Raw genomic sequence first — 56,854 nt, forward strand, 5'->3', positions numbered from 1 at the left:
GCGCGGACCTGCGGGCCCATACGGGCGGGCCGCTCGCCGACGACATGGCGTTGATCGTGCTGCAGCGCGAGGGGGCGCGCGTCCCGGCCCGGATCCCCGAGAACCGGTGGGTTTCGTGACGAAGGCGCGGCCCGCCTGAGGAACGGGGGGCGACGGCGCCGCGCGCCCCCGGGCCCGCCGGGCTGTTCCCTGCCGGGCCCGGCGAGGCACGGGTGCGGGCCCTGGGCCGGTGCGGGGTGTGCGGCTCAGTCGCGTTCGCGCTCGTAGGCGGCGAGGAGGAAGAGCCAGATCTCGCTGACCGTCGGGAAACAGGCGATCGCGTGCCTCAGACGCTTGAGCGGGACCTCGCCCGCGACCGCGACGGTGGCCGAGTGCAGCAGCTCACTGACCCCCGGGCCGACGAAGGTGACCCCGAGCAGGACGTCACGGTCGAGGTCGACCACCATCCGGGCGTGGCCCTGGTAGCCGTCGGCATACAGGTTGGCACCCTTGGCCGCGTTGAAGTCGAGGTCCACGGTCTGGATGCGGTGACCGGCCGCGGCCGCCTGCTCGGCGCTCAGGCCCACCGCGGCCGCCTCGGGATCGGTGAAGAAGACCTGGGGCACGGCGTGCTGGTCGGCGGTGGTGGCGTGGTCGCCCCAGGGGCCGTCGTCCAGCGGGCGGCCTGCGGCTCGGACCCCGATCGCGTCCCCGGCGGTCCTGCCCTGGTACTTGCCCTGGTGGGTGAGCAGCGCCCGGTGATTGACGTCACCCAGTGCGTACAGCCATGCGCCGTCGACTCCGCGGACCAGGCAGGTGGTGTCCACGTCGAGCCAGGAGCCGGGGGTGAGGCCGACCGTGTCGAGGCCGATGTCGTCGGTGGCGGGGGCACGGCCGGTGGCGAACATGATCTCGTCCGCCTCCACCTCACTGCCGTCGTCCAAGGTGAGGGTGACGGGACCGTCGGGGTCCGGACGGCGCAGCGCGGTGGGCTGGGCGCCGATGCGCACCTCCACACCCGCCTCGCCGAGACCGCGCGCCACCAGCTCCCCCGCGAAGGGCTCCATACGGGGCAGGAGACGGCGTCGGGCCACGAGAGTGACCTGGGAGCCCAGACCCTGCCAGAGAGTGGCCATCTCCACACCGACCCCGCCGCCACCGACGATCACGAGCCGCCCGGGCACCGTACTGGAGTCGGTCCCCTGCCGGTTCGTCCACGGCCGGGCCTCGTCCATACCCGGGATGTCGGGCAGGACCGGCCGGCTGCCGGTGGCGACGGCGACCGCGTGCCGGGCCGTGAGGGCGTGGCGTGCGCCGTCGTCCCTGGTGACCGTGACACGGCGGGGACCGTCGAGCCGGCCCTGGCCGCGGAAGAGGTCGGCACCCATGGACTTGACCGCCTCCGCCTGACCCGTGTCGTCCCAGTCGGTGACGTAGCGATTGCGGCGGGCGAAGACCCCCTGCGCGTCGATCCGGCCGTCGACGGCCTGCCGGGCACCGTCCACGCGGCGGGCGTCGGCGACCGCGATGACGGGCCTGAGCAGCGCCTTGCTCGGCACGCAGGCCCAGTAGGAGCACTCGCCGCCGACGAGCTCACGCTCCACGACCGCTACGGTCAGGCCTGCGGCAATAGCGCTGGCGGTGACGTTCTGGCCTACGGGACCAGCGCCCAGCACCACCACGTCGTAAGTGGTCTCCTCCGATGTTCCGTGTGCTTCGCTCATGTCTCCCTCGCAACCTGATCCGGGACCGGTCGTCGGCTCATCGCCGGAGCGCGGGACGGCGTCGGGAAGCGGGTCCATGCGGCGCCCCCCGGTCATGTAACCGCGCGCTCTTCCCCGGCCGCCACGACTGCCCCGTTCGCCTCACGAAGAGTCGCCATAAGTGCCACCTTCGGCCGTACGCACGCCGTACGCACCTTGTACCGGCGCCGGGTCGCGGGGGCATCGGTCCCGCGGGGGCGCCGGAAGGCTCGGCTCGGCTGCCGCCCGCGTCCGCATCGGGCTACTGAGGTCCCTGCGGGATCAGGCCCCCGTCGCCTCGCGGGCGATCTGCTCGAACTGCGCGCCCATCGCCTCGGCGAGCGCCTTGGCGGCGGTGAGCGGGCGGACCATGACCTGGAAGTCGTCGATCTTGCCGTCCTCGTCGAAGTGCAGGAAGTCGCAGCCGTTGACCTCCAGGCCGTCGACCTTCGCCCGGAACACCAGCGCCTGGTCGCGTCCGTCCGCGCTCACGATCTCGCGCACGTAGTGGAAGTCCTCGAAGACCCGTATGACCCCGCGGAGGATCGCCGCCGTCATCGGCCTGCCCGGGTACGGCTTGTACGCGACCGGACTCGTGAACACGACGGATTCGGACAGCATCCCCTCGATCGCGTTGTGGTCACCGGACTCGACGGCCTTGCGGAACTCACTCATCTGGGCCCCTCCTGCTCCTCGACTTGTTCTTCGGCGGCAACTCCGGCCGGTCGAACTGCTGTTGTCATCGACCGGCACCGGGCGAGCGGGGCTGCGCACGTTCATGCCACCGACCACCCGGCCCACCGTGATCCACGACGCGCTCCTGGTCAAGGTCCAAGCTCCTGGCGAGACCCCCTGCCGCCCAGGCACCGTCGCCCGGCCGGAAGGGACGTCTCCGCGAGAGACCGAACCGGGCCCGGCACCGGGGTCCGCAGCAGGAAGCCGTTCCGCTATGTTGTTACCGCGTCGTAGATCACGCCTCAACCAGGCGCGTCGGCACGTCCGTTCCCGTCTTCGGCTCCCCAACCCGAGTGGAGTTCACGTGGCCGCACCTCATGTCATGATCATGGCTTGTTTGTCCTCATGCGGCCGCCACTCCCGTACCGCGCCTCTCGCCGAGGCGACTCGCGGATTCGGTCCGGCAACGGACTGAGCGTCACCGGCCGGTGGACGCACCGGCCTTCCCCCTTCGCATCCTCTCGAAATGCCCTGCGGCGTGAGCGGTGAGAAGCCGTCCGACTCTCCGTCCGTCCGCGATCCGCTCTCCGAAAGTCCGCTCCGTGACCATCTCCCTGCCCGAGAGCAAACCGGCCGGTCGGCATGCCGCCGTTCCCGCCGGCGGCCTTTTCCGGCGTGTCTACGCACCGCGCACCTGCGACGCGCTCGCCTTCTCCATGTCGACCTACGCCATGCCGCTGCTGGTGCTGGCGACCACGGGATCCTCATCCCTGACAGGCCTGGCCTTCGCGTTGGAGTGGATACCCCGGGTGGCCGCGTTCAGCCTGGCCGGAGCCCTCGTGGACCGCTGCGGCGCGGCGATCGTGTGCTTTCTCGCCTCGCTGGCACGGGCCTTGCTGGTGGCTGCCGCGGCGGTGGCACTGGTCGCGCTTCCGCGGGGCACGACCGAGACCATCACCGTCATGGCGCTGGCAGCCGTGACCGGAACGCTCACCCAGTTCAGCTTCGTCGCGAACGAGGCCGTCGGCGCCATCGTCAGCCGACGGGCCGAAGGCCAGCCCCACAAGGTGCAGTCGGTGCTCATCGGCATCGATCAGACGGCCACTCTCGTCGGACCGGCACTCGGCGGTTTCCTGCTCCTGTCCGGGCCGACCCGGATGCTCGCGTGCCTGAGTGTGCTGTCCTTCCTGTCGGCCGGACTGGCGCTGCAGACCCCGCCCACACCACTGCGCGGCGCGAGCGGGGACGAGGGGCGCCCGGGCGGAGGCATGCGGGAAGGCTGGGAGACACTGCGCTCACTGCCGGCCCTGCGACTGCTCGTGGCCGGGCTGGCCTGCTCCAACCTGGCGCTCGGACTACTGCAGTCGGCGAGCCCCATCATCGTGGTGCACGGTTTCGGCCGCTCCCCCGCCGCCGTCGGCACCCTCTGGTCGGCTGCCGCCGCCTCCACGCTCCTCGCGGTCGCCTGCTGCCGTTTCGCTCTCGACCGGCTCGGCCTGTGGGGAGTCGGCGTCATCAGCTCCACCGTCGCGGCCACCGCCTGTCTCGCTCTCCCCCAGGCTCCCTCCTATCTCGGCTACACGGCCCTCGTGGCGCTCTTCATGGCCGGTGACGGGGGGCTCACCGTCGTTCTGCGCACCCTGCGTTCGCTGATGATTCCGCCCGCGGCGTTCGGCACCACGCTGTCCTTGACGATCCTGCTCCTGCTGTTGCCCTTCCCCCTGGCAGGGATCGTCATCGCCCTCAGCCCGCCGTCGTACCTGGCCGACGTCCTGGGTGGGTGCGCCGTGCTTCAGGCCCTGGCCCTGTTCGTCACCTTCGTGCGTCTGCGCACCGACCCGGTGCTGCGCGCGAGGAGGGATCCGGCTCCGGCCTCCGCCTGAGCCGATGGCGCGGTTCCGTCCTCGCGGGCCGCGAAGGACGGCGCGGATGAGGCCCGTAGCCATAGCCGCGCGCCGGAGGCGGCACGATCCGGGCGGAGTACCGCAAGGGCCGCCCGCACAGCGCCGGCGTCATCGTGACCCGGCGCCGCCGGCGTCACGCCGCGGCGCCCCGGTCAGTCCCACCGGATTGCCGGACGGAATCACTCCGGAGGCCAGCACCTTCCGGGCCAACGGGGTGAGCAACTCGGCGAGTCGCACGGTGGCATCGCGTCCCACGGCCCGCCATGGACCTTCGGCCGCGGCATCGGTCTCCGCCTCGATCGCATCGCGCTCGGCCGCTCCCCGAGGGGTCAGCCGACCGACGTCGTCGATCCATCCGCGCGCCCACAGGTCCGCTTCGGCGCCTTGCCAGGTCGCCGCGTCCCACTTCCGGCCTTCGCGCAGCATCGCACCGTCCGACTCCCCCGAGGCGGCCTTGAGCACCATCGCCTGGACCGGGCCGACGCGCCGGCTCACCAGCACGGCCACATGTCCGTCACCCCGGTGTTCGCGCAGTGTGGTCGCCGCCTGCCAGAGCCGCACATGCGGCAGCTCCGGGCGGTTGAGAGCCTGGTTGGCCCCGCCGAGCACCCGTCCCGCGGTGTCGGCCGCCGCGGCCGCGTCCCAGGCCAGGTCCGCCGCTTCCGCCATCCGCGCGCTGCGCACGACGTCCTCCCCGAACAGCCGACGCATGCTCAGATCCACCGCACGCTCTCTGGCGGCGAGCATGTCCGACGGAGTCGCGTAGCGCCAGGCGTCCGGCAGCGCCCGCGTCACCCGGTCGGGGTGGAACACATAGAAACCGCTGACGACCACAGACGCGTGGACCACTCCCAGCGGGGCGGCGCGCATCGCGACGTACCCCATCCAGAAGCCGCGCATTCCCGCCCGGTCGGCCTCCTGCCGCGCCTCCGGTGTGAAGTAGACGAGGTCGTGCACGGGTTCGGCGAGCTCCCACATCGACCGGGCGGAGACATCGCTCGCCGCGCGCCCATGTCCGTCTCCCCGCAGCAGACCCTTCATGACAGCTGTCATAGCACGCTCGCACGTCAGCTGTCCCGGCTTGGCGCGAGCCGACCGGTCGGGGGCGTTCGGTCCGCCCACGTGTGGAGCACCACGATGGGGGCGGCGTGTGACCTCCCCAGGGACACGCCGCCCCGCACCTGCCCTCGCGGCGGTGCGTGTACCCGCCGCGGGCCGGTTCATTCCCTGCGCCGGCCGGGAAGTTCCCGGACTGGCCAGGCTGCGCGGTCCGCGTCCCACCGCGGGCATGCGTAGGCCATGAGGGCGGTCGTTTCCGTGGCCCGGCTCGTCAGCACGGCTTGGGGGTGAACAGGGCTAAGGTGCCGATGAGCCGCGTATGTCGGGGCAGGAGGAGAGCGGCCGGGAACCAGGACGGCGGGCGTTGCGCGTCATGAGTCCTGAGAGTCCGGCCGGACGGCCGACGACGGGAAGACCGAGGTGTAAAGGGTGGACGTCTCACTCGAGTCGGGGAGCCTCCGCGCCGCGCAGTCGTACGGCGCGCCGCGCCTGGAGGTACACCCGTTGCCGGAGCGTCCCGGCGTACGGGTGATCGGCGAAGTCGGCCTCGACACCCGCACGGCCTGGCGGGATTCGCTCGGCCGGCTGGCGCGGCGCGATGAGGCCCTCCTCCATGTGGAGCTGTCCGAGGTGACGTTCATCGACGTAGCGGGAGTTACGGACCTTGCGGTGCTCGCCCAGTCCCTGGCCGAGGGGCAGCGGCTCATGCTGTACGGGCCGCCGCCGCAAGTGGCGCGCGTGCTGTCGGTCTTCTGGCCGGAGCTGGGCGGTATCGAGGTGACACCATGACCGAACTTGTCGCCGCGCGTGGGACATTCGTGCATCCGGCGCTGTTCTACCGCGGCGAGAAGCAGTTCCTGGCCGCTACGGTTCCGTTCGTTCTGGAAGGTCTGGAGGCAGCCGAGCCGGTGGCCGTGGCGGCCCCGCCGGATCGTCTGGAACTCCTGGAGGATCGTTTGGGCGGGCGTGCCGCCGAGGTGCGCTTCGTGGACATGACCCGGGCGGGCCGCAACCCCGGGTGGATCATCCCGGGGGTGCTGCGCAAGTTCGCCGACGCCCATGGCGAGGGCCGGGTACGCATCGTCGGTGAGCCGATCTGGCCGGGCCGCAGCAGCCTCGAGTACCCCGCGTGTGTGCAGCACGAGGCCCTGATCAACGCGGCCTTCGCCGGGCGTGACATCACGATCCTGTGCCCGTACGACGCCGAGGGGCTCGACCGGCGGGTCCTCGACGACGCACGGGCCACCCACCCGCTGGTGATCGACGAGAACAGTGAGACGGCGTCTGCCGCCTACAGCCCCGAGACCGTTGTCGACCACTACAATCAGGCGCTGCCCGTGCCGCCGGGAGCTGGTGTGTTCGTCTTCGGCAGCAGCGGTCAGCTCTCCGTGGTGCGCGAATTCGCCGTGCGGTACGCCCGGGAAATGGGGCTCGCCGACGCGCGCCTGAACGACCTGGCGCTGGCGGTGGCCGAGTTGACCACCAACAGCGTCCTCCACGGTGCCGGTGGCGGAACGCTGCGGATCTGGACGGAGGGCGACCAGATCGTCTGCGAGGTGCACGACGCCGGACGGCTGATCGACCCCCTGGCCGGGCGACGCCCCCAGCCGCCGACCGAGCCCGGTGGGCGAGGACTGCTGCTGGTGAACCACCTCGCGGACCTCGTCCGGATCCACTCCGGTGAACCGGGCACCACCATTCGCTTCTATCTCGGCCGTTGACCGCCCGTCGCTGCCAGAGGGCTGCCCCGGGCGCGTATCGGGGTCCGTGAGCCCTGCGAACGACGTCCCATCGCGGCCGCCGTGCGCACTCGGGGCCGCCGAGCGGGCGGTCGCGGCGTCGTACTCACGACATGCCGAACCATGGGGGTCGTCCTACGCTGGCCTTACCTGCCGGCGGCAACCGGTCGCGCCGTCGGCCGGGCGTCCTGACCGGTTCGAGACCTCCAGGCGCGATCATGGCCGACAAGCCACTGGTTCGTCCGACCGGGGCGGCCGCAGGCGTGGGCGCGGCCGGACGTGGCGCGGATCGCCGGAGCGACCGCGCGATGTTTCGGCGCCCCGCATCGAGCCATCGCCCTCACCAGGAGCGGGCATAAGTCCCGCTTTTTGGCCACGCATGGCGCCTGACCAGCGCTCCGGTGCTGCGGCGCACCCGGAAGGGCTCGATCGCGGGACAACACCCCGGCGCCTATGGCGGCTCTCGGAATCACCTATGGCGAAGACGGAATCCCGCACGTCAGCGCGCGCTTTCGACCCGTGTCAGCTCGCGAACGAGGTGACGGGACAGCGGACGCGGCACGGTCGTGCTCGCTGACCCTGGAGATTCGATACGAAGGATGGACCTCATGGGTTCTCTTGCTCTGACCGGACGCGTGGCGCTGGTGACCGGTGCGACCAGCGGGATCGGTGCCGCCACCGCGACCCTGCTCGCCGAGCGCGGCGCACACGTACTGGTCGCGGGCCGGGACCGCGCCCGCGGCGAGTCCGTGGTCGGCACCATCCGGGACCGGGGCGGGCGGGCGGACTTCGTCGCCGCCGATCTGCGCACCGCTCAGGGGGCGCGGGACTTGGCCCGGGAGGCCGTCGCACTGGGCGGCGGCCGGGTGGACGTCCTGATCAACAACGCGGGCATCTTCCCGTTCGGCCCGACGGACCAGACGCCGGAGGGCGATGTGGACGCCGTCTACGATCTGAACGTGAAGGCTCCCTTCCACCTGGTGGCGGCCCTGGCCCCGGCGATGGCCGAACGCGGGGAGGGGGCGGTCGTGAACGTGAGCACCATGGTCGCCGAGTACGGGGTGGCCGGCATGGCGCTCTACTCGTCCAGCAAGGCGGCGGTGAACCTGCTCACCAAGGCGTGGGCCGCCGAGTACGGTCCGCGCGGGGTGCGGATCAATGCCGTGGAGCCCGGCCCGACGCGTACCGAGGGCACGGCCGGCATGGGTGAGGACCTCGACGCCCTCGCGGCACAGGCCCCGGCCGGCCGCCCGGCCGCGCCTGAGGAGGTCGCCGAGGCGATCGCCTATCTGGCCGGCGACGCGGCGAGCTTCGTGCACGGGGCGGTACTGCCCGTGGACGGCGGTCGTACGGCCGTCTGACGAGCCCGGGGATGCCGGGCGGCGGCCGTGGGGCCAGGGAAGGGCACCACGGCCGCCGCCCGGCCCGCCGCGGAGCCGGACGGGACCACGGGCGAGACCCGTCAGAAGTAGTGGACGTCGCTGAGGTCGATGCCGACCATCAGGTGATCGCGGAGCGGACGCCCGTCGGGTCCCCGGCGGTACGCGCGGCGCTTGGTGGGCAACCTGATCCCGTCCGCTTCCGCGATGTCGTACATGTAATGGGCGGCCGCGAAACCGCCCGCGATGTCGACGTGGTAGTCGTGACGCCTGACCAGGAAGTCGTCACCGAAGTAGAAGTCCTGTTCCCTGCTGTGGCTCTCGATCCCGTCCGGGAAGGAGACCCGCAGACCACGCCATGTCTCCGTCGGGGACTCGGCCCACGGCTCCTTCTCGTGAACTGCCATCCCGGGCATGAGCATGAAGAACGGAGTCGTCAGATACGTCCACAGGGCATACCCGTTGAAGTAGGCCCGGTCCAGCGGATCCCACGGAGTCTCGAACGTATGCCCAGCGAACCCCTTCCGGTGCTCGAAGCGTTCGGCCACGACGGATCCGTCGGCGCGCTCGATCGCGGTGCGGCCGGGGGTGAAGTCGCTGCGCTGATCGGGGCCGCCGAAGGGACGCACCGATGCGTGCTCCTCGTGCAGGCTCACGGTCATCTGCCGGGGCTGCGGGTCCTGGGGCATCCCCTTGGCCCTGAAGAGTTCCCCTTCGCTGACGATCGTCGCGGTGCAGGTCGACAGTCGCCGCCACCGGTCGACGCCGCCATGGGCTTCCAGGACTGCAGACAGCAGGTCGCTCATTCTCTCCTCCTCGGTCCACGGACCGGGGCGATCCGGGGACCGGCCGGAACCGCGTCGTGGCACCGGGTCCGGTCCGAAGTCGTCTCCACGGAAGTCTGGCGCACCCCCGCAGCCAGGCGTCCCGCGGCACTCGCCGTTGCTCGGCCCATTGCGCCGACCGGGTGCACGGCGGGTCCGCGCCGGTCACCGGCTGCTCCGGTCAGCCGGACACCTCGGGGTCCGTGGGGCTGCCCGGCCGCACGCGGCCGGGCGCCTGGCCGCAGAGCGAGGGCGTCACCGGCGGCCCGGACACGGCTCCGGCTTACGAACCGTCGTCCGTCTCCCGCACCAGCTCGATGGCCCTGGCCAGGGTGTCGAGCCGGGCCTGCAGCGACTCCCCCGCCGGGTAGAGGCGGACGGTGTCCACGCCTGCCTCACGCCACACCCTCAACCGCTGCCGCACCATGGCTTCGGTGCCGATCAGCGTCGTGCCCAGGACCATCTCGTCCGTCACCAGGCCGGCGGCACCGTCCCGGTCGCCGGACTGCCACCGCTCCCGCACCTCGGCGGCGGTCTCGGCCCAACCCTGGCGGCTGTAGGCGTTGTTGTAGAAGTTGGTGGACGCGGAGCCCATGCCTCCCAGGCTGAAGGCCAGTTCCTTCTTGCGTCTCGCGGTCATCGCCCCGAGCGCCTCCTCGTCGGGCGCGAACGCGACCTCCGCCCCCTGGCAGATGTCCAGTTCCGCACGCGTACGGCCGCTGCGGGCAAGGCCGTTGTCGAGATGGGCGAAGTAGGCACCGGCCGCACCCTCGGGCACGAAGCTCGTTCCCAGCCAGCCGTCGGCGACCTCCCCGGTCAGCTCCAGCATGGCCGGTGACAGCGCGGCCAGATAGACGGGGATCCGGTGCTCGGCGCGCATCGACAGGCGCATCGGGACCGCCTCGCCGCCCGGCAGCGGAATACGGAACTCGGCCCCGGAGTAGGAGAGTTTCCCCCCGTCGAGGACCCGGCGCACGATCTCCACGGTCTCGCGCATACGCCTCAGAGGCCGGGCGAACGGAACCCCGTGCAGGCCCTCGATCACCTGGGGGCCGGAGGCGCCGAGTCCGAGCAGGAACCGTCCGCCGGACAGATTCGACAATGTGATGGCGGTCTGTGCCACGGCTGTCGGAGTGCGCGTCCCCACCTGCATGATGCCGGATCCCAGCAGCATCCGGTCGGTGCGCGCCGCGTAGTAGCCGAGTGCCGAGGGACCGTCGGACCCCCATGCCTCGGCGACCCAGCACACGTCCAGGCCGAGTTTCTCGGCCTCCACGACGAAGTCGGTCTGCTCCGACCAGCGTTCACCGCCGGACGCCTCGATGGTGGTGGCGGTGCGCATCACTTCTCCGCCCGCTTCTTGATCTGCTCCAGGGTGGCGGTGATGTTCCGCTCGAACTCGCGCAGCCGCACGAACACGATCTTCTGCTCCTTCTCCGGCATCCGGTCGATCGCGAGGGACAGACCGGAACGGCCCGGGCCCAGCTGCATCCATTCGGACAGCTCGGTGCCGCCGTCCTTGGGCCGGAGCCGGAAGCGCCAGACCGCTGAGGGGTTGGCCGGGTCCTCCACGGCCCAGGCGAGCGACAGCCCGGGTTCGCACTCGATGACGTGCGAGGTGGTCTGCCACTCCCCCAGCGCCTCGTGCTTGCTGCGCCCGACGAATCTGGCGCCCACGGCCGGCCCTGCCGCCCCGTCGAGCCACTCGACCGACTGGAGCTCCGCACTCATGGTCGGCATCAGCTCGATATCGCTGACCAGCGACCAGACCCGCGCCGGCGGGGCATCGATCCAGGTCCGCACCTCGAGCGTGGGTGTGTCCGCGTAACGTGCGCCCGTCCACTCCAAATCGGCCGGCCTCCTCGCCATCGAGCAGTTGACCTCAAGGGTTGCTTCACAAGACTTACCCTGTCAAGGACCGTGGGCGGCGGGTCCGTCAGGCGGCACCGAACCGGCGGCGCACATCCGCCCGCCGCTTGAGCCGTTCCGGATACCCGGGCCCCATGCGCATCGACGTGTCCTCGGCCTCCAGCGGCTTCCGGCACACCGCGCAGACCACCTCGGCCCCGGTGTCGTGGCCGCACGTGTCGTGGTGGAACACCACGGGGACGCCTTCCTCCCCTGCCAGCCATCGATCGCCCCAGCGGGACATGGCGGCGAGGACGCCGAACAAGTCCCGCCCCTTCTGCGTCAGTACGTACTCGTGACGCCGCGGCTCGCTCTGGTAGAGCCGCTTCTCCAGGACACCCTCGTCCACGAGGTGACGCAACCGGTCGGTCAAGGTGTTGCGTGCGATGCCCAGCCCCTGCTGGAACTCGTCGAAGCGGCTGACCCCGTAGAACGCCTCACGCAGCACCAGCGGCGTCCAGCAGTCACCCAGGAGGTCCATGGTCCGCGCGATCGAGCACGGCCAGTTCTCGAAAGACGTCCGTTTCATGCACGCACCCTAGCGAGTCTCACCAATAAACCCAGCTGATGATCAGGGCGGTCATCGGCGATTGCCCGCGTCACCCGAGGTTCCGCGGGGCGAGGCACTCCAGTTCGGGGGCGGCGCAAACGCCGCCGGTGGAGTGACGGCCGTCCGGGTGACGTCCGCACGGAGTACGGCAGGTCCGTGCACCGCCGGTTCCCGAAGAAGTCCGGTCAGAGACAGGACGCTTCGCGAGCGGCACGTCCAGTGACCCTTCTCAACACGGCCGCGCGGCGGTGGGCGGTCATGACAGCCCGGGTCGAACGAGCCGTGTTAAGGCAGGAGCATGAGACAGTCCCGAATCGCCGTCCGTGTGTCCTCGCTCCTCCTCGCCGCCGCCTGGACCTTCACCGGGGCCGCCACAGCACAAGCGGTCCCGCAGTCGGTGTCCAGGGGTTACGTGGCCCTCGGCGACTCCTACTCCGCCGGGATCGGAGCGGGCGGCTACCTCGCCTCGAGCGGCGACTGCCTGCGCAGCAGCCGGGCCTATCCCGCCCAGTGGGCCGCGGCCCATTCAGTGCCGTCGTTCAGCTTCGCCGCGTGCAACGGCGCCCGGACGAGCGATGTGCTGGCCCGCCAGCTCGGTGCCCTCAGCCGCCGCACCGGCCTGGTCAGCATCACGGTCGGCGGCAGCGACTCGGGCTTCGCCAAGGTCATGACGACCTGCGTGCTGCGCGGCACCACCGCATGTGTGACCGCCGCCGCCGAGGCACGCAGATACATGGACGCCGATCTCCCGGGCGACCTGGACCGTCTCTACCGGGCCATCAGGAGCAAGGCCCCCGCCGCCCACGTCGTGGTGCTCGGCTATCCGCATCTGTACCGGCTCAGCGGGATGTGTGCGATCGGTCTCTCCGACACCGCGCGCTCCGCCCTCAACAACGCCGTCGACCACCTCGACACAGTGACCGCCAAGCGCGCCGCCGATCACGGGTTCACCTTCGCCGACGTCCGCCGCGCCTTCACCGGGCACGAGATCTGCTCGGCCAACCCCTGGCTGCGCAGCGTGAACCTGCTCGCGGTCACGGAGTCGTACCACCCCACGGACGTCGGGCAGTCCCGCGGTTACCTTCCCGTGTTCGCCGGCTCCGTCTGAGGTCCGTCCCGAGCACGGCGGAGGCCTCCGCCGGCGACCTGACGCGACGGTGCCTTCACCGCTGCCGGTCATACCTGGTGACCGTCCGATCCCCGCCACGCCCGCCCGGCCCCCGCAACACCGCGGAGGCCGGGCCGAGTCACTTTCGTCCTGAGGTGTGTCCCCCTCCTCCAGGCCGCCACGACCCCCTCGTGGGGACGCGGCTCGCCGGCCGTCCGTCGCCTCATGGCCCTCGACCGCACAGGTCGCGTGCCCGCCGCGCTGTCAGGCGCTTCGACGTGCGCTGCCCGGGGCCAGGGCCGGACGGCGGTCGTCGACCTGGCGAAGTTCGGCCAGCAACTCGGTCTGGCCGGTCGGCAGTTCCGTCAGGATCCGGCGAGCCGCGCGCAGGAGCTCCGCGACATCGCCGCCCGCGAGCGCGTAACTCACGGTGGAGCCGTCCCGAACGGACACCACGATCCCCGAACGACGCAGTACCGCCAGTTGCTGCGAGAGGCTGGACGGTTCGATCTCGATCTCGCAGAGCAGGTCGCGTACGGGGACGGGGCCGTTCTGCAAGAGTTCCAGGACCCGGATCCGCACGGGGTGCCCGAGCATGCGGAAGAACTCGGCCTTGGCCTGGTAGAGGGGGACCTGCATGGTGAATCGCTCGCTCCCTGCCGCGTTCGGTGGGCGGTGTACCGGGTACGGCGGCCCAATACGCCCCGCCGCGCGTGGTGTTGCGGACCGATCCTCGCCGTTCCGGCCCCGCACACCCAGGAGATTGGCCCGATCTGGATGTGCCCAGATGAAGAAATCTGCAAATCGTGGGTGTGCGGAGGTACGGACGAACCGCCTGCCTACACCTCGAGCTCGGCCTCGATGCGTTTGAGCTGGTGGCGGGCCATGGCCAGGTTGGATTTCGCCCGGTCGAGGACGAGGTAGAGGAACAGTCCGTTCCCGCTGCGGCTCTTCAGCGGCCGGATCACGTGGTATTGGTGCCCGAGCGTGATCAGCATGTCCTCGATCTCGCCCTTGAGACCGAGGTGCTCCATGGTGCGGGTCTTCGCCCGGATCACATCCGTGTTGCCCGCCGCGGCGACGGTCAGGTCGAGGTCCTTGCCTCCTCCCAGGGTGCCCAGCGCCATACCGCTGGTGTAGTCGACCAGAGCGGCTCCCAGCGCGCCCTCGATCGACGTCATCGTCTCCTTGAGGGAGACCTCAACATTCGCCATTCCTGGCTCCTCCTGGTCACTGAGCGGCCGGGGCAACTCCCGCCCCGCCGGTGCCCCGGACCCTACGTACTGTGCGCGGCGCCTCCCCGCGTAGTTCCGGGACTGACTCGGGGAGCTCCGAGTTGCCGGTCGGCGCGGGCTTTTTGATCATCTGTGTATCGGGGGTGATCACGACGGAGCCATGGAGTGAGGAGTGGCATCCGAGCGGTGCCGCTCGCCGGGTGACGGACGGCGCTCCCACGCGGCATCGCGATTTGCCGCTCGCGAAGCCATCGGACGAATCCTTGACCGTCGCTCGGCCCTCCACGATCCTGTGTTGCACGACACGAGATGCGTGCCGCGATAAGCAACGACCACACAGGGTCTCGTACCAGCCGAGGAGTGGCCATGACTCACCACGTCCGTGCTGTCGTCGCGCGGGGCAAGGGTTCCCCCGTGAGCCTGGAGACGATCGTCGTGCCCGATCCCGGCCCGGGCGAAGCGCTGGTGAAGATCGAGGCGTGCGGGGTCTGTCACACCGACCTCCACTACCGCGAGGGCGGCATCAGCGAGGACTTCCCCTTCCTCCTCGGGCACGAGGCGGCGGGTGTGGTGGAGTCGGTGGGCGAGGGCGTCACGGACGTCGCACCCGGTGACTTCGTGATCCTGAACTGGCGTGCGGTGTGCGGCCGGTGCCGTGCCTGTCTGGGCGGTCGACCGTGGTACTGCTTCGACACGCACAACGCGCGGCAGAAGATGACCCTGCTGGACGGCACCGAGTTGTCGCCGGCCCTGGGCATCGGCGCCTTCGCCGAGAAGACACTCGTGGCGGCCGGGCAGTGCACCAAGGTGGACCGGGCGGCGTCGGCGGCCGCCGCCGGACTTCTCGGGTGCGGGGTGATGGCGGGGCTCGGCGCGGCGATCAACACGGGCAACGTCGGACGCGGCGACAGCGTGGCAGTGATCGGCTGCGGCGGCGTGGGGGGCGCGGCGATCGCCGGTTCGCACCTGGCGGGCGCATCGAAGATCATCGCGGTGGACATCGACGACCGCAAGCTGGCGACCGCAAGGAAGCTGGGTGCGACCCACACGGTCAACTCCAAGGAGACCGATCCGGTCGAGGCGGTCCGCGAACTGACCGGCGGATTCGGGGCGGATGTCGTCATCGACGCGGTGGGCCGTCCGGAGACCTACCGGCAGGCCTTCTACGCCCGCGACCTGGCCGGGACGGTGGTGCTGGTCGGCGTCCCGACCCCGGACATGAAGCTGGAACTGCCGTTGCTGGACGTCTTCGGCCGGGGCGGATCACTGAAGTCCTCCTGGTACGGCGACTGCCTCCCCTCGCGTGACTTCCCCATGCTCATCGACCTCTATCTGCAAGGCCGCCTGGACCTGGACGCCTTCGTCACGGAGACCATCGCGCTGGACGAGGTCGAGAAGGCCTTCGCGCGTATGCACCAGGGCGACGTACTGCGCTCGGTGGTGGTCTTCCCATGACGGGGGCCCGTAAGGAACGGCTCGTCACTTCGGGGACGTCCACACTGGCCAGCGGGAGGTCGTACAGCGACTTCCCCACCATCATCGGCGCCGAGGCTCCGCACCTCCAGGAGCGGATCGACCGCGGCTTCCGAACGCCCTGGCGGCGGCCTGTCGCGGCGCTTCACTGCGCCTTCCGGTGAGAGGCTGCCGCCTCACGGGGTGTCCCGTCGCCCTCCGGCTTCACGTCGGTGCGGGCCCGGTCTCCACGCCCATGGGGAGCCGGTCCAGGCCCAACCTGCGCGCCGGTGCGGGCACCAGGAGCCCGGGCGCGCCCAACACCCCTGCTGGTACGGGTCAAACGCCATCAGCTCGGCGAACGAATCCCGGCCGCCGCGCCACCGCCGCGCCGTGCGACGGACGGCCATGCCTTCCGCACCTATCTCCCGGCGCGATGGTTCCGCATGGGCACGTGTTCTCCCCTCCTCACCGGATCGCCTGATCCCGTTTCGGCCTGCTCGCGCGGCTGGTTGAGGCCCTTTCGCATGCGCCGGGAACGGTCGCCGGAGCCGGTCCAACCGGGCTCTGGGACGTCTTGACAAGGGTTTAGCGCCGCCCACAGACTGGCGTTGCGTCAATCGCAATCCGTTTCGCTATACGCACCGAGGTGTCATGATGATTCCCGCGTGCCGTCTCGCGGATCTGCCGCGAGGCGAGGCCTACCGGCTCGACATCGACCCGCCGGTCTCGGTGTTCCACACCGAGGACGGAGAGGTCTTCGCCATCGACGACACCTGCACCCACCAGGACGCCTCGCTCGCCGACGGCTGGCTGGAGGGCTGCGAGGTGGAATGCCCGCTGCACGCCTCCACGTTCGACCTGAGGACCGGTGCCGTCGGCGCCCCGCCGGCCAAGCTCCCGGTCCGCACCCACGAGGTCGTCGTCGAGGACGGCACGATCTACGTCCGGCTGTCGACGGATGCGCCCAACCTGCCGCCCTGCGTGGCTTCCCGTCTCGCCGGAGGCCCCGCGTGAGGACCGTGGCCGTGGTGGGCGCCTCGCTGGCCGGTCTCTCGGCGGCGCGCTCGCTGCGGAAGCGGGGGTACGACGGCCGGCTGGTCGTCATCGGTGAGGAGCTTCACCGCCCGTACGACAGACCGCCGTTGTCCAAGGAGTTCCTGGCCGGTGCCATCGGCGAAGCGGATCTGGCGCTGGAGAGCGACGACGAGGACCTGGACGCCCAGTGGGTGCTGGGTGCCCGCGCCGTCGGACTCGACGGCGATCGGCGCTCCATCGGTCTCGCCGACGGCCGGGAGATACGCGCCGACGGCGTGGTCATCGCGACCGGGGCGGCCGCGCGCCGGCTGCCCGGCACCTCGGGACTGGCCGGAGTGCACGTCCTGCGCACCCTGGACGACGCTCGCGCCCTGCGGGGCGAACTGGCCGCGGGCGGAAGGCTGGTGGTCATCGGCGGCGGGTTCGTGGGCGCCGAGGTCGCGTCCACCGCGCACGGCCTCGGACTCGACGTGACGGTGGTCGAAGCGGCACCGGCACCGCTGGCCGGACCGCTCGGCGAGACCATGGGCGGCGTCGTCTCCGCCCTCCATGCCGACCACGGCGTACGGCTGTTGTGCGGTGTCGGCGTCAAGGGACTCAGCGGGGAGCGCCGGGTGGAGGGCGTGCTGCTCGAGGACGGCCGCGGCATTCCGGCCGACACCGTCGTCGTCGGTGTCGGCGCACGTCCGTGCGCGGACTGGCTGTCAGGCTCCGGTGTCGCGCTCGACGACGGCGTCACGTGCGGCGCCGACGGACGCACCAGCCTGCCCGGGGTGGTGGCCGTCGGAGACTGCGCCGCCTGGTACGACCCCCACGTCGGCCGCCATCGCCGCGTCGAGCACTGGACCGGCGCGCTGGAGCGGCCGGACATCGCCGTGGCGACGCTGCTGTCCTCGGGTGCCGCCGAGACGGTCGCGCCCCGGCCGCCGTACTTCTGGTCCGACCAGTACGGCGTGAAGATCCAGTTCGTGGGTGACGCCGCCGGTGCCGACAGTGTGACGGTGGAGGAAGGAACCACCGACGACCGTAGCTTCCTGGCCGTCTACCGGCGTGCCGGTCGACCGGTCGCCGTGCTCGGGATGAACCAGCCGCGGCTGTTCACCCGCTGGCGCAGGCGGCTCACGGCCGCCTCTTGACACCGACGGGGCGGCAACTCATGCTGCGTTGCACATGACACGCAGCGTTGCTCCATACACAACGCCGCCCGAAGTCGCTCTTCTCTGCGCGTGACTGACCGATCCACGACGTTTCCCGAGGAGTGCACCGTGACCTCGACAGACCTGCCGGACAGCCTGATCGCCACCCTCCCCGGCTCCTGCTACACGGACCCGGGAATCTTCGCCCAGGAGCAGGAGCGCATCTTCGAGACGATGTGGTTCTGCGTCGCGCGCTCGTCCGACCTGCCGAAGCCAGGCGCCTTCCGCACGGTCGATGTCGGGCGCGAGAGCATCCTCGTCACCCGCGCCCGGGACGGCTCCGTGCGCGCCTACTTCAACGTCTGCCGGCACCGCGGAGCCAAGCTCCGCACCGAGGGGACCGGCGAGGTGAAGCGTGCCTTCCAGTGCCCGTACCACGCCTGGACCTACGACCTCGACGGCAGGCTCGTCGCGGCCCCCAATCTCAGCAAGATGCCCGATGTCGGCCGCACCGAGTACGGGTTGGTGAGCGTGGCCGTGCGCGAGTGGCTCGGCTATGTCTGGGTGTGCCTGGCGGAGAATCCGCCGTCCTTCGAGGAGGAGGTCGTCGGCGAGGTCATCGCCCGGCTGGGCGACGTGGAGTCGATCGAGCACTACGACATCGCGAACCTCGCGGTGGGCAAGCGGATCGTCTACGACGTCAAGGCGAACTGGAAGCTCATCATCGAGAACTTCATGGAGTGCTACCACTGCGCCACGATCCACCCCGAACTCACCGAGGTGCTACCGGAGTTCGCGGACGGCTACGCCGCGCAGTACTACGTGGGCCACGGCGCCGAGTTCGGCGACGAGGTCCAGGGCTTCACCGTCGACGGCTCCGAGGGACTTCAGCGGATTCCCGGGGTGTCCGACGAGCAGGACCGCCGCTACTACGCGATCACCGTCAAGCCGCAGGTGTTCATCAACCTCGTACCCGACCACGTGATCTTCCATCGCATGTACCCGGTGGCCGTGGACCGCACGGTCGTGGAGTGCGACTGGCTCTACCTGCCGGGCGTCGTGGAGAGCGGCAAGGACCTCGGCCGGTCCGTGGAACTCTTCGACCGGGTCAACCGCCAGGACTTCGATGCGTGCGAACGCACCCAGCCCGGAATGAGCTCCCGGCTCTACGCCAAGGGCGGTGTGCTGGTGCCCAGTGAGCACCACATCGGCGCCTTCCACGACTGGGTGCAGGAGCGTCTTGGCACCAGGCGGCCGCGCTGACCGGGCCGTGCGGTCACGGCCTCGCTCCGGAGTTCCCCGCGGCCGGGGCGCGGGGGCCGCTCAGCCCAGGTAGCCCATCCGGTGGCTGATCTCCTCGGCGCCCTTGAGCAGCACCGGAGCGAGCTCGTGCATCCGTTCCTCGGTGAACCGGTAGGAGGGTCCCGAGGCACTGATCGCCGCGACGACCCGCCCCTCCCGGTCGCGGATCGGCGCGGCCATGGCATGCAGCCCGATCTCCAGCTCCTCCAGCGTCCAGGCATAGCCCCGTTCCCGGGCTTCGGCGAGGTTCTTCTCCAGCTTCGTCTTCGCCGTCAGCGTATGCGGGGTGACCTTCTTCAGGCCGGCGTCCGACAGCAGGGCGGCACGCTCCTTGGCGGGCAGATGGGCCAGCAGGATCTTGCCGCTCGATGTGGCGTGCAACGGGGTCAACTGGCCGACCCAGTTGTGCGCGGTGACGGCCGCCGGCCCCCGCACCTGGTAGAGGTTGATCGCGTACTGCTCCTGCATCACGGCGATGTTCACGGTCTCGCCGATCTCCTCGGCGAGGCGCTCGCAGACCGGGCGTCCCTGCTGGGTGATGTCGATCCGCCCCGTGACGGCACCGGCCAGGCGTACGATGCCGAATCCGAGCCGGTACTTGCCCCGCTCGCCCGCCTGCTCCACCAGACCGCGCGCCTCCAGGGCGCCGAGCAGCCGGAACGCGGTGGACTTGTGAACCTCGATCTCGGCGGCCACCTCGCTGACGCCCGCCTCGCCGCGCTGCGCCAGGATCTCGAGGACGCTGATGGCGCGATCGACGGACTGCACTCCGCCGGCCTGCGAACCTGTCGTTTCGGTATCCGGACTGTAGTTGCTCATGGCGAAACTATACGCGCAGTAAACAACGCCGACGCAAGTGATCGCCGGCACGCCGAAGAGGCGTCAAGTTGCGCTGAACGCAACCTAGTGCGTATAGCGCTACCCGTACTAGCATGCCTCGCGTATCGACGGCGCGAGCGAGACGAGGCACCATGGCTCCTCAGCAGTACGACTTCGTCATCGTCGGCGGTGGATCGGCCGGCAGCGCCCTTGCCAACCGGCTCTCGGCGGACCCCCGAAACCGGGTGCTGGTGCTGGAGGCGGGCCGGCCCGACTACCCGTGGGACGTGTTCATCCACATGCCCGCGGCGCTGACCTACCCGATCGGCAGTCGCTTCTACGACTGGAAGTACGAGTCCGAGCCCGAGCCCCATATGGGCGGCCGGCGCATCTACCACGCCCGCGGCAAAGTACTGGGCGGCTCCAGCAGCATCAACGGCATGATCTTCCAGCGCGGCAACCCCATGGACTACGAGCGGTGGGCCGCCGATGCCGGGATGGAGACCTGGGACTACGCGCACTGCCTGCCGTACTTCCGGCGGATGGAGAACTGTCTCGCGGCCGGTCCCGACGACGAGTTCCGCGGCCACGACGGCCCACTCGTGCTCGAGCGCGGCCCCGCCGTCAACCCGCTGTTCACCGCCTTCCTCGAAGCGACTGAGCAGGCGGGCTACGCCCGCACCGACGACGTCAACGGCTACCGCCAGGAGGGCTTCGCTCCCTTCGACCGCAACGTGCACCGCGGGCGCCGTCTTTCGGCATCGAAGGCGTACCTCAAGCCCGCGATGAAACGGCCCAACCTCACCGTGCAGACCCGGGCGTTCGTCAGCCGGATCCTCTTCGAGGGCAAGCGCGCCGTCGGCGTCGAGTACCGGCAAGGGCGCGGCACACCGCAGCAGGTCCGCGCCCGCGAGGTCGTCCTGTGCGGCGGCGCCGTCAACTCCCCGCAACTGCTGCAGCTGTCCGGGGTCGGAAACGCCGACGAACTGGCCGCCATCGGCATCGACGTGGTCCACGACCTGCCGGGCGTCGGGGAGAACCTCCAGGACCACCTCGAGGTCTACGTCCAGTACGCCTGCAGGCAGCCCGTGTCCGTGCAGCCGTACATGGCCAAGTGGCGTGCTCCCCTCATCGGACTGCAGTGGCTCTTCCGCACGGGCCCCGCCGCGACCAACCACTTCGAGGCCGGCGGCTTCGCCCGCAGCAACGAGGACGTGGACTACCCCAACCTGATGTTCCACTTCCTGCCCGTCGCGGTCCGCTACGACGGCTCCTCACCGGCGGGCGGGCACGGTTACCAGGTGCACGTGGGGCCTATGTACTCCGACGCCCGGGGCTCCGTGAAGATCAAGAGCAGGGATCCGCTCGAGCACCCGGCGCTCCGCTTCAACTACCTGTCCACCGCACAGGACCGCCGCGAGTGGGTCGAGGCCGTCCGCGTCGCGCGCCGGATCCTCGGCCAGCCGGCGCTCGCGCCGTACAACGACGGTGAGATCTCACCCGGACCCTCAGTGGAGACCGACGAGGAGATCCTCGCCTGGGTCGCCAAGGAGGGCGAGACGGCCCTCCACCCTTCCTGCACCTGCAAGATGGGCACCGACGAGATGTCCGTCGTCGACCCGCTGAGCATGAGGGTGCACGGACTGGACGCGCTGCGCGTCGTCGACGCCTCGGTGATGCCGTACGTCACCAACGGCAATATCTACGCACCGGTGATGATGGTGGCCGAGAAGGCGGCGGACCTCATCCTGGGCAACGAACCGCCGGCTCCGTCCAAGGCCGTGTACTACCGCCACCGCGACGCGCAGAAGCAGGCCCGGTAGGCCTTGGGCGCCGAGGTACTGCGGACGTTGCTCGGCCGCGTCCGCTACGAGGTGCTGCCGGCCGCGACGACCGAGGAGAAGGTCCTCGCCCATCTACCGCGCGACGTCGTGGTCACGGTCACCGCGTCGCCGGTCAGGGGCCTGGAGCCGACGCTCGCCCTCACCGAGCGGTTCGCCGCGCACGGATACCGTGTCGTCCCGCACGTTCCCGCACGGCTGCTGCGGGACGACGCGCATCTCAACGATGTCGTCGACCGGTTGCGTGCGGTGGGCGTCGACGACGTGTTCGTCCCGGCGGGCGACGCCGATCCGCCGGCCGGGGTGTACGACGGGGCGCTGCCGGTGCTGCGCACGCTGAGCCAACTGGGCTGGCCTTCGCGGAGATGGGGATCACGGGCTATCCGGAGAGCCGCCCCCTCATCCATGACGACATCACCGTCCAGGCGATGTGGGACAAGCAGGCGCACGCCACGTACATCGTCAGCAACCTGTGCTTCGATCCGCGTGTGCTCGGCGACTGGATCACCCGGATCCGCCGCCGCGGGGTCAGCCTGCCCGTCCACGTGGGCGCCGCCGGGCCGTGCAGCGCGCGAAGCTGCTGTCCATGGCGACGAAGATCGGGGTCGGCGAGTCCACACGTTTCCTGACCAGGCACCCCTCGTGGTTTCTGCGGTTCGCGGCGCCCGGAGGGTACGACCCCGGAAGGCTCCTCGCGCGCGGCGCGGACGCGTTCACCGCGCCCTCGGCGGGAGTTGCCGGACTTCACCTCTTCACGCTCAACCAGATCGCGGAGACCGGCCGCACGCCGGCGCCGCGCCCTGCTCGACCGGTTGGACGGCTGAGGTGGGCTGAACGGGGTTCGCGCGACGCTCAGCGGAAGACCACCGTGCGGTTGCCGTGCACCATGACCCGGCTCTCGGTGTGCCACTTCACCGCGTGGGCCAGTACCTGCGCCTCCACGTCGCGGCCCACCGTGACGAGATCGTCGGGGTCGAGGGAGTGGTCCACCCGCACCACGTCCTGCTCGATGATCTGACCCTCGTCCAGGTCCGGCGTCACATAGTGCGCCGTGGCGCCGACCAGCTTCACCCCGCGCTCGTACGCCTGCCGGTAGGGGCGCGCGCCCTTGAAGCCGGGCAGGAAGGAGTGGTGGATGTTGATGGCCCGGCCTTCCAGTTCCTTGCACAGATCGTCGGAGAGGATCTGCATGTAACGGGCGAGGACCACGAGGTCGATGTTCAACTCCCTTACCAGACCCAGCAGACGCGCTTCGGCGTGGGCCTTGGTGTCCGCTGTCGCGGGGATGTGGTGGAAGGGGATGCCATAGGTGTGCGCGAGGCCCTCGAAGTCCCGGTGGTTGGAGACGATGGCCGGGATCTCGATGTTGAGCGCACCGGTGCGCCACCGGAAGAGCAGATCGTTCAGGCAGTGCCCGAACCTGGACACCATGATGAGCGTCCGGGTCGAAGTGGCGGCGTGGCGCAGGGCCCAGGAGATCCCGTAGGCCTCGGCGACGGGGCCGAATCGGTAACGCAGATTTTCCAGGTCGACGTCCGGGTCGGAAACGTCGAAGTGGACCCTCATGAAGAACCGGCCCTGCAAACGGTCGTCGAACTGCCGGCTCTCCAGGATGTTGCCGGAGTTCCTGACGAGGAAGCCGCTCACGGCATGCACCAGTCCGGCGGTGTCGAAACACGAGAGGGTGAGGACGTACTCACGGCCGGGCTGCGGTCCAGGGGTCATTCGAGGTGCCTCCCTTGGTGCGTATTGCACAACCTGGTGAGCGATGCGCAACATAGTTGGGCCCTGCGAGGCACTCGGTCAAGTACGCCGGGGCAACGGCCCGGATGGCGAAATCGCAATCCACCAACCCCTTGACGTATGTCCGTTCATTCGGCCAGGGTGTTCCACCACCAGCAATTCAATGCACGATGCGCAACGCATTCCGGTCGAAGGGCTCGGCGCGTGGCTGATCTGTATGTGGACGGAGAGTGGCGTGATCCGGCGGCCGGCGGCCACCGGGAGATCCGCTGTCCGGCCGACGGGACGCTCGTGGCGACGGTCTCCGAGGGCACGCGATCCGACACCGAGGCGGCGATCGCCGCGGCCCGGCACGCCTTCGACACCGGGTCCTGGCCGCACACCCCCGAGCGCGAACGGGGCGAACTCCTGCTGCGCACCGCCGACATCCTCGATCGCGACGCCAAGGAGTTCGCCCGCGCGGAGTCACTGGACACCGGCAAGCGGCTGGTGGAGAGCGAGTACGACATCGCCGACGTCGTCTCCTGCTTCCGCTACTACGGCGGCATCGCCGGCACCGACACCGGCCGCGTGGTGGACACCGGCCGCGACGACGCCCTCAGCCGCGTCACCTATGAGCCCGTCGGCGTCTGCGGACTGATCACCCCCTGGAACTACCCGCTGCTGCAGGCCTCTTGGAAGGTCGCCCCGGCCCTCCTGGCCGGCAACACCTTCGTCCTCAAGCCCAGCGAACTCACGCCCTCCACCTCGATCCTGCTGATGCGCGCCCTGCACGAGGCAGGGCTCCCGGCCGGTACCGCCAACCTCGTGCTGGGCGCGGGAGCCCAGGTGGGCGCGCCGCTCGCCGAGCACCCGGCCGTGGACATGGTGTCGTTCACCGGAGGCTTCGAGACCGGACGGCGCGTCATGGCCGCTGCCGCAGCGACGGTGAAGAAGGTCGCGCTGGAACTCGGCGGCAAGAACCCGAACGTGGTCTTCGCCGACGCCGACTTCGAGACCGCCGTCGACTTCGCGCTCACGGCCGTCTTCCTGCACTCGGGCCAGGTCTGCTCGGCCGGGGCCCGGCTGATCGTCGAGGACTCCCTCCACGACGCCTTCGTCGACGAGGTCGTACGCCGGGCCCGGCTCATCCGCCTCGGCGGCCCCTTCGACCCCGAGGCGGAGAGCGGACCGCTGATCTCCGCGCAACACCGCGAGAAGGTCGAGGCGTACGTCGCGGCCGGCCTCGCCGAGGGCGCCGTACTGCGCTGCGGCGGCAGGCGCCCGGACGATCCCGGGCTGGCGAACGGCTTCTACTACCCGCCCACCGTCCTCGACGAGTGCCGGCAGGACATGCGCGTGGTGCACGAGGAGTCCTTCGGCCCCGTGCTCACCGTCGAGCGCTTCCGCGACGAGGACGACGCCGTCCGCATCGCCAACGACACGGAGTTCGGACTGGCCGGAGCCGTCTGGACGCAGGACGCGGGCAAGGCCCAGCGGGTCGCCCGGCGGCTGCGCCACGGCACGGTGTGGATCAACGACTACCACCCCTATGTGCCGCAAGCGGAATGGGGTGGCTTCGGGCACTCGGGCGTGGGCCGGGAGCTGGGACCGACCGGCCTCAACGAGTACCGCGAGCCCAAGCACGTCTGGCAGAACATCCAACCCCGGCCGCAGCACTGGTTCCGCGGCTGAACGCCGAAGAGAGGTCGACCGTGACCCCCACAGAGACCGAGGTGTCGCAGCGGCGCGGCACGCCCCAGGATTCGGACCGCACCCCGGTCATCTCCGTACGCCGGCTGTGGAAGGTGTTCGGGCCGAAGGCCGGCCAGGTGCCTGGCTCCGCGGAGTTGTGCGGGCTGACCCGCCGTGAACTCATGGACCGCACCGGATGCACCGCCGCCGTGCGCGACGTCGACTTCGAAGTGGCGCCCGGCGAGGTCTTCGTCGTCATGGGTCTGTCCGGCTCCGGGAAGTCCACGCTGGTGCGCTGTCTGACCCGGCTGATCGAACCCACCGCCGGCGAGATCGTGTTCGAGGGCGAGGACATCCGCGGCGCCGACGCCAGGCGGCTGCGCGAGCTGCGGCGCAGCAAGTTCTCCATGGTCTTCCAGCACTTCGGCCTGTTGCCGCACCGACGGGTCGTCGAGAACGTGGCGTTCGGCCTGGAGATCCGCGGCATGGGCAAGGCCGAACGCACCAAGCGGGCCCATGAGGTCGTCGAACTGGTGGGCCTCGCCGGATACGAGAACTCCTATCCCGACCAGCTCTCCGGCGGAATGCAACAGCGCGTGGGCCTCGCCCGTGCCCTCGCCGGCGACCCCGACGTCCTCTTCTTCGACGAGCCGTTCTCCGCCCTCGACCCGCTGATCCGCCGCGACATGCAGAACGAGGTCATCCGGCTGCACCACGAGGTCGGCAAGACCATGGTGTTCATCACCCATGACCTCTCCGAGGCACTCAAGCTCGGCGACCGCATCCTCATCATGCGCGACGGCAGGATGGTCCAGTGCGGCACGGGCGACGAGCTCGTGGGCGCCCCGGCGGACGACTACGTACGGGACTTCGTCCGCGACGTGCCGCGCGGGGATGTGCTGACCCTGCGCTGGATCATGCGCCCCGCGGAACCCGACGACGCCCTCGACGGTCCCGAACTCGGCCCGGACGTCGTCGTGCGCGAGGCCACCCGGGCGGTGCTGGCCGCCGAGAAGCCGGTCAAGGTCGTCGAGAACGGCAAGCTGCTCGGCATCGTCGGCGACGAGGAGATCCTCGCCGTGGTCGCCGGACAGGAGGGCGGTGCGTGATGGCCGTCGCCGCCGACGCGACCGCGCCGGTCGCGCCCCCGCGCAAGAAGGTCGGCCGCCCCGTCGTGGTGGCGGCGATCCTGATCGCCTGGCTGGTGCTGTTCGCCGTGCTGCGCGGCCGGCAGACGCTGTCCCTCGCCGCGGCCGACCTCACCGGTCTGCACCGCTGGCTGAACGACGTCAACGACACCATCGGCGCCAACCGCAACTCCAACCCGCTCTTCCTCTACTTCTTCAATGAGATCCGCCTGGTCATCGACAACCTGGTGACGTTCGTCCAGTCCCTGATCTCACAGCCCACAGGCACCCGCCCGGTCCCGCAGATCGGCTGGCTCGGTGTCGTGGGACTCGCCGGCTATGTCTCCTGGGCCGTGGGGAACTGGCGGGTCGCCCTCCTGGCCGTCGTCGGCTTCACGTTCTTCGGACTCCAGGGTCTGTGGCAGGAGAGCATGGACACACTGGCGCTGACGCTGTCGGCGGTGTTCGTGGCCCTGCTCATCGGCATCCCGCTCGGTGTGTGGTCCGGTCTCTCCGACCGGTTCAACCGGATCATGACGCCCGTCCTGGACTTCATGCAGACGATGCCGACCTTCGTCTACCTCGCCCCGCTGACCCTGTTCTTCCTCATCGGAGGGGCCTCCGCCACGATCACCACCGTGATCTACGCGGCTCCGCCCGCCATCCGCATCACCGCGCACGCCATCCGCTCCGTGCCGCCGACCACGGTCGAGGCGGCGGAGTCGATGGGCTCGACACGACGGCAGCAGCTGCTGAAGGTATTGCTGCCGATGTCGAAGCGCACCGTGGTCATGGGCGTCAACCAGACCATCATGGCGGCGCTGGCCATGGTGACCATCGCCGCGCTGATCGACGCGCCCGGCCTCGGCAAGACCGTTGTACAGGCCCTGCAGTCGCTCGACGTGGGCACCGCCTTCAACGCGGGCCTCGCCATCGTCGTCATGGCCATCGTCCTGGACCGGGTCACCACGGCGGCGGCCGGGCGTGCGGAGGCGGCGCGCCGCTCGGGCGGCCGCTTCCTGCACTGGCGCAGGCCACTGCTGATCGCCGGTGCGGTCGTCACGGCGGTGCTGGTGTACCTGTCCCACACCTACGTATGGGCGGCTTCCTTCCCGGGCGACGGCGGCACCGGCAGCGCCATCGCGAGCGCGGCGGACACGGCGACCACCTGGATGCAGGACCATGTGTCGGGCGTCACCAACGCCTTCCGCGACGCGCTCACCAACGGCCTGCTCAACCCCTTCCAGACGCTGCTCACGGACTCCCCGTGGTGGCTGGTGGGCGCCGCTCTGTGCGGGCTCGCCGCGGTGCTCGGCGGCTGGCGGGCCGCGGTGACCGCCGTCGTGTGCGTGGGGCTGCTCGTCGGTACGGGCCTGTGGTCGGACAGCATGACGACGCTGGCCTCGACCGTCGTCGCCACGGTCCTGGTGATGCTGCTCGGCGCCATCTTCGGCGTGTGGATGGGACGCAGCGCGCTGGTGGACCGGATCGTGCGGCCCACGCTGGACGCGGCGCAGGTCATGCCCCCGTTCGTCTATCTCGTGCCGTTCCTCGCGCTCTTCGGCGCCACACGTTTCACCGCGATCGTCGCGGCCGTCGTCTACGCGGCCCCCGTCGCCGTCAAGATCATCGCGGACGGGGTGCGCAACGTTCCCGAGACGACCGTGGAGGCGGCCGCCTCCACCGGCTGCAACACCTGGCAGATCATCACCAAGGTCCAACTGCCGATGGCACGCAGCGCCCTGACCCTTGCCACCAACCAGGGCCTCATCTACGTGCTCTCGATGGTTGTCGTCGGCGGCCTGGTCGGTGCCGGCGCCCTCGGCTACGACGTCGTGGCCGGATTCTCGCAGGGAGAGCTGTACGGAAAGGGGTTGGCGGCGGGACTCGCCATCGTACTGCTCGGAGTCATGTTCGACCGGATCACTCAGGCTGCGGCGCGCCGCACCAGTGCGTAAGGAGCACGACACCATGGCAAGACACTGGCGAGCCGGCGCGGCCGGCCTGGCCGCTCTCGGCCTCACCCTGACGGCCTGTTCGGGCGCGAAGGTCGGCGACAGTTCCTCCGCCGACTCGAAGAGTTCGGGCAAGTGCGGCACGTTCAACCTCGCCGTCAACCCGTGGGTGGGCTACGAGGCGGACGCGGCGGTCGTCGCGTACGTCGCGCAGCACGACCTCGGCTGCACGGTCGACAAGAAGGATCTCAAGGAGGAGATCGCCTGGCAGGGCTTCGGAACCGGCGAGGTCGACGCCATCCTGGAGAACTGGGGCCACGACGACCTGAAGAAGAAGTACATCACCCAGCAGAAGACCGCCGCCGAGGCCGGGCAGACCGGCAACAAGGGCATCATCGGCTGGTACGTGCCGCCATGGCTGGCCAAGGCGCACCCCGACATCACCAAGTTCGAGAACCTCAACAAGTACGCCGGCAACTTCAAGACCTCCGAGTCGGGCGGCAAGGGCCAGTTGCTCGACGGCGACCCGTCCTATGTCACGAACGACGCGGCGCTGGTGAAGAACCTGAAGCTGAACTTCAAGGTGGTGTACGCGGGGAGCGAGACCGCGCTCATCCAGGCCTTCCGGACCGCCGAGAAGAACAAGCAGTGGGTGATCGGCTACTTCTACGAGCCGCAGTGGTTCCTGTCCGAGGTGCCACTGGTGAAGGTCGCCCTGCCGAAGTACACGACGGGATGCGACGCCGTCGCCGACAAGATCGCCTGCGACTACCCCGTGTACGACCTGGACAAGATCGTCAGCACCCGGTTCGCCAAGTCCGGCAGCCCCGCCTACAACCTGGTGAAGAACTTCAACTGGACGAACGACGACCAGAACACTGTGGCCAAGTACATCGCGCAGGACAAGATGTCCGACGATGCGGCGGCAAAGAAGTGGGTCGAGGCGAACCGTGACAAGGTCGACGCCTGGCTGAAGTAACCGCCCACCTCCACCCGGAACCGTCCGGAGACGGTCCTGACGCACCCAGGAAGCACGTTGCCTCACAGGGTAGTTGAGACGCGAGCACGGTGACGGGCGCCGGAGTGACCGGACCCGCGAAGAACCGTTCCTGGTCAGTGAGCAGGAGTGAGTCTTGTACCCACTCTTGGTCAACTGGCGCATCCCGAACGGTTTTGGATGCGCTGGTCTCCCGCGTTCGCGCCGCGTCCGGCGACACGGATCGTGTCCGTGGTCCGGGGATGCGGGGGGGGCGGGTTTCCTCACGCCCTGGGGTGCCGTGTCCGGCCTGGGCGGTCCGATGCCCCACATGATCGCTCTGGTCGTGTGGGCGCGGTGCCGTCCGTCGCCGGATGCGGTGCCCGAGGGCGCGCCTGCCGATCGCGATGCTCGCGGCATCGTGACGGGTGGTTTTCCCGGTCGTGCCGGTGAGGGGTTTCTGCCAGTGCTGGGCGCCCCACCTGCTGGTGTAGGCCGGGTCGACGGCGATGATGGTGATGCCGAGTTCGGCCGCCATGCTGACGAGCCGGGCCCGCAGCTTGGATACCGGCATGCCGGAGATCACCTGCCTGAACCGCTTCCTGCGTCCGTGCTTCTCCCGGGTCTTCTCCGCGCCGAAGTCGAGGTCTTCGACCGCGATCGACAGGCCGTGGCGTTGGGCCCAGTGCAGGAGCCGGATCAGTGCATGCCGTACCTGGGCATCACGATGCATCGCGGCGCCGGACAGGTCGTAGAAGAACCGGCGCGGTTCGCCGCATGGGTTGCCGTGCTCGTCGAGCCGCCAGGCGGCGAGGTGGTCGGCGTTCGTACGGACACCGACCAGGCCGCCCGTGCGGGCGTGGGACAGGGGCACGGTCTTGACCGGCGGGATGGTCCAGGAGGCGATGAGGTACCAGCGCCCGCGCTGCACGTCATCATGGATGCGGTAGGCCACGGCCCGGTTCGTGGTGATGCGGTCGGCCCACTCCTCGCCGCGGTGGTGGAAGACCGCGGCGCCGGTGAACGTATACCGGCCATGCGGGGCGTTGGCCAGGTGAGCGAGCGGCACAGGCAGTTTCAGTGACACCTCGCCCTCAGGCGTGACGCGGATCGTCTCATTCCCGAACCGCTTGCCCGATTCCCCGTCCGCCTGCAGGAACCAGCGCGATGCTTCCCACCGTTGCCGCCACCGAGCCTGCGTGAGCTGGGCGGCGTGCAGGTGGTGCCTGTTGCGCGCGAGCCGCTTCCCGCCGCGCACCACCCGGACCCGGCCCACGGCGCGATCGGCCTGCCCGGCACTCAGCCGGTCTTCAAGGACCTGCAGGCGCCGGACTTGGCGAACCACTCTCGTGCGCTGCGGTAGCCGCCCGGCGCCCGCCCCTTTCCCTTCTCCCCGACCGGGAGGGACAGGCGGTGCGCGATCGTCCGCACGCTCGCCTGAAGGCTGTGGATACGCGCGAGTTGGGCACGCCGCGCAAGCGCCCACTGATCATGCGTGGCCTTGGTGATGCTCCCGGCCCAACGCGACGAAGACTCCTTGGTCAGGTCCCGCTTACGCTCCGTCCACGTATCCGCGGATTGCTCCAGACCGTCGGCGCACCGGCGTTTGAGGTCTCTTGCGGCCAGCGAGCCAAGATGCGCGCCCACCAGGCGCAACACCTCCTCGCCGGCGGCGCTCAAGTGGCCCAGACGAGTGCGGATCGCCACGCCCGACGGGCCGACGGCCACGAAGGGAGCAGCGATCGTGCGCAACGACTCACCACGCATCGATGTACCCCCCTCCATCACGCTTGATCGGCAACAGGAAGAACGGTACCGGCCGACACTGACAGTGCCGGCCACGCGACGTGTGCGCTGCAACACCACGAACCAGAACATGCTCCTGCACACTCACACACGCTCCTGCACATCCGAAAACGACCAGTTCCCCACCCCTCACGGGGCCCGGCAGGCTGCCAGTGCGGCCTGCCGGGCCCCTTGGCGTTTCACCCGTTCACCGACGTCATGCGCCCCCTTGACACCCCTCCTGGGCGGCGGGCACATTGAGTTGCGCAACCTGAACCACGTTGCGCACGAAGCAACTGAACCGGTTTCGAGTCCGGAGGTGCGGCGATGGCGGGACCCCGAGTGGTCATCATCGGAGCGGGCGTCGTGGGAGCGGCGCTCGCGGACGAGATCTCGGCGCGAGGCTGGACCGATGTGACCGTGGTCGACCAGGGGCCCCTCCCCGCCACCGGCGGCTCCAGCTCCCACGCACCCGGCCTGGTCTTCCAGACGAACCCCTCCAAGACCATGACGGAGCTGGCCCGCTACACCGTCGAGAAGTTGTGCTCCCTCGACGTCGACGGCAAGCCCTGCTTCCTGCAGGTCGGCGGCCTCGAAGTGGCCACTTCTCCCGAGCGGCTCGCCGAACTCCGGCGCCGCCACGGCTGGATCACCGCCTGGGGCGTCGAAGCCCGGCTGCTGAGCCCCGAGGAGTGCGTCGAGCAGCACCCGCTCGTGAACCGCGACCGGGTCCTCGGCGGCCTCCTGGTCCCGACGGACGGCCTGGCCAAGGCGGTCCTCGCCGTCGAGGCGCAGATCCGCCGGGCCACCGCGCGCGGCGTGCGCTTCCGCGCCCACCACGAAGTCCTCGACGTACGGCAGAACGACGGCCGGGTCACCGGCGTCCACACCGACCAGGGCGAGATCCCCGCCGACATCGTGGTGTGCTGCGCCGGCATCTGGGGCCCGAGGATCGCCCGCATGGTCGGCATGGACCTCCCGCTCACCCCGCTCGCCCACCAACTGGCCTGGACCGGCCCGGTACCGGCGCTGGCGGGCCAGACCGAGGAGGCGGTGCGGCCGATACTGCGGCACCAGGACGCCGACCTCTACTACCGCGACCGCTTCGACGGTCTCGGGATCGGTTACTACGGCCACCGCCCCATGCCGGTCTCCGCCGACGACATCGTCTCCGTCGAGGAGGCCGACGTCATGCCGTCGGTACTGAAGTTCACCGAGGAGGACTTCGAGGACGCATGGACCGAGACGCAGTCCCTGCTGCCGGCGACGAGGGAGGCCAAGGTCGAGGAGGGCATCAACGGCCTGTTCTCCTTCACCCCCGACGGGTTCCCGCTCCTCGGTGAGTCCCCGGACGTCAAGGGCTTCTGGGTGGCCGAGGCGGTCTGGGTCACCCACTCGGCCGGAGTCGGCCGGGCCGTCGCCGAGTGGCTGGTGGACGGCCACTGCTCGTCCTTCGACCTGCACGAGTGCGACGTCAACCGCTTCGAGCCGCACCAGCTCTCGCCGGAGTACGTACTGGCCCGCGACTGCCGGAACTTCGTCGAGGTCTACGACATCATCCATCCCCTCCAGCCCACCGGGGACCCGCGCCCGATCCGTACGAGCCCCTTCTACGCCCGTCAGCAGGAACTGGGCGCCTTCTTCCTGGAGGCGAACGGCTGGGAGCGCCCCCAGTGGTACGAGGCCAACTCCCCGCTGACCGAGGGGCGTAGCATCCCGGTCCCGAACGACTGGGCGGCGCGCTACTGGTCGCCCATCGTCGGCGCCGAGGCCCAGGCCACCCGCGAGACCGTCGCCCTGTACGACATGACGGCGCTCAAGCGTCTGGAGGTCGGCGGCCCCGGCGCGGCCGCGTTCCTGGAGCGGCTGTCCACCGGCAAGGTCGACAAGTCGGTCGGCTCCGTGACCTACACCCTGCTGCTGGACCACGACGGCGGCATCCGCAGCGACATCACCGTCGCCCGGCTGGCCCGCGACCTCTTCCAGGTCGGCGCCAACGGCAACACCGATCTCGACTGGTTCCGCCGCCACCTCCCGGCCGACGGATCCGTCGCCGTACGCGACATCACCCCGGGCACCTGCTGCATCGGCCTGTGGGGGCCGCTCGCCCGGAAGGTGCTGCAGCCCCTGACGGACTCCGACTTCTCCGACGACGGCCTGAAGTACTTCCGCGCCAAGCGCGCCTACATCGGCAGCGTCCCCGTCACCGCGATGCGCCTGTCCTACGTCGGCGAGCTGGGCTGGGAGTTGTACACCACCGCCGACCGGGGCCTGAAGCTGTGGGACACGCTGTGGCGGGCGGCCCGGCCGCTGGGCGGCGTCATCGCGGGCCGCGGCGCCTTCAACAGCCTGCGCCTGGAGAAGGGTTACCGCTCCTTCGGCACCGACATGACCTACGAGCACGACCCCTACGAGGCCGGTCTGGGCTTCGCCGTGAAGGCCGACAAGGGCGACTTCGTCGGCAAGGCCGCGCTCGAGCGGCGCAAGGCCGACGTGTGGCGCCGGCTCACCTGTCTCACCATCGACGACCCCCAGGCCGTCGTCATGGGCAAGGAGCCGGTGTACGACGGCGACCACGCCGTCGGATACGTCACCAGCGCCGCCTACGGCTACACGATCGGCAAGGGCATCGCCTACGCCTGGCTTCCGGCGCGGCTCGCCACCACGGGCACCGCTGTGCAGATCGGCTACTTCGGCCGGCGCATCGAGGCGGTCGTGGCCGAAGAGCCGCTGTTCGACCCGGCCATGTCCCGTCTCCGTGGCTAGTACTCCGCTCCGGTTCCGAGGGAGCACCGATGGTGACCGTCGAGAGGAACGCGAACCCCGTATGAACCCGCTGAACACACCGCTGGCCGAACTCGATCCCGAAGTCCACGCCGCCCTCCGGGCAGAGCTGCACCGCCAGCAGTCCACTCTCGAAATGATCGCCTCCGAGAACTTCGCGCCCACCGCTGTGCTGGAGGCACAGGGCTCCGTCCTGACCAACAAGTACGCCGAGGGCTACCCCGGACGGCGCTACTACGGCGGCTGCGAACACGTCGACGTCTCCGAACGGTTGGCCATCGAGCGGATCAAGTCCCTCTTCGGCGCCGGCCACGCCAATGTGCAGCCGCACTCCGGCGCCCAGGCCAACACTGCCGTCTTCTTCGCGCTGTTGCGCCCCGGCGACACGATCCTCGGTCTCGATCTCGCGCACGGCGGGCACCTCACCCACGGCATGCGCATCAACTACAGCGGCAGAATGTTCAACGTCGTGCCGTACCACGTGACCGAGGCCGACAACCTAGTCGACATGGACGAGGTGGAGCGCCTCGCCAAGGAACACCGCCCCAAGATGATCATCGCGGGCTGGTCGGCGTACCCGCGGCAGCTGGACTTCGCGGCCTTCCGCCGCATCGCCGACGAGGTCGGCGCGTACCTCATGGTCGACATGGCCCATTTCGCGGGTCTGGTCGCGGCCGGGCTGCACCCCAGCCCCGTTGCGCACGCGCACGTCGTCACGACCACCACGCACAAGACGCTCGGCGGACCCCGGGGCGGAGTCGTCCTCACCAACGACCCCGACCTCGCCAAGAAGATCAACTCGGCGGTGTTCCCCGGTATGCAGGGCGGCCCGCTGGAGCACGTCATCGCCGCGAAGGCGGTCTCCTTCAAGGTGGCGGCGTCAGCCGAGTTCGCCGAGCGGCAGGCTCGCACCCTCGCCGGCGCCCGTGTCCTCGCCGAGCGCCTCACCCGCCCGGACGCGGCGGACGCAGGGGTGAGGGTTCTCACCGGCGGCACGGACGTCCACCTGGTCCTGGTGGACCTGCGGGACTCCGCGCTCGACGGCAGGCAGGCCGAGGACCTCCTCCACCGGATCGGCATCACCGTCAACCGCAACGCCGTCCCCTTCGACCCGCGCCCGCCCATGGTCACCTCGGGCTTGCGCATCGGCACCCCCGCCCTGGCCACCCGGGGCTTCACCGTGGAGGACTTCGCCGAGGTCTCCGATGTGATCGCGCTCGCCCTCCAGGCCGAGCCGGACGTGGCCGCGCTGCGCGCGCGTACCCAGGCGCTGGCGGCCAGGCACCCGCTCTACCCGCACCTTTCGGAAGGCGGAGACGTCCGTTGAGCTCCAGCACCCCCGGCGCCGAACTGCCCGAGCACCCCGACTTCCTCTGGCGCACGCCGGAGCCGCGGCGATCGTACGACGTGGTGATCGTGGGCGGCGGCGGACATGGCCTCGCCACCGCCCACTACCTGGCGAAGAACCATGGCGTCACCAGCGTCGCCGTACTCGAGAAGGGCTGGCTCGCGGGCGGCAACATGGCCCGCAACACCACCATCATCCGCTCCAACTATCTGTGGGACGAGAGCGCCGGCATCTACGAGCACGCCCTCAAGCTGTGGGAGGGACTGGAGGAGGAACTCGACTACCCGATCCTCTTCTCCCAGCGCGGCGTACTCAACCTCGCCCACAGTCTGCAGGACGTCCGCGACAGCGTGCGCCGCGTCGAGGCCAACCGGCTCAACGGGGTCGACGCGCAATGGCTCGACACCGAGCAGGTCCAAGAGCTCTGCCCGATCGTCAACACCTCCCCCGACGTGCGCTACCCGGTGCTCGGCGGCACCTATCAGCCGCGGGCCGGCATCGCCAAACACGACTACGTGGCGTGGGGCCTGGCCCGCTCCGCCGACGCCGCCGGGATCGACATCATCCAGAACTGCGAGGTCACCGGGCTCGACATCGCCGGCGGCCGGATCACCGGCGTACGGACGACGCTCGGCCCGATCGCGGCGGGCAAGGTGGCGCTGTGCTCGGCCGGCCACACCTCGGTGCTGGCCGCCATGGCGGGCATCGAACTCCCCCTGCAGAGTCACCCGTTGCAGGCCCTCGTCTCCGAACTCCTCGAACCCGTGCACCCGACGGTCGTGATGTCCAACGCCGTCCATGTGTACGTCAGTCAGGCCCACAAGGGCGAACTGGTGATGGGTGCGGGCATCGACGCGTACAACGCGTACACCCAGCGTGGTGCGTTCCACATCATCGAGCAGCAGATGTCCGCCGCCCTGGAACTGTTCCCCGTGTTCGCCCGTGCCCATGTGCTGCGCACCTGGGGCGGCATCGTCGACGTCAGCCCCGACGCCTCGCCCATCGTCGGCCTCACCCCCGTCGACGGCCTCTACCTCAACTGCGGTTGGGGGACCGGTGGTTTCAAGGCGACACCGGGCGTCGGCTGGGTCATGGCCCACACCATCGCGCACGACAGCCCACACCCCCTCAACGCCCCCTTCTCGCTCGACCGTTTCACCACCGGCGCGCTCGTCGACGAGCACGGCGCCGCCGCTGTGGCCCACTAGGGAGCCGAACCATGCTGCTGATCCCCTGCCCGTGGTGCGGGCCCCGTGACGAGGTCGAGTTCCACTACGGCGGTCAGGCGCACGTGCCCTGTCCCGAGGACCCGGCCTCCCTCACCGACGAGGAGTGGGCGCGTTATCTCTTCTTCCGCGACAATCCCAAGGGCCCCTTCGCCGAGAGATGGAGCCACGCCGCGGGTTGTCGCAGGTGGTTCAACGCGGTGCGGGACACGTCGACGAACGAGATCCTCGCCGTCTACCGGGTGGGAGAACCGCGCCCGTCCGCTGCTGAGCCGAGGCCGGCCGCACCAGCCCGTCATGGGGTTCTCCCCGGCCCGAACGATGCCGGAAGTTCAAGGGAGCTTGAGGACAAGTCCTCCCGGGCCGAGGGAGGTTCGACGGCGGAGCCCGCGAACAGGGCCTACGCGGTAAGCCCCTTGGCCGCGGGACGCGCCGGTGCGGGGGACGCCGACCAGCCCTTTCGTCTCCCCAGCGGTGGCCGGATCGAACGCGACCGCCGCCTGACCTTCGTCTTCGACGGCACCGGGTACGCGGGCTTCCGCGGCGACACCCTGGCCTCGGCCCTCCTTGCCAACGGTGTCATCCAGGCCGCCACCAGCATCAGGTTCGGCCGCCCGCGGGGCGTCTTCTCGGCGGGTGTCGAGGAACCCAACGCGGTGGTCCAGATCGAGGCCCCTTTCCCCGAACCGATGCTTGCGGCGACGACGGTCGAGCTGTACGACGGACTGGTGGCGGGCAGCCTGCCCGGCCGGGGACGCCTAGCCGCCGAGCCGGACCCGGCCCGCTACGACGCCGTGCACGCCCACTGCGATCTGCTCGTCGTCGGGGCCGGCCCGGCCGGGCTCGCCGCCGCGGCCGCCGCCGCGCAGAGCGGGGCACGCGTCATCCTCGCGGACGAGCAGCCGGAACCCGGCGGCAGCCTCCTCGGAACGGGCGAACATCTCGACTGGGTGGCCCGGACCAGCGAACTGCTCGAGTCCGCGCCCGAGGTGCGCGTCCTGCGCCGTACCACCGTCTTCGGCCACTACGACGACAACCACCTCCTCGCCGTCGAACGCCGCACCGCCCATCTGGGCGCCGAGGCCCCCGAGCACGTCTCCCGGGAGCGCGTCTGGCGTATCCGTGCCCGCCGCGTGGTGCTGGCCACCGGCGCGCACGAACGCTCGGTGGCCTTCGCGGACAACGACCGCCCCGGAGTGATGCTCGCCGCCTCGGCCCGGGCCTATGTCAACCGGTACGGGGTCCTGCCGGGCCGCCGTGCCGCCGTGCTCACCACGAACGACAGCGCGTACGCCGCCGCGCTCGACCTCGCCGCGGCGGGCGTCGAGGTAGCCGCGGTCGTCGACACCAGGCCGGAGGCCGGTCAGTGGGCGCGCCGTGCCCGCGCGGCCGGGATCGAGGTGCTGACCGGCCACGCCGTGACCGGCACGGAAGGCGGCCCGCGCCTCACCGGTGTGCGGGTGGTGCCGTACGGCGAGTCGGTGGGGCCAAGGGAGTTCGCCGCGGACCTCCTTCTGGTGTCCGGCGGCTGGAATCCGGCCGCGCACCTGTTCAGCCAGGCGGGCGGCACACTCCGCTACGACGAGTCGCTCGGCACCTTCGTCCCCGGCAGCTCACGTCAGGCGGTGGACGTCGCGGGCAGCGCGAACGGGGCCTTCGGGCTCGCCACCGTGCTCGCACAGGGAGCGGCCGCCGGTGCCCGCGCGATCGCGGCCGAGGGCTACTCCCCCGCGGCGCCCGCCCTGCCCGTGGTGAGCGCACCGCCGCAGTCGCCCCCGATGCAGGTCTTCGCCCTTCCCGGCCCCGCCGGCGCACCCCGCTTCGTGGACCTGCAACGCGACGTCACCCTGGACGACCTGGCCCGCGCGACGGGGGCCGGTCTGCGCTCGGTCGAGCACACCAAGCGCTACACGACGGCCGGCACGGCCAACGACCAGGGCAAGACCTCCGGGGTCCTGGCGAGCGGGATCGTCGCGGAACTGCTCGGGGTGGACGTCTCGGCGCTCGGTACGACCACGTTCCGGCCGCCGTACACACCCGTCTCCTTCGCCGCACTGGCCGGCCGCGACCGGGGCGCGCTGCACGACCCGGTCCGGGTGACCGCCCTGCACGCATGGCACACCGCACACGGTGCCGTCTTCGAGAACGTCGGCCAGTGGAAGCGGCCCTGGTACTACCCGCGCGACGGCGAGGACATGGCGGCCGCCGTGCTGCGCGAGTGCCGCGCCGCCCGTGAGGGGGTGGCCTTCATGGACGCCTCCACTCTCGGCAAGATCGATGTCCAGGGCCCGGACGCCGCCGTGTTCCTGGACCGGCTCTACACCAACATGATCAGCACCCTCAGGGTCGGCATGATCCGTTACGGTGTGATGTGCCACCTGGACGGCATGGTCTTCGACGACGGCACTGTCATCCGCCTGGCCCAGGACCGCTTCCTGGTCACCACCACCACGGGCAACGCGGCGGCCGTCCTCGACTGGATGGAGGAGTGGCTCCAGACGGAATGGCCCGAGCTACGGGTCCGCTGCACCTCCGTCACCGAGCAGTGGGCCACCGTGGCCCTGGTGGGCCCGCGCTCCCGTGAGGTCCTCGGCTCGCTGGCGCCCGGCCTGGCGGTGGACAACGACAGCTTTCCGTTCATGGCTTGGCGGGAGACCGCCGTCGCGGGCATCGACGCCCGGGTGTGCCGGATCAGTTTCTCGGGCGAACTCGCCTACGAGATCAACGTGTCGCCGTGGCACGCCCTCGCGCTGTGGGAGGCGGTGCACGAGGCCGGCGCTCCGTTCGGCATCACACCGTACGGCACCGAGACCATGCACGTGCTGCGAGCGGAGAAGGGCTACCCCATCATCGGCCAGGACACCGACGGCACGGTCACCCCGCACGACCTGGGCATGAGCTGGGCGGTGTCGAAGAAGAAGCCCGACTTCATCGGCAAACGCTCCCACTCCCGCGCCGACACGGCCCGCCCCGACCGCAAGCACCTGGTCGGCCTGCTCCCCGAGGACCCGGCCGTCTTCCTCCCCGAAGGCACCCATCTGGTCGCCGACAGCGTGCTGCCCGAGCCGCCGGTGCCGATGCTCGGCCACGTCACCTCCAGCTACCGCAGCGCGGCGCTGGGCCGGACCTTCGCCCTCGCCCTGGTCAAGGGCGGCCGGGACCGCATCGGCGAACGTCTCTACGCACCCGTCGGCGACCGGCTGCTCCCGGTGACCGTCGCACGTCCCGTCCTTTACGACCCCGAGGGAGCCCGCCGCGATGGCTGAGACCGTCCTGACCGCACAGCCCCGCAGCCCCCTGGCACACGCGGCCGGCCGGCTGGCGGCCGCGACGCGCTCCTCGGGGGGCACGGTCCGGCTCGCCGAGGTGCCCTTCCTGGCGCAGGTCGATGTCCGCCTCGACGCCAAGGGAGCGGCGGCGGACGCCGTCGGAGTGGCCCTCGGATCGCAACTGCCCCTGGAGCCCGGCACCGCCGTCCGCACCGAGGGGCAGACCGCGCTGTGGCTCGGTCCCGACGAGTGGCTGGTGGTGGGCCGGCCGGGCACCCAGCGGGACCTGGAGGGCCGCATCCGTTCCGCGGCCGGAGAGGAACCCGTCTGTGTCACGGACGTGTCCGCCCAGCGCACCACCGTCCTCGTCGCGGGCCCCCGCGCCCGCGATCTGCTGTCCCACGGCTGCTCCCTGGACCTGCACCCGCGTGCGTTCGGCCCCGGCCGCTGCGCCCAGACGACGCTGGCCCGCACCCAGGTGATCCTGGTGGCCCGGGGCGGGGTGAGGGCCGGTTTCTGGGTGCTGGTCCGTTCCTCCTTCGCCGGCTATCTCGCCGACTGGCTGCTGGACGCGGCGGCGGAGTACATCTGACACACGGTCTGCCGCTGGGCCGATCGCGCCGTGGACGGGGTGAGCGCAGGGACAGGCAGGTTTCGCCCGTCGGCGCCCCGGGAACCGGGGGACCCATGACGGGTTCCTCAGGCCCGCCGCGGGACGGACGACCCCCGCACCGCGGACTGCGTTCGCGCTGGCACGGCTCGGCCGCCGGTCGGCTCTGGCGGCACGGCAGCGAAATGGAACTGATGCACCGGTCCATGGGGTTCGCCGCGCTGGCGCTGGTCACGCTGGCGCCGCTGCTGATCGTCGTGGCAGCGGCGTCGCCCTTCCAGCACCGCGGCTTCGCCTTCTGGGTGATCGACGGCATGAGCCTTTCGGGGCGCCCCGCGGACGCCGTGGAGCGCCTGTTCTCCGCTCCCCGCAATGTGCTCAGTGCCACCAGCGCCTTCAGCGTCCTCGCCCTCGCGCTCTTCGGGCTCACCTTCGCCTCCAGCGTGCAGACGGGCTACGAGAGGGTCTGGGACCTGCCCGCGGGCCGGTGGCACACGGTGTGGCGCCGCGCCGTGTGGCTCGCGGCTCTGACGGCGTATCTGTATGCCGAGGCGCAGAGCGGCGCGGTGCTCCCGACCGGGTTGTTCCAGTCCACCATGCGCATCACGCTCACCGTCCTCTTCGGCGTGCTCTTCTTCTGGTGGGGCCAGCACTTCCTGTTGGGCAGCCGTGTGTCGTGGCAGGCCCTGCTGCCCGGGGCGGTGTCGACCATGCTCGGCCTGGTCGGCCTGCGGTGGTTCTCCTACCAGGTGTTCTCCCCGCTCATCGTCAACAACGCGGTCACCTACGGCGCCCTGGGCACCACCCTCGTCGTGCAGTCCTGGCTCATCGGGGTCGGCTTCGTCGTGTTCGGAGGTGCCCTGCTGGGCCGCCACTTCCACGACGCCTACGTCGGGTGGCGGGCGGGGTGAGCCAGGCGGCGCACCGCGGTTCGCCGGGGGTGCGCGGCTGCCTGAACGTGGCTGTACGGAGGACCGGTATGCGTACAACGAGTGAGCCCCGCCCCTGAAAAAGGGCGGGGCTCACGTGAGAGCGCCGGGCAGGCCTTGCACCTGCATCTCCCCGCAGGAAGCGGGACGTCTTTCCTTGGACCACCAACGCACGGCCGAACGCCGGAAGTTGCGGCGCTCTGCGATGTACTCATCATAGCGTACGCCGGACGGCACCTGAGGGGGCCCCGCGGTGGCGCAGGGACAGGGACACCGCCACACTGAGCGCCGCGCCGATCCCGGCGCACAGCACCGCCCACGACCTCGCGAACGTGCAGGCGAGGATCGCGGCCGCGGTCACCGGCAGGACGCACTGCTGCGCGAGTGACCGTTTGTAGTGGCGCGCGTGCAGGAGCCAGGTGAAGAAGACGAATCCGGCAGCGGGGACGGTGACCGCGGCGGCGGCGCTCGATATGCCGATGTGCGCGTCTCCGACCGCCTGCCCGATCGCCACCTCGAGTCCCGCGCCGATCCCGGCCGCCATGGAGAAGACGAGATAGTGCCCGTACCCCCACAGGAAAGCGCTGCGGCCGGCCCGCAGATGCTCGTGGATGGGGACGGCGAAGTAGATCCAGTAGGCGGCGAACACGAGCAGCAGGCCCCCTGCCGCGATCGGCACCAGTTCCGTCGACCCGCCTCTGTCCAGAGCGCTCTGCACGGCGACGGTCGCGGCGGCGACCGTCTCGCCGAGGACGATCAGGGTGAACAGTCCGTAGCGTTCGGCGATGTGGTGGGGGTGCCAGGGGGTGGGGTAGGGGCGCTCGGCCAGCACGGGCACGGCGAGTTCCGCGGCCGCGAGCAGGACGAACACCCATGGCTTCGTCGCGCTGTACGGGAGGAAGCCGAACGCCACCCAGCCGATCTGCACGAGGACGACACCGACGGCGTACCGCAGGGCCGTGGCCTGCGCCGCGTCCTGCTCGCTGCGCGCCGCCCTGAGCCATTGGGTGGTCAGGCCCAGCCGCATCACCACGTAACCGACCACGACGATGGAGTAGTCCGTGTGGTCGAAGGCGCGAGGCACCCCCGCCGCCAGGATGAGGACACCCGCGATCTGCACCAGCGTGGTGAGCCGGTACGGGACGTCGTCCGTGTCGTACGCGGAGGCGAACCAGGTGAAGTTCATCCAGGCCCACCAGATGGCGAAGAAGATCATGGCGTAGCCCGCGACGCCCTGACCGGTGTGCCCGGCCTCCACGGCATGCGCCAGCCTGCTGCCGGCCTGCGCGACGGCCACCACGAAACACAAGTCGAACAGCAGCTCGAGCGGTGTGGCGACGCGGTGCGCTTCCCCTGGATCGCGCCTGACCATGGTCCGCAGCAATGGCCCCGCCGGGACTGTGCCGCCCGCCGGGCCTTCGACGCGTCCGCTCACGGTCTCCACTCCTTCCCGGCACCCGCCGCTGGTCGAGTGATGTGCCTTGAGTCGATCACATCATCCATGACGAGCGGGCCGTTCGTCAGGCCGGGGAGAGCGGCTCCGGGACCGGTTCGGCGGCACGCTGCCGGTATCGGCCGCCGGGGTGGGTGCGGGCGGTGGCCCGGACACAGGATCCGGACCACCGCACAAGGGGATCAGACGGCGTCCAGCTCGGCGAACTCCTCGGCCGTGAGCTCCAGTCCCGCGGCCGCCACCGAGTCGCGGATGGTCTCCGGGCGGCTGGATCCGGGGATGGGGACGACCACCGGCGACTTGGCCAGCATCCATGCCAGGCACACCTGCTGGGGGCTCACCCCGTGAGCCTCGGCGACGCGGGCGAACGGCGCGTAGACCGATCCGAGTTCACTCGCCCGGGAGATGCCGCCCAGCGGGCTCCACGGCAGGAAGGCGATACCGAGTTCGTCGCACAGCCGGAGCTCCGCCTCGCTGGAGCGGAACGCGGGCGAGAACTGGTTCTGGACGGAGACCAGACGGCCGCCGAGGATCTCACCGGCCTGGCGGATCTGGTCCGGGTCGGCGTTGGAGATGCCCGCCATGCGGATCTTGCCCTCGTCGAGGAGGTCCCGCACGGCACCGACGGACTCCGCGTAGGGGACCTCGGGGTCGGGACGGTGGAACTGGTAGAGGCCGATGGCCTCCACGCCCAGCCGGCGCAGCGAGGCTTCGCAGGCCTCCTTGATATGCCGGGGCGACCCGTCCAGGGTCCAGCTGCCGTCGCCGGGACGCAGATGGCCTCCCTTGGTGGCGACGAGGACGTCCGCGCCACGGTCGTGGGAGGCGAGGGCCTTGGCGATCAGGGTCTCGTTGTGACCGACCTCGTCGGCCTCGAGGTGATACGCGTCCGCGGTGTCGATGAACGTGACGCCCGCGTCGAGCGCCGCGTGGATGGTGGCGAGGGAACGCGCCTCGTCCGGCCTTCCCTCGATCGACATGGGCATACCGCCCAGACCGATCGCACTGACCTCGACGTCACCGATGCGGCGGGTGTGCATGAGCTCGTGCCTCTTTCAACTCTCGCTCGGAACCGTGCTCGGCCGGCCTCTGTCGGGGAAGACCCCGTCGGTGCCGGCACGTACACCAGCCTGGCCGCCCTGCGCTCAGAGGTCCAATAGAGGAATACGAACGCATTCAGCAGTACTTCAGCTGAATACTCCCCGGTCGGGCGGGCTCGGCGGCCCCGCAGCCCCGGTCGACGGACGTCCTGAGCGGTGACCGGATCCACAAGGCGCCGACGCACGTCCCACGCAACGGCGGGCAGATGAACGGAGGTCACACCGGCGATGTCCTGGCGGCAAGGTAAGAAAGGCCGCCCTCGGTTACGCACCGTGAGGCAACCATTCACTCGTTCGATTCGTATAACTCCGTGGAAGTACAGCGAGCCGGCAGGCGGAAGCAACGCCGGAGCGTGACCATCCGCTTGCCCGGGGAAGCACCGAACAAGGAGAGACGATGCGGCCGTTCGCACTCAACTACGCCCGCCACGCCGAGGATGCGGAGGTCAGCGCTCCGTACAGGTATGACTCCAGACTGCAGTTGAACGTGCTCCCCGACGGACGTATCGCCGCCCACGAATACGCAGTGTTGCGAGAGTGGGGGGCGACGACTTCCACCGCGGGCTCGAAAACGCACTTCGACGACTGATCACGGGTCGTCGACGATGACCGTGCTGATCCTTACCTGTGAACAGGATGTGACGGCGGACATGGTGGTGGCCGAGTTGAACGGAGCCGGTGTTCCGGTGGTCCGGCTCGACCCCGCGGACCTCCCTGGTGGTGTGGCGCTGTCCGGTGAGTACGCACACGGCTCCCTCCACGGACATCTGTCCGTCGGCGATCGTGTGGTGAGCACGAGCGGTCTGCGGTCCATATGGGTGCGCAGGCCCGGAGTTCCGGCCGCGCACGCCCCCGAACCGTCCGCCTGGCTGACCGAGGAGTCCGCGCAGGCTCTGTACGGGATGCTGCACGCCACCGGTGCGCGCTGGATGAACCGCCCCGACGCGGCCCGCCGGGCCCGCCAGAAGCCCTGGCAGCTCCATCTCGCCCAGCGCGTGGGACTCCCGGTACCGGCCACGCTGATCACGACCTTCCCGCAGGCCGCCCGGGACTTCGCCGAGCGCTTCCCCGATCTGGTGGTCAAGCCCGTCTCCGGCACGCACCCGGAGGACCCGCCGCGGGCCGTCCCCACCAGCCGTATCGCTCCGGACGCCGACTTCACCGCCGTCGCCTTCGGCCCGACCCTGCTGCAACGCCGGGTCGCCAAGTACGCCGACATCCGCCTCACCGCCGTCGGCGACCGCCTCCTGGCCGCCCGTAAGACGGCCGATCCGGACGCCGACGACATCGATGTCCGCTTCACCCCGTCCGACGACCCCTGGCGACCGGTGGACGTCCCGCCGCGCATCGCCACAGCCGTGCACGACTATCTGCGCCAGGCCGAACTGGCCTACGGCGCCTTCGACTTCGTGGAGGACGCCGACGGCATCTGGTGGTTCCTCGAGTGCAACCAGTCGGGCCAGTTCGGCTTCGTCGAGTTGGACACGGGCCAGCCGATCGCCCGCGCGCTGGCCGAATGGCTGGCACGTCATGAGCCGGAACCGGAGGCGAGCTTCACCAGTTCTGTCCCTGCGGCCCCTTGAGCGGGCGCGGGGCGCGTGCGCGCAATCCGATACCGGAAAGTCCTCGTGCCGACTCGCCACCAGGCGCACACAACTCGTCGACGCGGTCGACCCGCACACCTGGGAGGCTGCTCGCCGAACTCACGCCCGGGAAGCGCCGATTCACGCGGTCGGGCAGACCGGGTACCGACGCCGCTACGATGCGGCGGTGGTTGCCCGCCTGCCCAAACTGATCGCGACCGACCTGGACGGCACCCTGCTGGGCCGTGACGGTACCGTCTCCGCACGCACCCTGCGGGCCCTGCGCACCGTCGTCGAGGCGGGTGCCGACGTCGTCGTGGTGACGGCCCGCCCACCCCGGTACGTGGACGCCCTGGCCGCGGCGACGGGGCTGGGCGGCACGGCGATCTGCAGCAACGGCGCCCTCGTCTACGACCTGACCTCCCGTACCGTGATCCACTCCCGTCCGCTCGCGGTCTCGGCCGCCCGCACGGTCGCCACCGTGCTGAGCCGGGCCGTCCCGGGCATCGGCTTCGCCGTGGAGGCGGGTCTGAGGGTCCACTACGAACCGGCCTACACGATGCGGCACCCGGGCGACCGCGAGGCCGAGTTCGCTGTGCCTTCCGTTGCCCACCTGTGGGCGGTGGAGTCCCCCATCGTGAAGCTCCTCGCCCACTCCGCCGAGCACGAGGCCGACTTCCTCCTGACCGTCTCCGAGCGCCATGCCGCCGGCCACGCCCACTTCACCCACTCCGGCGGCCGGGGGCTGCTCGAGATCAGCGCCCCCGGCGTCACGAAGGCGGACACGCTCTCCGCCCTGTGCGCGACCCGCGGCATCGGCGCCGACGACGTGGTCGCCTTCGGTGACATGCCGAACGACCTGGCCATCCTGAAGTGGGCAGGTTCCGGCTACGCCATGGCGAACGCCCATCCCTCGGTCCGCGCAGCGGTGCCACGGCACACCGTCTCGAACGAGGAGGACGGGGTGGCACTGGTGCTGGAGGACCTCTTCAACGCTCCAGGAGCGTGAGGTGCCGACCGGCCGGTGTGCCGATCACCGTGCCGAGCGGCACCGCGATCGGCCTGCGAAGGCTCAGTACCCGGCAGTCAGCGCGCCGTCGACGGCGAGAGCCGCGCCGTTGATGAACGGGCTCTCGTCACTGATCAGGAAGGTGGCGAACGCGGCGATCTCCGTCTCGTCGGCGGCTCGGCCCGTCGGCTGCTTGTCGAGGAGGAAGCCCGCGGCTTCCGGGCTGCTCTCGACGACACCGCGCCACAGCGGAGTGTTCACCAGGCCCGTCACCAGGGCATTGACCCGCACGCCTTCTCTGGCCGCGTCGAGCGCCGTGGAACGGGTGAGGCCCACGACCCCGTGCTTGGCAGCCGAGTAGGCCACGGCCGCCGGATCACCCACCACACCGACCACGGATGCGTTGTTGACGATGGAGCCGCCGCCGCTGGCCACGATCGCCGGAATCTCGTACTTGAGGCTGTAGAAGACGCTGGTCAGGTTGAGGGCGACGGCACGGTCCCAGAAGGACGCGTCGATGTCCCGGATCGCTCCCTGACTGTTGCCGCCGCCCGCGTTGTTGAAAGCGCCGTGCAGGCCGCCGAACTCCCTGACGGCGACGTCGACCAGGTGGGCGACCTCCTCCTCGACCGTCACATCAGTCGGGACGAACAGGGCCTTGCCGCCCTCGCGGGCGATCTCCGCCGCGGTCGCCTCGCCGCGCTCCTTGTCACGGGCTCCGATGAGCACGGTCGCGCCCTCGGACGCGGCTCGCCGGGCGAAGGCCGCGCCCATACCGGAGGTGCCTCCGGTGACGATGACGACCTTGGACTGAAGACGGTGGGACATGGTTCTCCTTTCGTTGCCCGGCATGCGGGAGCTGCCGTGCGCGCAGGTGTGAGCGGACTTCGCCTCAGTGGACCGGGGCCGGCACTTCCAGGGCCTCTGTCTCGGCCGCGGACGCGCTGTGGTCCGGGCGGGGGGCGTTGACCGCGATGAACGAGAACAGCGCGGACAGGACCAGGAAGCCGACGGCCCACCAGTAGGCCGTGCTGAATCCGTGGACCAGTGCGGCGTCGGTCGCCGCCCTGCCGTGTGCGTGGGAGGCGAGGTAGGCGGTGGTGGAGCTGGCGGCGACGGTGTTGAGCAGGGCGGTGCCGACCGAGCCGCCGACCTGCTGGGAGGTGCCGACCATGGCGGAGGCGATGCCTGCGTCCTGAGGGGCGACTCCGTGGGTGCCCAGGCTCATGGCGGGCATGAAGGCGGTGCCGATACCGACGCCGGTGATGATCTCGGCGACGGCGAGGAGGCCGTAGGAGCTGTCCCTGTCCAGCAGGGCGAGCAGGAGCACACCGAGCCCGCTGACGAGGTAGCCGGCGGCCATCAGCAGGCCGGGGCGCATCCGGGCGGACAGCCGGGTGCCGACGACCATGGAGCCGAAGCCCTGCGCGACCCCCAGCGGCACGAACGCGAAGCCGGTCGCGACCGGGGAGTAGCCCCTGACGAGCTGCAGGTAGTAGCTGAGGAAGAGGAACATGCCGAACATGCTCATGACGCCGAAGCCGACGGAGAGATAGGCGCCGGCCCGGTTGCGTTCGGTCAGCACATGCAGCGGGAGCAGCGGGGACCTGATCCTGCTCTGCGCGATCAGGAAGGCCAGCAGGAGCACCACGCTCACGATGAGCATGGTGAGGGTGAGGCCGGAGCCCCAGCCGCGGCTCTCGGCCTCGGAGAAGCCGAAGACCAGGGCGACCAGTCCGAGGGTGGCGAGGATCGCGCCGGGTACGTCGATGCGGCTGTGCTTTTCCTCGTTGGGGATGTCGTGCACCACGGTGAGGGCGCCGATGATGCCGATGACGGCGATCGGGATGTTGACGAACATGGACCAGCGCCAGTTCAGGTACTGAGTGAGGACGCCGCCCAGGAGCAGGCCGAGGACACCGCCCGCGGTGGCGATGGCGCCGTAGATGCCGAAGGCCTTGGCCCGCTCCCTGGCGTCGGTGAAGGTCAGCGATATCAGGGCGAGCGCGGCGGGGGCGAGCAGCGCGCCGAAGACACCCTGGCCGGCCCGGGCGACCAGCAGGGTGCCGAGGTTGCCCGCGGCTCCGCCCAGTGCTGAGGCCAAGGCGAAGCCGACCAGGCCGATGGTGAAGGTCCGCTTGCGGCCCAGCAGGTCGCCCAGTCGGCCGCCCAGGATGAGCAGACCGCCGAAGGCCAGTCCGTAGGCGGTGATGACCCACTGGCGGCCGTTGTCGGAGAAGTGCAGCGCATCCTGGGCGGACGGCAGCGCGATGTTCATGACCGCACTGTCCAGGAACACCATCAACTGGGCGATGGAGATGAAGAACAGCGCCGCCCAGCGGCGGGGGTTGGGGTGACTTGTTGCAGACATGGGAAAGGCAGATCTCTCGTGCAGGAGGAGGCATTACGAGCGGGTGATGCGGAGCTTCGGGACGCGGCATCGTTCGAAGACGCCGCCCTTCGACGGGTGGGTGAGCCCGCGACGCATTGCTGAGCCCGATGGGCATGTGCCGCGACGAGAACGCGGGGACGTGCGGGAGGCAGGCGGCCGAGCCGGTCCGTGCGGGGACCGTTCCGGGGGGTCAGCTCGGGGGTGTCAGCGCAGCTTGCGGAACGTCTCGCGGACGTCGCCCACAAAGGCCTCGGGGTTCTCGAAGTGGCCGAAGTGGCCGCCTTTTTCGTGTGCGTTGACGTTGACCACGTTGAACAGGCTCCGAGTGGGCCCGTTCTCGAAAGCGGCGATGCGCTCCTCGACCGTGCGTACGCCCGGCGGGTAGACGTCGCCGAGCAGGAAGGTGAATCCGGCCGGGGGCTCGACCATCGGCTGCCGGCCGTGCAGCGGCGTCCAGGGGTGGCGGATGGTGTTGCGGTACATGCGGATGGAGGAGCCGATGGACTGCGTCACCCAGAAGGTCGTGGCCTGGGCGAGGATGAAGTCCCGGGAGAAGACCGCGTCGAAGTCGCCGTTCTTGTCGCTCCACTTCTTCCACCGCTGCAGCAGCCAGGCGAGCATGCCGATCGGGGAGTCGTGCAGGCCGTGCGAGAGGGTCGACGCGTCCAGCATGTGCACGGCCACGTGGGAGGCGTAGGTCGAGTGCATCTTGAGGATGTCCGCACGCAGCTCCGGTGAGGCGTCTGCGGGGATCTGCTCACCGCCTGTGAGGTCCCAGTAGCGGTCGTGCTGGAACATGCCCGGGGGAAGGTCGTGGCCGTAGTGCAGGCCGATGATGCTGTCGCCGTACTTGTGGCCGAGGGCGCTGTTGACCAGGGCCCCGTAGTCGCTGCCCAGCGAGCCGTACTTCTCGTAGCCGAGGACCTCGGTCATCAGGGTGTGGAGGATGTCGGCGATCTTCCAGTAGTTCAGGTCACCCCTGCCGACCGGGGTGGACCAGCCGAAGCCGGGCAGGGTCGGCATGATGACGTCGAAGGAGTCGGCCGGGTCGCCCCCGTGGGCGGCTGGGTCCGTCATCGGGGCGATCAGCGGGTGGCTGAACTCACCCGGCCACGGCCAGCCGTGCAGGACCAGAAGGGGCGTCGGGTTCGGGCCCTTGCCGCGCTCGTGGATGAAGTGCAGCGGGGTGCCGTCGATCTCGACCTTGAACTGGCTGTACCCGTTCAGGCGCTCCTCCGCCCCGCGCCAGTCGAACCCGTCGGCCCAGTACTCGACCAGCGGCTTGAGGTAGGCGGTGCTCAGGCCGTAGTACTCCTCCTCGTTGTCCAGGTCGTCGAAGAAACGGGTCGCCTTCAGACGGGACTTGAGGTCGTCCAGGACGTCCTGCGCCACATCGATCGTGAACCGCTCCGGCGAACGGTTGCTGTCGTCACTCATGAAGCACTGCTTTCTTACGAAGGTGGGGAGGGGAAGACCGGTGCCCAGTCGTGCGGGTCACCGCGGTGTCAGGAGGTGAGGTCCAGACGCAGCCGGGTCAGCTTGAGCTCGGCGATGTACCAGGAGCCGTCGACCTGGACGAACCGCGCGTGGTAGTGGCCGAAGCCGTGCATCCCCTTGAACGGGAACACCTCGGACACCTCGGCGTCCTCGGGCCGGGTGATGATGTCCTCCATCGCCCACACGCCCTGGGCCGAGGTCGGCGACTCGACGTCGATCTCGTCCGAGAACAGGTGGTGGACCAGCACATGGCCCGGGCCCCCGGCGGCACCGACCGTCGCCGCGATCTCCTCACGGCCCTCCATACGCAGCCACACAGAGCCGTCCGGCTTGAGCGGGGTGAACGTGCCGTCCGGCGTGAACAGACCCGCCAGGTCCTGCCAGCGCTGGTGATCCGCGTAGCGGACGTAGCGCGCCATCAGACGGCGAAGATCCTCGATGGTGCTCAGACGCTCGACAGCGTCCATGCCCGATCACCTTCCATTCGGTTTCAGTGGTGTGCGTCCGGCTAGCGGCGGCAGTGGGAAAGAGCGGCCTCAGCAGCCGAGACGACCGGCGCCTGAACGGCGCACGACCAGCCCGTTCACCCAAGCGGACCGGGCGGTCATGTTGACCGTAACACGAAAGCGGACCAAGCGGTCATGTTGCGCGTCACAACATGACCGGTAGGTCACATTGATTTGCCGTCAACATGACTGACCGGTCACATTCACCGGTCCCGAATGTGACCGAGCGGTCCGGTTGCATTAGACTCGATTGAGGAAGAGGGAGGACCGCCATGACGAACCCGGCAGGGAAGCCGATGCGCAGCGACGCCGTACGAACCAGGAAGCTCCTGGTGGACGCGGCGACGGAGGCATTCGCCGAACAGGGCACGGAGGTGTCCGTCGCACAGATCGCGGAGCGCGCCGGGATCGGCAAGGGGACAGTGTTCCGACACTTCCCCACAAAGGACGATCTTCTGGCGGCGATCGTCACCGAGAAGATGTACGCCCTCGCGGCGACCGGTGAGCGACTGACGCAGGCCGAGGACCCGGCACACGCACTGCACGAGTTCATGAGCGCCGGGATCGAGTTGCAGGTGGAGGACCGTGCCTTCTGCGAGGTCGTCCACGGGGTGGCTCCCCATCATCCCGAAGTGCGCAACAGCCAGGAGACGCTGAATGCGGTCACCGACGCGCTGACCGACCGCGCCCGCCGGCACGGAGCCATCCGCCAGGACATCACCGGTCAGGACATCTCGCTGCTGATGAGCGGGATCTACCAGACGGCATCCCCGCTGCAGGCGACGCAGCCGCATCTGTGGCGGCGCTATCTGCACCTGGTCTTCGACGGCTTGCAAGCCGCCGACGCGCCGACACTGCCTGGCCCCCCGCCCCACCCCGAGACCCCGGCCACCCCCGCCCGCCTCTAATGCTCAGGCCCGGGCCGGGTCTCCAATGCCTCTGGCCCCGGCCGGGTCAGGCCGCCGGCAGCCGCACTACCCGCCGCCGTCCGCCCTCTATCGGGGTGCCTGCCTCGACCTGTGGCGGTTCAGGCGGACGCCGCACCGGTCGCCTGCACCGCAATGATTCACCGCGTTTCGCTCGCCGGGCAGAGACGACCATTGGTTTCTGCCTGAAAGGAGTTGTCTCGGCCCCGGCGAGGCGCTCGTGCGGCTCGGCGCCGCGGGCGTGAACTACATGGACACGGGCATACGGCAGCAGGGCGCCACCGGCTGGGCCGCGCCGCTGGTCCTGGGCGCGGAAGGGGAGGGTCGCGTCATCGCGCTCGGCGAGGGCGTCGACGGGCTGACCATCGGTGACCGCGTGGCCTGGTATGACCACCCCGGCAGCTACGCCGAGCTCATCGCCATCCCCGCCGACTCACTGGTGAAGATCCCCGAGGGCATCGCCGACGAGACGGCGGCCGCAGTGATGTTGCAGGGGATCACGGCACACCACATGATCACGGAGACCTACCGGGTCAAGCCCGGCGACACGGCTGTGGTGCACGCGGCGGCGGGTGGCGTGGGCCTCCTGCTGACGCAGATGGCCAAGGCCCGAGGCGCCACGGTGATCGGCCTCGTCTCCCGCGACGAGAAGGTGGCGACAGCGCGGGACGCCGGCGCCGACCACGTCCTCGTGTGGTCCGGCGGCGGCTTCGAGGACCGGATCAGGGAGTTGACCGGGGGCGAGGGCGCCCATGTCGTCTACGACGGCGGCGGCACTCCGACGTTCCGGTCGTCGCAGCTCGCGCTGCGCTCGCACGGAGTGCACGCCTACTACGGCCCGATGATGGGCGTGCCGTCCATCAGGCCGAACGACCTGCCCCGCAGCATCTTCCTGTCGTACCCGGTGCTGCACGATCACGTGCCCACACGCGAGGCCCTGGTCCGACGCACCGGCGAGATCTTCGACATGATCCTCGCCAAGAAGCTCACACCACTCGTCGGAGGCCGCTACCCCTTGAAGGAAGCGGCGCGGGCCCACAAGGACATCGAATCACGCACGACCGTCGGAAAGCTGCTGCTCACCCCTGGCCGCTGAGTCGAAGGCCATGCCCGCGCCGTGGACAGGGCACGTTACCCGGGTTCAGGATCTGCCGAACCGATGAGTGTCCCGGCCTAACGGTTCACGGACGACATACCGGCCTCGTCGTAGCGCTGTCCGGCAGCCTCCGGGAGTTCGGCGTCGATACGCGCGAGATCGTCCTTCGTCAGCTCCACATCCACCGCGCCGACGTTCTGTTCGAGGTAGGAGCGGCGCTTGGTGCCCGGGATCGGGACCAGGCCCTCGCCCCGCGCCAGCACCCAGGCGATCGCGAGCTGCGCCGGCGTGACGTCCTTCTCGGCGGCGATCTCCTTCACCTTCTCGGCGAGCCTGAGGTTCGCGTTGAGGTTGTCGCCGGTGAAACGGGGTCCGCTGCGCCGGAAGTCGCCCTCGTCCAGTTCCTCCGGGGAGGAGAACCGGCCCGCGAGGAAGCCGCGTCCCAGCGGCGAGTAGGGCACGAACCCGATCCCGAGCTCACGGCATGCGGGCAGCACCTCGGCCTCCGGGTCGCGGCTCCACAGCGAGTACTCGGTCTGCACCGCGGTGATCGGATGGACGGCGTGGGCACGGCGGATCGTCTCCGCCCCCGCCTCGCTCAGGCCGATGTGGCGTACCTTGCCCTCCGCGACCAGTTCCGCCAGCGCCCCGACGGTCTCCTCGATCGGCACATCGGGGTCGACACGGTGCTGGTAGTAGAGGTCCACGTAGTCGGTCCCGAGCCGTTTGAGCGAGCCGTGGATCGAACTGCGTACGTGTTCCGCCGAACCGTCCTGCTTCCCGATGGTGCTCATGTCACCCGGGACGGCGTTGTCCATCCGGTAGTTGAACTTCGTAGCGATCACATACTCGTCACGGTGGCCTTTGATCGCGCGTCCGACCAGCGACTCGTTCGTGAGCGGTCCGTACAGCTGGGCGGTGTCGAGGAAATTGACACCCAGTTCGAGGGCGCGCTGGATGGTCTTGATGCCCTCTTCCTCGTCGGTCGTGCCGTAGAAGGCGGACATCCCCATGCAGCCGAGGCCGATGGCCGAGACCTCCAGGTCCCCAAGCATGCGCTGCTTCATGTTCCCCGCAGCCTTTCGTCGCGATTGTCGTTGTGCTGTTCGACGGGCTCGGACCTCGCCCGGCCCCTTCCGCCCCGGCGAGCCGGGCCCGTCGCCTCCCGGCCGCCGCACCGGAGCCCGCGAGGCGCCATCACCTCCATGGAGCAACCGGTCGTGTGAATCGGCATCTCGGCGGCGCGATGCCGACGCAGTGAACGCTAGGACTTCGCGTGCGCTCGAAGTCAAGGGCCACTTGGCCAAGGGGCCCCTTCGGGCGACGACCATCTGCTGGTCCGGGCCTCCCCTGTCCTGCCGGGCGGAGGCCGCAACCCGGACGGGCTATCGCAGGACCATGGGTCGCGTACCCGTCTGCCGCACGGATATCCCTGCCCAGGGCGTCCGTCGGCCCGGCCCGGGGCCACAACCCGCCGGGCGATCTTCAGGCCGTTCCCACACCCTGGTCGCGAGGCCCGCCCGAGCCGGGCAGCCGCTCCGCGGGACATCACCCCCCTCCCGCCGCGCCCCCAGACGCCACACAAGGAAGTACGGCAATGAAATTGACGACGTACGCGCTCATCCCGGCGTTGCAAGACGCCCACGACGCCCACGCCGCGGTCATCGACAGATTCCGGACGGACATGCCGGTCACCCCCGTCGGTCCGCACCGCCAGGCCATGGAACACCACCTCGCCGACGCCCAGGTGTACTTGGCCCGTATCGACGACCACGTACGTGCCATCCGCCCCCGGCACCTGCTGTTCGACACCACCGCCGTGATCCGCACCCTCGTTGCGGGCGCCGTCCGCGCGGCGCGTGTGCCCCTGGAGGTCGGCGCTGTGATCGCCGATGGGGTGCTGTACGCGGGACGTCCGGCCACCGGGCACCGGCTGGTGAGGACCGTCGAGGGGGAATACGCGGTCGCCGCCCGGGCGCTCGCGGCCTGCCGGGTCGGCGAGAGCATCGCCGCCCTCACCGACGACGAGCGGGCCATGGACCTGCTCGGCGGGCTGCGCCACCTGGACGAGCGGATTCTGGAGACGCTGGAGAACAGTCTTGAGCAGCTGGCCCAGACCCTGGTCATGGCGGCCGCCGACGACAGCCTCTCGCTCCGGACAGGCGGTATGAAAACGCAGGGGGCGCAGCTGTCCGGAGTACGCAGCGGTCAGCTGTGGCAGGAGGACCGGACGGGTAGCAGGGCCGGCACCGGTCCGCAAGGGGTGGCCCCGGCCCCCTGGGCGGGATCGATGGACGACGTCAAGCACCGCATGGGGACCACCGGCTGACCGGAGGCCGCGTCCACGTGTGCGGCTCCGGCACGAGCGTGCACCCGCCGTCCTCCGGACCGGCGGACGACCGGGCACTTCCGGTGCGGACGGGCCGGCGGCGTCTGCCGGCCCTCCCGGCCACGTCGCTTCAGGTGAGGCTGCCCCGTTCGCAGATCCGGCGGGCGACCTCGCGGAGTTTGACGTTGTGCTCCTGTGAATACCGTCGGAGGACGTCGAAGGCATCTTCCTCCGTGAGGTGGTGGCTGCCCATGAGGATGCCCATCGCCTCACCGATGGTGTGGCGGGTGGCGAGGGCGGACTGGAGCTGTGCGTGCGTGCGGGCGCTGGAGAAGGCGACCGCCGCATGCGAGGCCAGCAACCAGCCCGCGGTCTCGCTGGCCTTGGTGAAGGCACCGGGCCGGCGGGAGTAGAGATTCAGCGCGCCCAGGTCCTCGTCCTCGGTGAACAGCAGGAAGCCCATCATGCTGCCCAGCCCCAACGCGCGGGCTCGTGGCCCGTATTGGGACCAGCGTGGCTGCTCGTCGGTGAAGTCGGCGATCCTGAACACCCGCTCCCCCGCAGCGGTCCGGGCGGCATCGAAACAAGGGCCTTCCCGCAGGCGCTCCTGCAGCCGGTCGCTCTCGCTGACGAGTCGGTGGGTCGGAGCCAGCGACTCCACCACGTCTCCGTGCAGGATGAGGATGCCCGCCGCATCACAGCCCTCCACCAGCTCGGTCGCCGAGCCGGTGATCCTCGCCAGCGTGGCGTCGACCGTTTCCTGCGCCAGCAGCTCGCGCGCCATGGAGGCCAGCTGCTCCGCGAAATCTCGCCAGTCCATACCTTCCTCCGTCTGGCCCCGGACCGGCAGGGCTCCCCTATCACCCTGGCACGGGTGGGCCCGCCCGTGCGACGCAAGACGGGACGACGGGCAGACGGGGACGCTCCGGGGACTGGCGGACGGCCGGGTGGGACGACCACGAGGGCGGAGTGTGGCCCGAGCGGGCCCTGCGCCTGCGACGCCTGGTCGACGAGGGCCGCGCCGCGCCCGGCCGGGGGACAGGAGAACCGCCGCTCAGCTCTTCCTGCGGCGGTACGCCCACCACACGACCGCGGCACCCGCGGCGGCCGACAGCACCACGGTACGGTTGCCGCGCACTGCCACCGCGCCTTCCGCCGCTTTCCGGCGTACCGGTTCGGGCGTCCGCTGCTCCAGGAGGTGCCCGGCCTGACCGGCCTTGACCCGGGCCTGGCCGGCGGCCTCGGACGCCTTGTCCTTCACCGTCGCGGGCACCTTCTCCTGCACCCGGTGGGCCGCCTCGGCGGCCTTGGTCCTCACTTCCTCGGCCTTGAGGCCCGCCTGCTCCCTGACCTCGGCCGCCTTCGCCCGGGCGCGTGCCTTCACATCGGTCTTGCCGACCAGCGCCGCGACCGTCCGGCCGAGTTCCTCCCGGGTACGCTCGACCTGCTTCGCCAACTCGTCCGGATTCGTAGCGGATTGCTCCTCGCGGGACATCTTGCTCATCGGTGTGCACTCTCCTTGATCTCGGCCACGTCGGCCTTGACGCTGTCGATGGTCTGTTCAGGGGCGGGGGGTGCGGCCCCGGTGAACTGTTTCCTGCCGGTCAGCGCCATGACCGAGGTGATCGCGCCCAACAACGCCGTCATGATCAGAGCGGCGGCCCACACGGGCAGCACCAGCGCCAACGCCGCGATCGCGGTGGCGACGAGGGCCTGCAGCGTGAGCATGCCGACCACGCCCGCGCCCCCGAAGAGCCCACCACCCCTGGCGTAGCGTCCGCCCTTCTCCTTCACCTCCGCCTGTGCCAGCTTCAGTTCGCCGCGCACAAGAGCCGTCAGCTGCTGCG

At 70.2% G+C, this 56,854-nt stretch carries 48 protein-coding genes and 2 pseudogenes (1 of these 50 cut by a window edge); 28 read left to right on the forward strand and 22 right to left on the reverse strand.

Annotated elements, in window-relative coordinates; translation table 11 throughout:
• Positions 1 to 245 precede the first annotated feature (245 nt).
• Both ABZ904_RS20395 and ABZ904_RS20400 read right to left on the reverse strand, forming a co-directional pair.
• Positions 246 to 1,703: an NAD(P)/FAD-dependent oxidoreductase gene (locus ABZ904_RS20395; protein ID WP_359401756.1), complete on the reverse strand. Its 1,458-nt coding sequence runs from the start codon at positions 1,701 to 1,703 to the stop codon at positions 246 to 248.
• A gap of 300 nt (positions 1,704 to 2,003) precedes the next feature.
• Entirely contained in the window at positions 2,004 to 2,396 is a 393-nt protein-coding gene (locus ABZ904_RS20400) for a nuclear transport factor 2 family protein (RefSeq protein ID WP_359401753.1), read from the reverse strand.
• Positions 2,397 to 2,998: 602 nt separating this feature from the next.
• Between ABZ904_RS20400 and ABZ904_RS20405 the strand changes: the two genes are divergently transcribed.
• A complete protein-coding gene (locus ABZ904_RS20405) occupies positions 2,999 to 4,279 on the forward strand; it encodes an MFS transporter (RefSeq protein WP_361824867.1) in 1,281 nt (426 codons plus the stop codon).
• Positions 4,280 to 4,408: 129 nt separating this feature from the next.
• On the opposite strand, the gene ABZ904_RS20410 is transcribed toward ABZ904_RS20405, so the two are convergent.
• The gene (locus ABZ904_RS20410; RefSeq protein ID WP_361824870.1) at positions 4,409 to 5,341 is read right to left on the reverse strand and encodes a hypothetical protein; all 933 of its coding nucleotides are present in this window, start codon (positions 5,339 to 5,341) and stop codon (positions 4,409 to 4,411) included.
• Between the two features lie 447 nt (positions 5,342 to 5,788).
• On the opposite strand from ABZ904_RS20410, the gene ABZ904_RS20415 reads away from it, so the two are divergent.
• The 3 genes from ABZ904_RS20415 (at position 5,789) to ABZ904_RS20425 (ending at position 8,459) form a co-directional block, all read left to right on the forward strand.
• Positions 5,789 to 6,148: an STAS domain-containing protein gene (locus ABZ904_RS20415; RefSeq protein ID WP_359401744.1), complete on the forward strand. Its 360-nt coding sequence runs from the start codon at positions 5,789 to 5,791 to the stop codon at positions 6,146 to 6,148.
• A complete protein-coding gene (locus ABZ904_RS20420; RefSeq protein WP_359401741.1) occupies positions 6,145 to 7,080 on the forward strand; it encodes a sensor histidine kinase in 936 nt (311 codons plus the stop codon). The genes ABZ904_RS20415 and ABZ904_RS20420 overlap by 4 nt, the downstream gene beginning before the upstream one ends.
• Positions 7,081 to 7,706: 626 nt before the next feature.
• Positions 7,707 to 8,459, forward strand: a complete 753-nt coding sequence (locus ABZ904_RS20425; RefSeq protein ID WP_359401738.1) for an SDR family NAD(P)-dependent oxidoreductase — start codon at positions 7,707 to 7,709, stop codon at positions 8,457 to 8,459.
• Positions 8,460 to 8,560: 101 nt separating this feature from the next.
• Here ABZ904_RS20425 and ABZ904_RS20430 read toward each other — a convergent pair whose 3' ends face one another.
• The 4 genes from ABZ904_RS20430 to ABZ904_RS20445 all read right to left on the reverse strand — a co-directional run bounded on the left by ABZ904_RS20430 (position 8,561) and on the right by ABZ904_RS20445 (position 11,738).
• Entirely contained in the window at positions 8,561 to 9,283 is a 723-nt protein-coding gene (locus ABZ904_RS20430; protein ID WP_361824875.1) for a hypothetical protein, read from the reverse strand.
• A gap of 301 nt (positions 9,284 to 9,584) precedes the next feature.
• Positions 9,585 to 10,643: an LLM class flavin-dependent oxidoreductase gene (locus ABZ904_RS20435; protein ID WP_359401732.1), complete on the reverse strand. Its 1,059-nt coding sequence runs from the start codon at positions 10,641 to 10,643 to the stop codon at positions 9,585 to 9,587.
• Positions 10,643 to 11,149 (reverse strand): SRPBCC family protein, encoded by a 507-nt coding sequence (locus ABZ904_RS20440; RefSeq protein ID WP_359401768.1) that lies wholly within the window; start codon positions 11,147 to 11,149, stop codon positions 10,643 to 10,645. Before ABZ904_RS20440 ends, ABZ904_RS20435 begins: the two co-directional genes overlap by 1 nt.
• A gap of 88 nt (positions 11,150 to 11,237) precedes the next feature.
• Positions 11,238 to 11,738: a helix-turn-helix domain-containing protein gene (locus ABZ904_RS20445; protein ID WP_359401728.1), complete on the reverse strand. Its 501-nt coding sequence runs from the start codon at positions 11,736 to 11,738 to the stop codon at positions 11,238 to 11,240.
• A gap of 319 nt (positions 11,739 to 12,057) precedes the next feature.
• Between ABZ904_RS20445 and ABZ904_RS20450 the strand changes: the two genes are divergently transcribed.
• Positions 12,058 to 12,867, forward strand: coding sequence for an SGNH/GDSL hydrolase family protein (locus ABZ904_RS20450; protein WP_359401725.1), 810 nt, complete (start codon positions 12,058 to 12,060; stop codon positions 12,865 to 12,867).
• 264 nt (positions 12,868 to 13,131) lie between these two features.
• Here ABZ904_RS20450 and ABZ904_RS20455 read toward each other — a convergent pair whose 3' ends face one another.
• Positions 13,132 to 13,506, reverse strand: coding sequence for a metalloregulator ArsR/SmtB family transcription factor (locus ABZ904_RS20455; RefSeq protein WP_359401722.1), 375 nt, complete (start codon positions 13,504 to 13,506; stop codon positions 13,132 to 13,134).
• A gap of 200 nt (positions 13,507 to 13,706) precedes the next feature.
• Positions 13,707 to 14,081, reverse strand: coding sequence for a hypothetical protein (locus ABZ904_RS20460; protein ID WP_359401719.1), 375 nt, complete (start codon positions 14,079 to 14,081; stop codon positions 13,707 to 13,709).
• A gap of 387 nt (positions 14,082 to 14,468) precedes the next feature.
• On the opposite strand from ABZ904_RS20460, the gene ABZ904_RS20465 reads away from it, so the two are divergent.
• The 5 genes from ABZ904_RS20465 to ABZ904_RS20485 all read left to right on the forward strand — a co-directional run bounded on the left by ABZ904_RS20465 (position 14,469) and on the right by ABZ904_RS20485 (position 18,991).
• Positions 14,469 to 15,557: an S-(hydroxymethyl)mycothiol dehydrogenase gene (locus tag ABZ904_RS20465; RefSeq protein ID WP_359401716.1), complete on the forward strand. Its 1,089-nt coding sequence runs from the start codon at positions 14,469 to 14,471 to the stop codon at positions 15,555 to 15,557.
• On the forward strand, positions 15,554 to 15,739 hold the full coding sequence (locus ABZ904_RS20470; RefSeq protein ID WP_361824880.1) for a hypothetical protein: 186 nt from the start codon (positions 15,554 to 15,556) through the stop codon (positions 15,737 to 15,739). Before ABZ904_RS20465 ends, ABZ904_RS20470 begins: the two co-directional genes overlap by 4 nt.
• Before the next feature lie 469 nt (positions 15,740 to 16,208).
• Entirely contained in the window at positions 16,209 to 16,571 is a 363-nt protein-coding gene (locus ABZ904_RS20475; protein ID WP_359401713.1) for a bifunctional 3-phenylpropionate/cinnamic acid dioxygenase ferredoxin subunit, read from the forward strand.
• Positions 16,568 to 17,728, forward strand: coding sequence for an FAD-dependent oxidoreductase (locus ABZ904_RS20480; protein WP_361824883.1), 1,161 nt, complete (start codon positions 16,568 to 16,570; stop codon positions 17,726 to 17,728). The genes ABZ904_RS20475 and ABZ904_RS20480 overlap by 4 nt, the downstream gene beginning before the upstream one ends.
• Before the next feature lie 129 nt (positions 17,729 to 17,857).
• Positions 17,858 to 18,991 (forward strand): aromatic ring-hydroxylating dioxygenase subunit alpha, encoded by a 1,134-nt coding sequence (locus ABZ904_RS20485; RefSeq protein WP_361824886.1) that lies wholly within the window; start codon positions 17,858 to 17,860, stop codon positions 18,989 to 18,991.
• Positions 18,992 to 19,051: 60 nt separating this feature from the next.
• Here ABZ904_RS20485 and ABZ904_RS20490 read toward each other — a convergent pair whose 3' ends face one another.
• Positions 19,052 to 19,849 carry an IclR family transcriptional regulator gene (locus ABZ904_RS20490; protein ID WP_359401704.1) on the reverse strand — a complete coding sequence of 266 codons (798 nt, stop codon included), beginning with the start codon at positions 19,847 to 19,849 and terminating at the stop codon, positions 19,052 to 19,054.
• Positions 19,850 to 20,001: 152 nt separating this feature from the next.
• Between ABZ904_RS20490 and betA the strand changes: the two genes are divergently transcribed.
• The gene (gene betA / locus ABZ904_RS20495; protein ID WP_361824889.1) at positions 20,002 to 21,672 is read left to right on the forward strand and encodes a choline dehydrogenase; all 1,671 of its coding nucleotides are present in this window, start codon (positions 20,002 to 20,004) and stop codon (positions 21,670 to 21,672) included.
• Positions 21,673 to 21,675: 3 nt separating this feature from the next.
• Positions 21,676 to 22,514, forward strand: a pseudogene (locus ABZ904_RS20500) (5,10-methylenetetrahydrofolate reductase).
• A 28-nt stretch (positions 22,515 to 22,542) separates the two neighbouring features.
• Here ABZ904_RS20500 and purU read toward each other — a convergent pair.
• Positions 22,543 to 23,415, reverse strand: a complete 873-nt coding sequence (purU, locus tag ABZ904_RS20505; protein WP_361824891.1) for a formyltetrahydrofolate deformylase — start codon at positions 23,413 to 23,415, stop codon at positions 22,543 to 22,545.
• Between the two features lie 222 nt (positions 23,416 to 23,637).
• Here purU and ABZ904_RS20510 point away from each other — a divergent pair, with 222 nt between their 5' ends.
• Genes ABZ904_RS20510 through ABZ904_RS20525 form a run of 4 tightly spaced genes read left to right on the forward strand, consistent with a single transcriptional unit; the run spans position 23,638 to position 29,168 of the window.
• On the forward strand, positions 23,638 to 25,107 hold the full coding sequence (locus tag ABZ904_RS20510) for an aldehyde dehydrogenase family protein (RefSeq protein ID WP_359401695.1): 1,470 nt from the start codon (positions 23,638 to 23,640) through the stop codon (positions 25,105 to 25,107).
• A 20-nt stretch (positions 25,108 to 25,127) separates the two neighbouring features.
• The gene (locus ABZ904_RS20515; protein ID WP_361824893.1) at positions 25,128 to 26,216 is read left to right on the forward strand and encodes a glycine betaine/L-proline ABC transporter ATP-binding protein; all 1,089 of its coding nucleotides are present in this window, start codon (positions 25,128 to 25,130) and stop codon (positions 26,214 to 26,216) included.
• Positions 26,216 to 28,192 (forward strand): ABC transporter permease subunit, encoded by a 1,977-nt coding sequence (locus tag ABZ904_RS20520; RefSeq protein WP_359401689.1) that lies wholly within the window; start codon positions 26,216 to 26,218, stop codon positions 28,190 to 28,192. The genes ABZ904_RS20515 and ABZ904_RS20520 overlap by 1 nt, the downstream gene beginning before the upstream one ends.
• Before the next feature lie 13 nt (positions 28,193 to 28,205).
• Positions 28,206 to 29,168: an ABC transporter substrate-binding protein gene (locus tag ABZ904_RS20525; protein ID WP_359401686.1), complete on the forward strand. Its 963-nt coding sequence runs from the start codon at positions 28,206 to 28,208 to the stop codon at positions 29,166 to 29,168.
• Positions 29,169 to 29,301: 133 nt separating this feature from the next.
• Here ABZ904_RS20525 and ABZ904_RS20530 read toward each other — a convergent pair.
• Positions 29,302 to 30,932 (reverse strand): annotated as a pseudogene (locus ABZ904_RS20530) (IS200/IS605 family accessory protein TnpB-related protein); the annotation flags it as partial.
• A gap of 345 nt (positions 30,933 to 31,277) precedes the next feature.
• On the opposite strand from ABZ904_RS20530, the gene ABZ904_RS20535 reads away from it, so the two are divergent.
• From ABZ904_RS20535 to ABZ904_RS20560, 6 genes are all read left to right on the forward strand, one after another.
• The gene (locus tag ABZ904_RS20535) at positions 31,278 to 33,716 is read left to right on the forward strand and encodes an FAD-dependent oxidoreductase (protein ID WP_359401683.1); all 2,439 of its coding nucleotides are present in this window, start codon (positions 31,278 to 31,280) and stop codon (positions 33,714 to 33,716) included.
• Positions 33,717 to 33,777: 61 nt separating this feature from the next.
• Positions 33,778 to 35,061 carry a serine hydroxymethyltransferase gene (gene glyA / locus ABZ904_RS20540; RefSeq protein ID WP_361824895.1) on the forward strand — a complete coding sequence of 428 codons (1,284 nt, stop codon included), beginning with the start codon at positions 33,778 to 33,780 and terminating at the stop codon, positions 35,059 to 35,061.
• Positions 35,058 to 36,290, forward strand: a complete 1,233-nt coding sequence (locus ABZ904_RS20545; RefSeq protein WP_361000744.1) for a sarcosine oxidase subunit beta family protein — start codon at positions 35,058 to 35,060, stop codon at positions 36,288 to 36,290. Before glyA ends, ABZ904_RS20545 begins: the two co-directional genes overlap by 4 nt.
• An 11-nt stretch (positions 36,291 to 36,301) precedes the next feature.
• On the forward strand, positions 36,302 to 39,574 hold the full coding sequence (locus ABZ904_RS20550; RefSeq protein ID WP_361824897.1) for a sarcosine oxidase subunit alpha family protein: 3,273 nt from the start codon (positions 36,302 to 36,304) through the stop codon (positions 39,572 to 39,574).
• The gene (locus tag ABZ904_RS20555) at positions 39,567 to 40,169 is read left to right on the forward strand and encodes a sarcosine oxidase subunit gamma family protein (protein WP_361824899.1); all 603 of its coding nucleotides are present in this window, start codon (positions 39,567 to 39,569) and stop codon (positions 40,167 to 40,169) included. The genes ABZ904_RS20550 and ABZ904_RS20555 overlap by 8 nt, the downstream gene beginning before the upstream one ends.
• Before the next feature lie 203 nt (positions 40,170 to 40,372).
• Positions 40,373 to 41,098: a ribonuclease BN gene (locus ABZ904_RS20560; RefSeq protein ID WP_359401668.1), complete on the forward strand. Its 726-nt coding sequence runs from the start codon at positions 40,373 to 40,375 to the stop codon at positions 41,096 to 41,098.
• Positions 41,099 to 41,330: 232 nt separating this feature from the next.
• On the opposite strand, the gene ABZ904_RS20565 is transcribed toward ABZ904_RS20560, so the two are convergent.
• A complete protein-coding gene (locus ABZ904_RS20565) occupies positions 41,331 to 42,488 on the reverse strand; it encodes a low temperature requirement protein A (protein ID WP_361824978.1) in 1,158 nt (385 codons plus the stop codon).
• A 263-nt stretch (positions 42,489 to 42,751) separates the two neighbouring features.
• On the reverse strand, positions 42,752 to 43,609 hold the full coding sequence (locus ABZ904_RS20570; RefSeq protein WP_361000738.1) for an aldo/keto reductase: 858 nt from the start codon (positions 43,607 to 43,609) through the stop codon (positions 42,752 to 42,754).
• Between the two features lie 457 nt (positions 43,610 to 44,066).
• Between ABZ904_RS20570 and tgmA the strand changes: the two genes are divergently transcribed.
• The 3 genes from tgmA to ABZ904_RS20585 all read left to right on the forward strand — a co-directional run bounded on the left by tgmA (position 44,067) and on the right by ABZ904_RS20585 (position 46,261).
• Complete coding sequence (gene tgmA / locus ABZ904_RS20575) at positions 44,067 to 44,258, forward strand: putative ATP-grasp-modified RiPP (RefSeq protein WP_359401662.1); 192 nt, start codon at positions 44,067 to 44,069, stop codon at positions 44,256 to 44,258.
• A gap of 16 nt (positions 44,259 to 44,274) precedes the next feature.
• On the forward strand, positions 44,275 to 45,252 hold the full coding sequence (tgmB, locus tag ABZ904_RS20580) for an ATP-grasp ribosomal peptide maturase (protein ID WP_359401659.1): 978 nt from the start codon (positions 44,275 to 44,277) through the stop codon (positions 45,250 to 45,252).
• A 187-nt stretch (positions 45,253 to 45,439) separates the two neighbouring features.
• Complete coding sequence (locus ABZ904_RS20585; protein WP_361824902.1) at positions 45,440 to 46,261, forward strand: Cof-type HAD-IIB family hydrolase; 822 nt, start codon at positions 45,440 to 45,442, stop codon at positions 46,259 to 46,261.
• 63 nt (positions 46,262 to 46,324) lie between these two features.
• Here ABZ904_RS20585 and ABZ904_RS20590 read toward each other — a convergent pair whose 3' ends face one another.
• The 4 genes from ABZ904_RS20590 to ABZ904_RS20605 all read right to left on the reverse strand — a co-directional run bounded on the left by ABZ904_RS20590 (position 46,325) and on the right by ABZ904_RS20605 (position 50,617).
• Complete coding sequence (locus ABZ904_RS20590) at positions 46,325 to 47,089, reverse strand: SDR family oxidoreductase (protein ID WP_361000729.1); 765 nt, start codon at positions 47,087 to 47,089, stop codon at positions 46,325 to 46,327.
• A gap of 64 nt (positions 47,090 to 47,153) precedes the next feature.
• The gene (locus ABZ904_RS20595; protein ID WP_361824904.1) at positions 47,154 to 48,632 is read right to left on the reverse strand and encodes an MFS transporter; all 1,479 of its coding nucleotides are present in this window, start codon (positions 48,630 to 48,632) and stop codon (positions 47,154 to 47,156) included.
• A gap of 225 nt (positions 48,633 to 48,857) precedes the next feature.
• Positions 48,858 to 50,090, reverse strand: coding sequence for an epoxide hydrolase family protein (locus tag ABZ904_RS20600; RefSeq protein WP_361824906.1), 1,233 nt, complete (start codon positions 50,088 to 50,090; stop codon positions 48,858 to 48,860).
• Positions 50,091 to 50,158: 68 nt separating this feature from the next.
• Entirely contained in the window at positions 50,159 to 50,617 is a 459-nt protein-coding gene (locus tag ABZ904_RS20605; protein WP_359401644.1) for a nuclear transport factor 2 family protein, read from the reverse strand.
• A 311-nt stretch (positions 50,618 to 50,928) separates the two neighbouring features.
• On the opposite strand from ABZ904_RS20605, the gene ABZ904_RS20610 reads away from it, so the two are divergent.
• Both ABZ904_RS20610 and ABZ904_RS20615 read left to right on the forward strand, forming a co-directional pair.
• The gene (locus ABZ904_RS20610) at positions 50,929 to 51,564 is read left to right on the forward strand and encodes a helix-turn-helix domain-containing protein (RefSeq protein WP_359401641.1); all 636 of its coding nucleotides are present in this window, start codon (positions 50,929 to 50,931) and stop codon (positions 51,562 to 51,564) included.
• A gap of 199 nt (positions 51,565 to 51,763) precedes the next feature.
• The gene (locus tag ABZ904_RS20615) at positions 51,764 to 52,678 is read left to right on the forward strand and encodes a quinone oxidoreductase (RefSeq protein ID WP_361000789.1); all 915 of its coding nucleotides are present in this window, start codon (positions 51,764 to 51,766) and stop codon (positions 52,676 to 52,678) included.
• 77 nt (positions 52,679 to 52,755) lie between these two features.
• Here the strand turns inward: ABZ904_RS20615 and ABZ904_RS20620 are convergent, their stop codons facing one another.
• Positions 52,756 to 53,745 (reverse strand): aldo/keto reductase, encoded by a 990-nt coding sequence (locus tag ABZ904_RS20620; protein ID WP_359401638.1) that lies wholly within the window; start codon positions 53,743 to 53,745, stop codon positions 52,756 to 52,758.
• A gap of 530 nt (positions 53,746 to 54,275) precedes the next feature.
• On the opposite strand from ABZ904_RS20620, the gene ABZ904_RS20625 reads away from it, so the two are divergent.
• A complete protein-coding gene (locus tag ABZ904_RS20625) occupies positions 54,276 to 55,007 on the forward strand; it encodes a hypothetical protein (protein WP_359401635.1) in 732 nt (243 codons plus the stop codon).
• Positions 55,008 to 55,137: 130 nt separating this feature from the next.
• On the opposite strand, the gene ABZ904_RS20630 is transcribed toward ABZ904_RS20625, so the two are convergent.
• The 3 genes from ABZ904_RS20630 to ABZ904_RS20640 all read right to left on the reverse strand — a co-directional run.
• Positions 55,138 to 55,827 carry a GAF and ANTAR domain-containing protein gene (locus ABZ904_RS20630; RefSeq protein WP_359401632.1) on the reverse strand — a complete coding sequence of 230 codons (690 nt, stop codon included), beginning with the start codon at positions 55,825 to 55,827 and terminating at the stop codon, positions 55,138 to 55,140.
• A 234-nt stretch (positions 55,828 to 56,061) separates the two neighbouring features.
• Entirely contained in the window at positions 56,062 to 56,511 is a 450-nt protein-coding gene (locus ABZ904_RS20635; RefSeq protein WP_361824910.1) for a DUF3618 domain-containing protein, read from the reverse strand.
• Positions 56,508 to 56,854 carry the 3' portion of a phage holin family protein gene (locus ABZ904_RS20640; protein ID WP_361824980.1) on the reverse strand. The gene runs 25 nt beyond the window's last position, so the window shows 347 of its 372 coding nt (coding positions 26-372); the start codon falls outside the window, past its right edge; its stop codon occupies positions 56,508 to 56,510. The genes ABZ904_RS20635 and ABZ904_RS20640 overlap by 4 nt, the downstream gene beginning before the upstream one ends.

The organism is Streptomyces sp. NPDC046900 (assembly GCF_040644975.1).
Taxonomy (GTDB): domain Bacteria; phylum Actinomycetota; class Actinomycetes; order Streptomycetales; family Streptomycetaceae; genus Streptomyces.

Coding starts and splice junctions, on each gene's coding strand:
- ABZ904_RS20445 (WP_359401728.1), bottom strand. CDS start 11,738: ATGAAACGGACGTCTTTCGAGAACTGGCCGTGCTCGATCGCGCGGACC.
- ABZ904_RS20565 (WP_361824978.1), bottom strand. CDS start 42,488: ATGGTCAGGCGCGATCCAGGGGAAGCGCACCGCGTCGCCACACCGCTC.
- ABZ904_RS20425 (WP_359401738.1), top strand. CDS start 7,707: ATGGGTTCTCTTGCTCTGACCGGACGCGTGGCGCTGGTGACCGGTGCG.
- glyA (WP_361824895.1), top strand. CDS start 33,778: ATGAACCCGCTGAACACACCGCTGGCCGAACTCGATCCCGAAGTCCAC.
- ABZ904_RS20420 (WP_359401741.1), top strand. CDS start 6,145: ATGACCGAACTTGTCGCCGCGCGTGGGACATTCGTGCATCCGGCGCTG.
- ABZ904_RS20605 (WP_359401644.1), bottom strand. CDS start 50,617: ATGGACGCTGTCGAGCGTCTGAGCACCATCGAGGATCTTCGCCGTCTG.
- ABZ904_RS20400 (WP_359401753.1), bottom strand. CDS start 2,396: ATGAGTGAGTTCCGCAAGGCCGTCGAGTCCGGTGACCACAACGCGATC.
- ABZ904_RS20435 (WP_359401732.1), bottom strand. CDS start 10,643: ATGCGCACCGCCACCACCATCGAGGCGTCCGGCGGTGAACGCTGGTCG.
- ABZ904_RS20635 (WP_361824910.1), bottom strand. CDS start 56,511: ATGAGCAAGATGTCCCGCGAGGAGCAATCCGCTACGAATCCGGACGAG.
- tgmB (WP_359401659.1), top strand. CDS start 44,275: ATGACCGTGCTGATCCTTACCTGTGAACAGGATGTGACGGCGGACATG.
- purU (WP_361824891.1), bottom strand. CDS start 23,415: ATGACCCCTGGACCGCAGCCCGGCCGTGAGTACGTCCTCACCCTCTCG.
- ABZ904_RS20450 (WP_359401725.1), top strand. CDS start 12,058: ATGAGACAGTCCCGAATCGCCGTCCGTGTGTCCTCGCTCCTCCTCGCC.
- betA (WP_361824889.1), top strand. CDS start 20,002: ATGGCTCCTCAGCAGTACGACTTCGTCATCGTCGGCGGTGGATCGGCC.
- ABZ904_RS20460 (WP_359401719.1), bottom strand. CDS start 14,081: ATGGCGAATGTTGAGGTCTCCCTCAAGGAGACGATGACGTCGATCGAG.
- ABZ904_RS20590 (WP_361000729.1), bottom strand. CDS start 47,089: ATGTCCCACCGTCTTCAGTCCAAGGTCGTCATCGTCACCGGAGGCACC.
- ABZ904_RS20430 (WP_361824875.1), bottom strand. CDS start 9,283: ATGAGCGACCTGCTGTCTGCAGTCCTGGAAGCCCATGGCGGCGTCGAC.
- ABZ904_RS20610 (WP_359401641.1), top strand. CDS start 50,929: ATGACGAACCCGGCAGGGAAGCCGATGCGCAGCGACGCCGTACGAACC.
- ABZ904_RS20600 (WP_361824906.1), bottom strand. CDS start 50,090: ATGAGTGACGACAGCAACCGTTCGCCGGAGCGGTTCACGATCGATGTG.
- ABZ904_RS20455 (WP_359401722.1), bottom strand. CDS start 13,506: ATGCAGGTCCCCCTCTACCAGGCCAAGGCCGAGTTCTTCCGCATGCTC.
- ABZ904_RS20630 (WP_359401632.1), bottom strand. CDS start 55,827: ATGGACTGGCGAGATTTCGCGGAGCAGCTGGCCTCCATGGCGCGCGAG.
- ABZ904_RS20520 (WP_359401689.1), top strand. CDS start 26,216: ATGGCCGTCGCCGCCGACGCGACCGCGCCGGTCGCGCCCCCGCGCAAG.
- ABZ904_RS20550 (WP_361824897.1), top strand. CDS start 36,302: ATGCTGCTGATCCCCTGCCCGTGGTGCGGGCCCCGTGACGAGGTCGAG.
- ABZ904_RS20595 (WP_361824904.1), bottom strand. CDS start 48,632: ATGTCTGCAACAAGTCACCCCAACCCCCGCCGCTGGGCGGCGCTGTTC.
- ABZ904_RS20525 (WP_359401686.1), top strand. CDS start 28,206: ATGGCAAGACACTGGCGAGCCGGCGCGGCCGGCCTGGCCGCTCTCGGC.
- ABZ904_RS20475 (WP_359401713.1), top strand. CDS start 16,209: ATGATGATTCCCGCGTGCCGTCTCGCGGATCTGCCGCGAGGCGAGGCC.
- ABZ904_RS20465 (WP_359401716.1), top strand. CDS start 14,469: ATGACTCACCACGTCCGTGCTGTCGTCGCGCGGGGCAAGGGTTCCCCC.
- ABZ904_RS20560 (WP_359401668.1), top strand. CDS start 40,373: ATGGAACTGATGCACCGGTCCATGGGGTTCGCCGCGCTGGCGCTGGTC.
- tgmA (WP_359401662.1), top strand. CDS start 44,067: ATGCGGCCGTTCGCACTCAACTACGCCCGCCACGCCGAGGATGCGGAG.
- ABZ904_RS20625 (WP_359401635.1), top strand. CDS start 54,276: ATGAAATTGACGACGTACGCGCTCATCCCGGCGTTGCAAGACGCCCAC.
- ABZ904_RS20570 (WP_361000738.1), bottom strand. CDS start 43,609: ATGCACACCCGCCGCATCGGTGACGTCGAGGTCAGTGCGATCGGTCTG.
- ABZ904_RS20395 (WP_359401756.1), bottom strand. CDS start 1,703: ATGAGCGAAGCACACGGAACATCGGAGGAGACCACTTACGACGTGGTG.
- ABZ904_RS20470 (WP_361824880.1), top strand. CDS start 15,554: ATGACGGGGGCCCGTAAGGAACGGCTCGTCACTTCGGGGACGTCCACA.
- ABZ904_RS20620 (WP_359401638.1), bottom strand. CDS start 53,745: ATGAAGCAGCGCATGCTTGGGGACCTGGAGGTCTCGGCCATCGGCCTC.
- ABZ904_RS20410 (WP_361824870.1), bottom strand. CDS start 5,341: ATGAAGGGTCTGCTGCGGGGAGACGGACATGGGCGCGCGGCGAGCGAT.
- ABZ904_RS20490 (WP_359401704.1), bottom strand. CDS start 19,849: ATGAGCAACTACAGTCCGGATACCGAAACGACAGGTTCGCAGGCCGGC.
- ABZ904_RS20555 (WP_361824899.1), top strand. CDS start 39,567: ATGGCTGAGACCGTCCTGACCGCACAGCCCCGCAGCCCCCTGGCACAC.
- ABZ904_RS20535 (WP_359401683.1), top strand. CDS start 31,278: ATGGCGGGACCCCGAGTGGTCATCATCGGAGCGGGCGTCGTGGGAGCG.